The 57,671-nt window shown below is 37.4% G+C and carries 50 protein-coding genes and 3 pseudogenes (2 of these 53 running past the window's edge); 44 read left to right on the forward strand and 9 right to left on the reverse strand.

The features are described 5' to 3' along the window. The 3 genes from purH to AB3U99_RS02900 all read left to right on the forward strand — a co-directional run. Positions 1–254, forward strand: the 3' end of a protein-coding gene (purH, locus tag AB3U99_RS02890; RefSeq protein WP_400247936.1) for a bifunctional phosphoribosylaminoimidazolecarboxamide formyltransferase/IMP cyclohydrolase. The gene continues 1,282 nt to the left of window position 1, outside the view; 254 of the gene's 1,536 nt are visible here — the last part of the coding sequence; its start codon lies beyond the left edge, outside the window; its stop codon occupies positions 252–254. 27 nt (positions 255–281) lie between these two features. After that, positions 282–1,538 (forward strand): phosphoribosylamine--glycine ligase, encoded by a 1,257-nt coding sequence (gene purD / locus AB3U99_RS02895; protein WP_400245271.1) that lies wholly within the window; start codon positions 282–284, stop codon positions 1,536–1,538. Positions 1,539–1,622: 84 nt separating this feature from the next. Continuing rightward, complete coding sequence (locus tag AB3U99_RS02900; RefSeq protein WP_400245273.1) at positions 1,623–1,763, forward strand: hypothetical protein; 141 nt, start codon at positions 1,623–1,625, stop codon at positions 1,761–1,763. A 957-nt stretch (positions 1,764–2,720) separates the two neighbouring features. Here AB3U99_RS02900 and AB3U99_RS02905 read toward each other — a convergent pair. Continuing rightward, positions 2,721–3,605, reverse strand: coding sequence for an SDR family oxidoreductase (locus AB3U99_RS02905; protein WP_400245275.1), 885 nt, complete (start codon positions 3,603–3,605; stop codon positions 2,721–2,723). Between the two features lie 118 nt (positions 3,606–3,723). Further along, a complete protein-coding gene (locus AB3U99_RS02910; protein ID WP_400245277.1) occupies positions 3,724–4,101 on the reverse strand; it encodes a YgaP-like transmembrane domain in 378 nt (125 codons plus the stop codon). Between the two features lie 171 nt (positions 4,102–4,272). Between AB3U99_RS02910 and AB3U99_RS02915 the strand changes: the two genes are divergently transcribed. The 11 genes and pseudogenes from AB3U99_RS02915 to AB3U99_RS02965 all read left to right on the forward strand — a co-directional run bounded on the left by AB3U99_RS02915 (position 4,273) and on the right by AB3U99_RS02965 (position 18,477). Then, positions 4,273–6,018: an adenine deaminase C-terminal domain-containing protein gene (locus tag AB3U99_RS02915; RefSeq protein ID WP_400245279.1), complete on the forward strand. Its 1,746-nt coding sequence runs from the start codon at positions 4,273–4,275 to the stop codon at positions 6,016–6,018. Between the two features lie 137 nt (positions 6,019–6,155). Then, positions 6,156–7,196, forward strand: a complete 1,041-nt coding sequence (locus AB3U99_RS02920) for a DUF3048 domain-containing protein (protein WP_400245282.1) — start codon at positions 6,156–6,158, stop codon at positions 7,194–7,196. A gap of 214 nt (positions 7,197–7,410) precedes the next feature. Next, positions 7,411–7,725 (forward strand): YerC/YecD family TrpR-related protein, encoded by a 315-nt coding sequence (locus AB3U99_RS02925; RefSeq protein ID WP_400245284.1) that lies wholly within the window; start codon positions 7,411–7,413, stop codon positions 7,723–7,725. A 660-nt stretch (positions 7,726–8,385) separates the two neighbouring features. Next, positions 8,386–9,078 carry a heptaprenylglyceryl phosphate synthase gene (locus AB3U99_RS02930; protein ID WP_400245286.1) on the forward strand — a complete coding sequence of 231 codons (693 nt, stop codon included), beginning with the start codon at positions 8,386–8,388 and terminating at the stop codon, positions 9,076–9,078. A gap of 54 nt (positions 9,079–9,132) precedes the next feature. Beyond that, positions 9,133–9,816: pseudogene (locus AB3U99_RS02935) on the forward strand (UvrD-helicase domain-containing protein); the annotation flags it as partial. Between the two features lie 821 nt (positions 9,817–10,637). Beyond that, the gene (gene ltrA / locus AB3U99_RS02940) at positions 10,638–12,440 is read left to right on the forward strand and encodes a group II intron reverse transcriptase/maturase (RefSeq protein ID WP_419095936.1); all 1,803 of its coding nucleotides are present in this window, start codon (positions 10,638–10,640) and stop codon (positions 12,438–12,440) included. Between the two features lie 96 nt (positions 12,441–12,536). Then, a pseudogene (locus AB3U99_RS02945) lies at positions 12,537–14,084 on the forward strand (3'-5' exonuclease); the annotation flags it as partial. A gap of 20 nt (positions 14,085–14,104) precedes the next feature. Then, positions 14,105–16,129 carry an NAD-dependent DNA ligase LigA gene (ligA, locus tag AB3U99_RS02950; RefSeq protein ID WP_400245290.1) on the forward strand — a complete coding sequence of 675 codons (2,025 nt, stop codon included), beginning with the start codon at positions 14,105–14,107 and terminating at the stop codon, positions 16,127–16,129. After that, the gene (locus AB3U99_RS02955) at positions 16,126–17,241 is read left to right on the forward strand and encodes a CamS family sex pheromone protein (RefSeq protein WP_400245292.1); all 1,116 of its coding nucleotides are present in this window, start codon (positions 16,126–16,128) and stop codon (positions 17,239–17,241) included. The genes ligA and AB3U99_RS02955 overlap by 4 nt, the downstream gene beginning before the upstream one ends. A gap of 169 nt (positions 17,242–17,410) precedes the next feature. Then, complete coding sequence (locus tag AB3U99_RS02960; RefSeq protein WP_400245294.1) at positions 17,411–17,869, forward strand: YueI family protein; 459 nt, start codon at positions 17,411–17,413, stop codon at positions 17,867–17,869. Positions 17,870–18,048: 179 nt separating this feature from the next. Next, positions 18,049–18,477: an organic hydroperoxide resistance protein gene (locus AB3U99_RS02965; protein WP_400245297.1), complete on the forward strand. Its 429-nt coding sequence runs from the start codon at positions 18,049–18,051 to the stop codon at positions 18,475–18,477. Between the two features lie 85 nt (positions 18,478–18,562). Here AB3U99_RS02965 and AB3U99_RS02970 read toward each other — a convergent pair whose 3' ends face one another. Beyond that, positions 18,563–18,994, reverse strand: coding sequence for a MarR family winged helix-turn-helix transcriptional regulator (locus AB3U99_RS02970; protein ID WP_400245299.1), 432 nt, complete (start codon positions 18,992–18,994; stop codon positions 18,563–18,565). A 236-nt stretch (positions 18,995–19,230) separates the two neighbouring features. Between AB3U99_RS02970 and AB3U99_RS02975 the strand changes: the two are divergent. The 4 genes and pseudogenes from AB3U99_RS02975 to gatB all read left to right on the forward strand — a co-directional run bounded on the left by AB3U99_RS02975 (position 19,231) and on the right by gatB (position 23,540). Next, positions 19,231–20,057 (forward strand): annotated as a pseudogene (locus AB3U99_RS02975) (VanW family protein). A 280-nt stretch (positions 20,058–20,337) separates the two neighbouring features. Beyond that, positions 20,338–20,628, forward strand: a complete 291-nt coding sequence (gatC, locus tag AB3U99_RS02980; RefSeq protein ID WP_031538078.1) for an Asp-tRNA(Asn)/Glu-tRNA(Gln) amidotransferase subunit GatC — start codon at positions 20,338–20,340, stop codon at positions 20,626–20,628. Positions 20,629–20,642: 14 nt separating this feature from the next. Continuing rightward, entirely contained in the window at positions 20,643–22,100 is a 1,458-nt protein-coding gene (gene gatA / locus AB3U99_RS02985) for an Asp-tRNA(Asn)/Glu-tRNA(Gln) amidotransferase subunit GatA (RefSeq protein WP_400245302.1), read from the forward strand. A 12-nt stretch (positions 22,101–22,112) separates the two neighbouring features. Beyond that, the gene (gene gatB, locus AB3U99_RS02990; RefSeq protein WP_400245304.1) at positions 22,113–23,540 is read left to right on the forward strand and encodes an Asp-tRNA(Asn)/Glu-tRNA(Gln) amidotransferase subunit GatB; all 1,428 of its coding nucleotides are present in this window, start codon (positions 22,113–22,115) and stop codon (positions 23,538–23,540) included. 581 nt (positions 23,541–24,121) lie between these two features. On the opposite strand, the gene plsY is transcribed toward gatB, so the two are convergent. Together plsY and AB3U99_RS03000 are read right to left on the reverse strand one after the other, a co-directional pair. Next, the gene (gene plsY, locus AB3U99_RS02995) at positions 24,122–24,742 is read right to left on the reverse strand and encodes a glycerol-3-phosphate 1-O-acyltransferase PlsY (RefSeq protein WP_400245306.1); all 621 of its coding nucleotides are present in this window, start codon (positions 24,740–24,742) and stop codon (positions 24,122–24,124) included. A 157-nt stretch (positions 24,743–24,899) separates the two neighbouring features. After that, positions 24,900–26,579, reverse strand: a complete 1,680-nt coding sequence (locus tag AB3U99_RS03000) for a hypothetical protein (protein WP_400245309.1) — start codon at positions 26,577–26,579, stop codon at positions 24,900–24,902. 255 nt (positions 26,580–26,834) lie between these two features. On the opposite strand from AB3U99_RS03000, the gene AB3U99_RS03005 reads away from it, so the two are divergent. The 6 genes from AB3U99_RS03005 (at position 26,835) to rlmD (ending at position 32,789) form a co-directional block, all read left to right on the forward strand. Then, positions 26,835–27,323, forward strand: a complete 489-nt coding sequence (locus AB3U99_RS03005; protein ID WP_400247938.1) for a sigma-70 family RNA polymerase sigma factor — start codon at positions 26,835–26,837, stop codon at positions 27,321–27,323. Then, the gene (locus AB3U99_RS03010; protein ID WP_400245311.1) at positions 27,320–27,790 is read left to right on the forward strand and encodes a hypothetical protein; all 471 of its coding nucleotides are present in this window, start codon (positions 27,320–27,322) and stop codon (positions 27,788–27,790) included. The genes AB3U99_RS03005 and AB3U99_RS03010 overlap by 4 nt, the downstream gene beginning before the upstream one ends. Further along, positions 27,787–28,872 (forward strand): hypothetical protein, encoded by a 1,086-nt coding sequence (locus tag AB3U99_RS03015; protein ID WP_400245312.1) that lies wholly within the window; start codon positions 27,787–27,789, stop codon positions 28,870–28,872. Before AB3U99_RS03010 ends, AB3U99_RS03015 begins: the two co-directional genes overlap by 4 nt. A 91-nt stretch (positions 28,873–28,963) precedes the next feature. Further along, entirely contained in the window at positions 28,964–29,881 is a 918-nt protein-coding gene (locus tag AB3U99_RS03020; protein WP_400245315.1) for a hypothetical protein, read from the forward strand. A gap of 436 nt (positions 29,882–30,317) precedes the next feature. After that, entirely contained in the window at positions 30,318–31,277 is a 960-nt protein-coding gene (locus AB3U99_RS03025; protein ID WP_400245317.1) for a diacylglycerol kinase, read from the forward strand. 141 nt (positions 31,278–31,418) lie between these two features. Continuing rightward, complete coding sequence (gene rlmD, locus AB3U99_RS03030; protein WP_400245318.1) at positions 31,419–32,789, forward strand: 23S rRNA (uracil(1939)-C(5))-methyltransferase RlmD; 1,371 nt, start codon at positions 31,419–31,421, stop codon at positions 32,787–32,789. 106 nt (positions 32,790–32,895) lie between these two features. On the opposite strand, the gene AB3U99_RS03035 is transcribed toward rlmD, so the two are convergent. Continuing rightward, complete coding sequence (locus tag AB3U99_RS03035; RefSeq protein WP_400245319.1) at positions 32,896–33,381, reverse strand: CBO0543 family protein; 486 nt, start codon at positions 33,379–33,381, stop codon at positions 32,896–32,898. Positions 33,382–33,644: 263 nt separating this feature from the next. Next, positions 33,645–34,556, reverse strand: coding sequence for an SDR family oxidoreductase (locus tag AB3U99_RS03040; protein ID WP_400245321.1), 912 nt, complete (start codon positions 34,554–34,556; stop codon positions 33,645–33,647). A gap of 257 nt (positions 34,557–34,813) precedes the next feature. Here AB3U99_RS03040 and AB3U99_RS03045 point away from each other — a divergent pair, with 257 nt between their 5' ends. Both AB3U99_RS03045 and AB3U99_RS03050 read left to right on the forward strand, forming a co-directional pair. Next, positions 34,814–35,377 (forward strand): TetR/AcrR family transcriptional regulator, encoded by a 564-nt coding sequence (locus AB3U99_RS03045; protein ID WP_400245323.1) that lies wholly within the window; start codon positions 34,814–34,816, stop codon positions 35,375–35,377. Positions 35,378–35,722: 345 nt separating this feature from the next. After that, positions 35,723–37,078: an IS1182 family transposase gene (locus tag AB3U99_RS03050; protein WP_400245325.1), complete on the forward strand. Its 1,356-nt coding sequence runs from the start codon at positions 35,723–35,725 to the stop codon at positions 37,076–37,078. Between the two features lie 386 nt (positions 37,079–37,464). Here AB3U99_RS03050 and AB3U99_RS03055 read toward each other — a convergent pair whose 3' ends face one another. Both AB3U99_RS03055 and AB3U99_RS03060 read right to left on the reverse strand, forming a co-directional pair. Then, positions 37,465–38,223 carry a helix-turn-helix domain-containing protein gene (locus AB3U99_RS03055; protein ID WP_400245328.1) on the reverse strand — a complete coding sequence of 253 codons (759 nt, stop codon included), beginning with the start codon at positions 38,221–38,223 and terminating at the stop codon, positions 37,465–37,467. After that, positions 38,208–39,446: a PocR ligand-binding domain-containing protein gene (locus tag AB3U99_RS03060; RefSeq protein WP_400245330.1), complete on the reverse strand. Its 1,239-nt coding sequence runs from the start codon at positions 39,444–39,446 to the stop codon at positions 38,208–38,210. Before AB3U99_RS03060 ends, AB3U99_RS03055 begins: the two co-directional genes overlap by 16 nt. A gap of 188 nt (positions 39,447–39,634) precedes the next feature. Here AB3U99_RS03060 and AB3U99_RS03065 point away from each other — a divergent pair, with 188 nt between their 5' ends. From AB3U99_RS03065 to AB3U99_RS03150, 18 genes are all read left to right on the forward strand, one after another. Then, complete coding sequence (locus AB3U99_RS03065) at positions 39,635–39,904, forward strand: BMC domain-containing protein (RefSeq protein WP_349204701.1); 270 nt, start codon at positions 39,635–39,637, stop codon at positions 39,902–39,904. A 34-nt stretch (positions 39,905–39,938) separates the two neighbouring features. Further along, positions 39,939–40,721, forward strand: a complete 783-nt coding sequence (gene pduB / locus AB3U99_RS03070; RefSeq protein WP_349204702.1) for a propanediol utilization microcompartment protein PduB — start codon at positions 39,939–39,941, stop codon at positions 40,719–40,721. Positions 40,722–40,741: 20 nt separating this feature from the next. Further along, entirely contained in the window at positions 40,742–41,401 is a 660-nt protein-coding gene (locus AB3U99_RS03075) for a phosphate propanoyltransferase (RefSeq protein WP_349204703.1), read from the forward strand. 5 nt (positions 41,402–41,406) lie between these two features. Continuing rightward, positions 41,407–42,174, forward strand: a complete 768-nt coding sequence (locus AB3U99_RS03080; protein ID WP_400245333.1) for a hypothetical protein — start codon at positions 41,407–41,409, stop codon at positions 42,172–42,174. A gap of 5 nt (positions 42,175–42,179) precedes the next feature. After that, a complete protein-coding gene (locus AB3U99_RS03085; protein WP_349204705.1) occupies positions 42,180–43,670 on the forward strand; it encodes an acetaldehyde dehydrogenase (acetylating) in 1,491 nt (496 codons plus the stop codon). A 13-nt stretch (positions 43,671–43,683) separates the two neighbouring features. Beyond that, complete coding sequence (locus AB3U99_RS03090) at positions 43,684–44,799, forward strand: 1-propanol dehydrogenase PduQ (protein ID WP_400245335.1); 1,116 nt, start codon at positions 43,684–43,686, stop codon at positions 44,797–44,799. Between the two features lie 10 nt (positions 44,800–44,809). Next, a complete protein-coding gene (locus AB3U99_RS03095; protein WP_400245337.1) occupies positions 44,810–45,589 on the forward strand; it encodes an MIP/aquaporin family protein in 780 nt (259 codons plus the stop codon). Between the two features lie 28 nt (positions 45,590–45,617). Beyond that, the gene (locus AB3U99_RS03100; RefSeq protein WP_400245340.1) at positions 45,618–48,152 is read left to right on the forward strand and encodes a glycyl radical protein; all 2,535 of its coding nucleotides are present in this window, start codon (positions 45,618–45,620) and stop codon (positions 48,150–48,152) included. Between the two features lie 13 nt (positions 48,153–48,165). Continuing rightward, on the forward strand, positions 48,166–49,083 hold the full coding sequence (locus AB3U99_RS03105) for a glycyl-radical enzyme activating protein (RefSeq protein ID WP_400245342.1): 918 nt from the start codon (positions 48,166–48,168) through the stop codon (positions 49,081–49,083). Positions 49,084–49,098: 15 nt separating this feature from the next. Beyond that, positions 49,099–52,467: a pyruvate:ferredoxin (flavodoxin) oxidoreductase gene (gene nifJ / locus AB3U99_RS03110; protein ID WP_400245344.1), complete on the forward strand. Its 3,369-nt coding sequence runs from the start codon at positions 49,099–49,101 to the stop codon at positions 52,465–52,467. Next, positions 52,468–53,052 carry a BMC domain-containing protein gene (locus tag AB3U99_RS03115; protein WP_400245346.1) on the forward strand — a complete coding sequence of 195 codons (585 nt, stop codon included), beginning with the start codon at positions 52,468–52,470 and terminating at the stop codon, positions 53,050–53,052. Beyond that, positions 53,045–53,335 carry a propanediol utilization microcompartment protein PduA gene (gene pduA / locus AB3U99_RS03120; protein WP_349204716.1) on the forward strand — a complete coding sequence of 97 codons (291 nt, stop codon included), beginning with the start codon at positions 53,045–53,047 and terminating at the stop codon, positions 53,333–53,335. Before AB3U99_RS03115 ends, pduA (AB3U99_RS03120) begins: the two co-directional genes overlap by 8 nt. After that, on the forward strand, positions 53,328–53,603 hold the full coding sequence (gene pduA, locus AB3U99_RS03125) for a propanediol utilization microcompartment protein PduA (protein ID WP_349204717.1): 276 nt from the start codon (positions 53,328–53,330) through the stop codon (positions 53,601–53,603). The genes pduA (AB3U99_RS03120) and pduA (AB3U99_RS03125) overlap by 8 nt, the downstream gene beginning before the upstream one ends. A 91-nt stretch (positions 53,604–53,694) precedes the next feature. Beyond that, the gene (eutJ, locus tag AB3U99_RS03130; protein WP_349204718.1) at positions 53,695–54,525 is read left to right on the forward strand and encodes an ethanolamine utilization protein EutJ; all 831 of its coding nucleotides are present in this window, start codon (positions 53,695–53,697) and stop codon (positions 54,523–54,525) included. A 15-nt stretch (positions 54,526–54,540) separates the two neighbouring features. After that, positions 54,541–54,801: a EutN/CcmL family microcompartment protein gene (locus tag AB3U99_RS03135; protein ID WP_349204719.1), complete on the forward strand. Its 261-nt coding sequence runs from the start codon at positions 54,541–54,543 to the stop codon at positions 54,799–54,801. A 33-nt stretch (positions 54,802–54,834) separates the two neighbouring features. Next, positions 54,835–55,992: a methionine adenosyltransferase gene (metK, locus tag AB3U99_RS03140; RefSeq protein ID WP_349204721.1), complete on the forward strand. Its 1,158-nt coding sequence runs from the start codon at positions 54,835–54,837 to the stop codon at positions 55,990–55,992. A gap of 472 nt (positions 55,993–56,464) precedes the next feature. Beyond that, positions 56,465–57,313: a sialate O-acetylesterase gene (locus AB3U99_RS03145; protein ID WP_400245350.1), complete on the forward strand. Its 849-nt coding sequence runs from the start codon at positions 56,465–56,467 to the stop codon at positions 57,311–57,313. Positions 57,314–57,375: 62 nt separating this feature from the next. Then, positions 57,376–57,671: the 5' portion of a PadR family transcriptional regulator gene (locus AB3U99_RS03150; RefSeq protein ID WP_400245352.1), read on the forward strand. Its footprint extends 226 nt past the window's final position; the window shows 296 of its 522 coding nt (coding positions 1–296); it begins with the start codon at positions 57,376–57,378; its stop codon lies beyond the right edge, outside the window.

Genomic DNA, 57,671 nt, shown 5'->3' on the forward strand with positions numbered 1-57,671 from the left:
TTGGTGCAGGACAAATGAATCGCGTTGGATCTGCAAAAATTGCGTTAGAGCAGGCTGGTGAAAAAGCAGTTGGTGCAGTGTTAGCGTCTGATGCATTTTTCCCAATGGATGATACGGTTGAAGCGGCTGCTAAAGCAGGAGTTACGGCAATTATTCAAACAGGTGGAAGTATTCGTGATGAAGATTCCATCAAAAAAGCAAATGAATATGGTATTGCAATGGTATTAACAGGAGTAAGGCATTTCAAACATTAATATCTTTAAGCTTGGGGGATATAGAGAATGAAAGTACTTGTTATTGGCCGCGGTGGTCGGGAACATGCTATTTGTACAAAAGTAAGAGAAAGTGAAAAAGTAGACACTGTTTTTGTGGCACCAGGAAATGTTGGAATGACCGATGTGGCAGAGCGCATTGCAATAGAGGAAACAGAGGTAGCAAAACTGGTCGATTTTGCCCTAACGCAAAAAATTGATTTAACCATTGTAGGTCCAGAAGTACCGTTACTTCTTGGTGTGGTTGATGAATTTCAAGCTGCTGGCTTAAAAGTATTTGGTCCAAATCAACGTGCTGCTGTAATAGAAGGAAGTAAATCATTCGCTAAAGACTTAATGAAGAAATATCAAATTCCAACTGGGGAATACCAAACTTTTTCTGATTATGAGGCCGCGAAAGCGTATATTGTGGAAAAAGGGGCTCCAATTGTTATTAAAGCAGACGGATTAGCAGCTGGAAAAGGCGTAACCGTTGCTATGAACATGGAAGATGCACTAGAGAGCATCAAGGAAATGCTTGTTGGCGAAAAATTCGGAAGTGCGTCTGCAACAGTCGTTATTGAGGAATTTTTAGCTGGAGAAGAATTTTCTTTAATGTCCTTTGTGGATGGAGAAACGGTAATCCCTTTGGACATTGCCCAAGATCATAAACGTGCCTTTGATGGAGATAAAGGGCCAAATACAGGGGGAATGGGAGCTTATTCTCCTGTTCCACACATTGATCCAGCAATCGTGCAAACTGCAATTGAAACAATAGTCAAACCAACTGCAAAAGCAATGATAGCAGAAGGCAGAACATTTACAGGCATTTTATACGCTGGCTTAATCGCTACAGATAAAGGTCCGAAAGTGATCGAATTTAATGCAAGATTAGGTGACCCAGAAACACAAGTTATCTTACCGCGCATGAAGTCCGATTTAGTGGAAGTTATTTTATCAGTATTAAATGGAGAGGCTCCATCGATTGAATGGTATGAAGAGGATATGCTAGGAGTAGTTATTGCGTCAAAAGGCTATCCAGAAGCCTATGAAAAAGGTGCAGTTATTCAAGGATTAGATAAAATGAAAGATGTCTCAATTTTTCATGCAGGAACAGACCTAAATGAAGATGGTGCATTTACAACCGATGGCGGTCGAGTTTTATTAATTGCTGCCAAGAGCCGTACTTTAAAAGATGCACAGGATAAAGTATATAAAGAACTAGAGAAATTAGAGAGCGATGGCGTTTTTTATCGAAAAGACATTGGCTTTAAAGCTATAAAATAAGAAGAAATTCCTGTATGTAGCATTGATTTTGTCGATGATTGCATATGGGATTTTTTTTGTTAAGGAATTAGAGGAAGGTTGTCAGTGCCTGAAAGCAAGAAAAAGGAGGTCGGAAGGGAAATAGAGGAGTCGTCTCTGTACCCGAAAGGAAGAAAAAGGAGGTCGGAAGGAAATAGAGGAAGCGTCTCTGAGCCCGAAAGGAAGAAAAAGCAGGTCGGAAGGTAATAGAGGAAGCGTCTCTGAGCCCGAAAGGAAGAAAAAACAGGTCGGAAGGTAATAGAGGAGTCTCTAAGCCCGAAAACAAGAAAAAACAGGTCGGAAGGAAATAGAGGAGGCGTCTCTAAGCCCGAAAACAAGAAAAAGCAGTCACCAAGGTAACAGAGGAGGCGTCTCTAAGCCCGAAAGCAAGAAAAAGCAGTCACCAAGGTAACAGAGGAAGCGTCTCTAAGCCCGAAAACAAGAAAAAACAGTCACCAAGGTAACAGAGAAAGCGTCTCTGAGCCCGAAAACAAGAAAAAGCAGTCACCAAGGTAACAGAGGAAGCGTCTCTAAGCCCGAAAACAAGAAAAAGAAAGCACCAAGGTAACAGAGGAGGCGTCTCTGAGCCCGAAAACAAGAAAAAGAAAGCACCAAGGTAACAGAGGAGGCGTCTCTGAGCCCGAAAGGAAGAAAAAGCAGTCACCAAGGTAACAGAGGAGGCGTCTCTGAGCCCGAAAGGAAGAAAAAACAGTCACCAAGGTAACAGAGAAAGCGTCTCTGAGCCCGAAAACAAGAAAAAGAAAGCACCAAGGTAACAGAGAAAGCGTCTCTAAGCCCGAAAACAAGAAAAAGCAGTCACCAAGGTAACAGAGGAGGCGTCTCTGAGCTCGAAAGGAAGAAAAAGCAGTCACCAAGGTAACAGAGGAGGCGTCTCTGAGCCCGAGAGCAAGAAATCCAAAGCATCAAGGTAACAGAGAAAGCGTCTCTAAGCCCGAAAACAAGAAAAAGCAGTCACCAAGGTAACAGAGGAAGCGTCTCTGAGCCCGAAAACAAGAAAAAGAAAGCACCAAGGTAACAGAGGAGGCGTCTCTGAGCCCGAGAGCAAGAAATCCAAAGCATCAAGGTAACAGAGAAAGCCGCCTCAGTGCCCGACATTATAAAAACTCAAAGCAATAGGTAACAGAAGGACTTTCCCCATTAAAATTAAGCTAATTCAATTCCACCTGTAATACCATATATTTGAGCAGTAACATAGCTGGACTCATCGGATGCTAGAAATACATAAGTACTTGATAATTCAACTGGCTGACCAGCTCGTTTTAAAGGTGCTTGTTGACCGAATGTTGGAATGGCCTCACTTGGCTGACCACCTGTGATTTGTAAGGCTGTCCAAATTGGGCCTGGAGCAACGGAGTTTACTCGGATTCCTTTGGAAGCTAATTGTTTGGCAAGGCCTCGAGTAAAGCCGTTAATAGCGAATTTGGATGGGGCATAATCTAATAAGTTAGGACTTGGGTTATAGCCTTGAACAGAGGTGGTTGTAATAATAGAAGCACCTTTTGGCAAATATGGCAGTGCCGCTTTCACTACCCAATATAAAGAGAATACATTTACTTCGAAGGTTTTTCGAAGCTGCTCTGTTGATAAATCCAGAATATCATCAACAGCCTGTTGTTTTCCGGCTACTAAAGCTAATACGTCTAATCCACCTAATTCCTGATAAGCTTTATCCACTAATTTTTTACAAAAAATTTCATCACTTAAATCTCCAGGAATTAGCACTGCTTTTTGGCCCTCTGCTTCAATTAATTTCTTTACCTCGTTAGCATCTTCTTGTTCTGCAGGTAAGTAATTAATCGCTACATCAGCACCTTCACGGGCATAAGCAATGGCGGCTGCACGACCAATTCCAGAATCGCCACCAGTTACTAATGCTTTTCGGCTTTTTAATCTTCCAGATCCCTCATAGCTTGTTTCCCCACAGTCAGGCTGTGGATTCATTTTAGCTTGTACACCAGGAGGCTCCTGATATTGTTTTGGAAATTCATCATTATAATATAGATTCAATGGATTTTTCGGATTTGCCATTTTTATCAGCTCCTTCGTTCTTTTATGTTAATGCATTTACCACCTCAAAGTATTTCTAAACATAGACTTCAATCGAAGCTAAAGGCCATCCGATATATTGGATAGCCCATAGTAATGTTTATTTTTTCATATCGTCTGGAGAAAATATTTTCTCTGGACTAAATTGTTCCATCATTTCTGCTACTCCATTAGAGGATGAAGAATCTTTTGCCTCAGCATCCTGAGAGGATGAGGATTGCGTGTGAGAACTTTGATTTTGCGCGTGGTTGTGCTGGAATTTTGGCATCATTTCATCCTTTTTTCCATAAAGCGCAACTATTGGACAATAACGGACGATTCCTTCTGCTATTTTCATCCCAGCAAGCAATGAAATTAGAAAATAAGATTGTCGATAAGGCTTCTTTGCCATTTTTGCCGTGCTCCATGCAAGGAATGCACAACCACAGGTAATACGAATAAGCGCATTAATTAAACTTATATTTTGTTTTGGATTCATAAGTTTCGTTCCTCCTACATAAATTTAACAAAACGGTAATATGAATTGATATTTTATATGGTAAAATGATGTTAATCTCAGGAAATTACAATGCAATTTCCTATATAATTAAAGAAAAATCGTTACATTTTTTATATACATTGAGACAGACATGAAAAGGGAGGAAGCGTAGTGTTAGCTCAGCGATATCGATGGAAAAACAAAGTTTTGCGTGACCATGTATCCATTTTGAATGGTGAAAAATCCCCCACAATCATTCTAAAAAATGCAACATATTTAAATCAGATATTACGCAAGTGGCTTATAGCAAATATATGGATATATCAAGATAGAATCATTTATGTGGGCAATGATATGCCCAAACGAATAGATCAAGCAGAAATTGTTGATTGCACAGATCTTTTTTTAGTTCCAGGATACATTGAACCACATGCGCATCCTTTTCAAATTTATAATCCCCTAACCTTAGCCCAATATACATCACAATTTGGAACAACTACACACGTGAATGATAACCTTGTTTTGGCTATGCAGTTAGAAAAAAAGAAAGCGTTTACTTTCTTGGGTTTTATGAAGAACATTCCATCAACGATATTATGGTGGAGTAGATATGATGCGCAAACAGAGTTAAAAGAAGAAGAGCAAGTTTTTTCCCATGGAAATGTAAAAAGTTGGCTAGAAAATGATGCGGTTATTCAAGGTGGAGAATTAACTGGCTGGCCGAAACTTTTAGACGGTGATGATATGATGCTTCACTGGATGCAGGAGACAAAACGATTAAGAAAAAGAATCGAAGGTCATTTTCCGGGAGCATCAGAGAAAACGTTAGCAAAATTAATGCTCCTCGGAGTAGATAGTGATCATGAAGCAATGACGGGAAAAGAAGTGTTGAATCGTTTGCTTCAAGGATATAAAGTAAGTCTTCGATACTCGTCTATTCGACCAGATTTACCAAAATTATTGGAGGAAATCAAAGAATTGGGAATTGATCAATATGATAATTTTATGTTAACTACAGATGGTTCCCCATCCTCCTTTTACGAAAATGGCCATATTGATCAGCTCATTCGGATTGCGATGAACCATGGCGTACCATTAATAGATGCTTATAATATGGCAACCATTAATATCGCTAACTATCATGGAATCGAACATTTACATGGAAATATTGCAACAGGAAGAGTTGCGAATATCAATTTACTAGAGGCGAAAGATAATCCAACACCTGTCTCTGTATTAGCAAAAGGAATTTGGTTGAAGAAAGACGGACAGGAAATAGAGGGAGTTTATCCATCGGTCGATTGGAAGCAATTTGATTTAAGCCCACTAGATATAAAATGGAATGTAAATAGCCTTGACATGCAATTTTCGATGCCATTTGGAATAAGATTGGAGAATGCAGTAATTACCAAACCATATTCCATTTCGATTAACGTTTCCGATGCTATTCTTACGGAGGAACACGATGAATGCTATTTTATGCTCCTTGACCGAGAAGGAGAATGGCGAATAAACACTTTATTAAAGGGGTTTACAAAGGAAATTGGAGGAATGGCTAGCTCCTATACAGGGGATGGAGATATTGTTTTATTAGGAAAAAGTCAGGCGGATATGATAACCGCATTTGAACGATTAAAAGAGATAGGTGGAGGAATTGTACTAGTGAAAAATGGCAAGGTAGACATTGAAATTCCTTTGCCATTACGAGGAATGATGGCTGCCATGCCGATGGCGGATCTAATTAAAAAAGAGAAGGAATTACTGCAATATATTAAAGATAGAGGCTATCGGTATGAGGATCCCATCTACACCATTGTTTTTTTTACCTCAACCCATTTACCATATATTAGGATTACGCAAAAAGGTTTATATGATGTAATGAATAAAAGTGTACTCTTTCCAGCGATAATGCGTTAAAATATAAAAGAGTTCTATTGTTTAATTAGAATATTCTGATATATTAAATAAGTAAGGATCTACTCCCTTAAAGGGAGTAGATGTTATAAACACACAGACCATTTCACATCATGTTGATTGAAAACGAGGAGGGAATTATGAAGAAAAGGTGGTTTGTTTTTCTATTTCTGCTTCTTACCTTAACGAGTTGCAACAGTGAACCGAAGGATGTAGGAAAACATAATGGTAATCAAACCGGCAATGGAGTCAAGGAAGAAGAGGGAATAACAGACCTTGCTACTTTGTATCCATTAACTGGTTTGCCTAGCAATACAGAAAGTACGGACCGTGCAGTTACTGTTATGGTTAATAATCATCCTGATGCAAGACCCCAAACGGGACTGACAGATGCAGATATTGTGTATGAAGTATTAGCGGAAGGGGAAGTTACTCGTTTTCTAGCGGTTTTTCAAAGTACAAAGCCTAAAGTAGTTGGGCCTGTCCGTAGCTCACGAGACTATTATATCGAGTTAGCAAAGGGTTATAATAGTTTGTATATTGCACACGGATATAGTCCAGAGGCAAAAAAACTACTTACAAACGGTTATATTGATAATTTAAACGGCATGGAGTATGATGGAACCCTCTTTAAAAGGTCTTCTGACCGAGTTGCTCCACATAATTCTTACATAAGCTTTGCCAACATTGAGAAGGGGGCAAAGGAGAACAATTATTCGCTATCAGGAGCACCAGAACCTTTACTATTTTTAAAAACAAAGGAATTAGAGGAAATAGAGGGAGAAGAGGCAAGCTCTGTCAGTATTAATTATGGTACTAATCCAAGCTTTAATTCACAGTTTTTATATGAAAAAGATGTGCAGAAATATATCCGATTTTCAAACGGAGAACAAACAGTTGATTATGAAACAAATGCATCCGTAGCAGTAGATAATGTGTTTATTATTGAGACTAGTCATAAGGTTATTGATAATAAAGGAAGAAAAGAAATTGATTTAACATCTGGCGGCAATGCATATTTATTACAGCAAGGAAAATGGCAGGAAGTTAAATGGGAAAATATTAACGGACGCCTTCTTCCATTTAAAGGAGATAAACAGATAGGATTTGTACCAGGGAAGACATGGGTCAATATTATCCCTTCTAGTCCTGGACTCAAAAATGCTGTTACGTTGAAATAATGATTGAATATTATTAAGCGGGATTACTGAAATTGTTGCCTTGATAATAGGAATAAATGTTTTTATAAGTTGGGAGCAGCCGAATACGTAGACTCTACGAGGAAAGCGAGCGTTTGAAAACTGATGAAACATCCAAATTTTAATAGCAGCGCTTATTTAAAATAAATCATATATACGACCATGAAAATAAAAGATACATAAATGGAGGTTCCATATGCAAATTGATAAATTAAGAGGAAGAGAGCTGGATCAATTATTTGAATCCATTCTCTCTCTCGAAACATTAGAAGAATGCTATCAGTTTTTTGATGATTTATGTACAGTAAATGAAATTCAATCATTATCACAACGGTTAGAAGTGGCGAGAATGCTAAGAGAAGGTAATACTTATCACACGATTGAAAAACAAACAGGTGCAAGTACTGCAACTATTTCTCGTGTAAAACGTTGCTTAAATTATGGGAACGATGCATACGAGTTGGCATTAGAACGTATTAAGAAAGAAGAACCACTAAAAGAAGAAGAATAAAGATAAAGGGACTGGCCCGGAAAAAGGATTCAATCACTAGACAATATTTAGTAGGCTAACTTCAAAAAGCCTAAGCTATAAAATATTGCTTGAATGATTTCCTCTTTTCGGACAGCCTTTTTTTATTGGAATATTTAGACGTTTTTGAGTGAAAACCAATTATTTTAGCTTTCATTAAAAATGAAACAATTACCTCGTCCTTTTCGTCCAATAGTAAAGAGTGGCGGTTGCTTCCATTCTTTTTAAAAGTTAAGAAAGCATAAGTTTTTGAAGTTAAATTGGAGCAACCTTTCCCTACGATAAGTCAACATCGGTTCCCTAGCGTTCACCGTGTTTCCTATATCTCAGGAAAAGTCGCTCCACCCCACACGCTCCAAAACGGGTGCCCTCCGCTTTTCTGATTGTCTAGCTCCGGGCACCCAGGAGCTGATGGGCTTCACAACCTTTCCCTACGATAAGTCAACATCGGTTCCCTAGCGTTCACCGTGTTTCCTATATCTCAGGAAAGGTTGCTCCACCCCACACGCTCCAAAACGGGTGCCCTCCGCTTTTCTGATCACCAAGAAATATTTACAAGCAATTAAACGGAATGATTTCTTTTTTGATGGAATATCTAATGCTATAATGAAATGATGTAATGGTTAGAATGGAGGAAGTTGCATGTATGATGTGCGCGAATGGCGTCATGTATTTAAATTAGACCCGAATAAGGAAATTTCAGATGAAGCGCTTGATCGTTTATGTGAATCTGGTACAGATGCAATCATCATCGGTGGAACGGATGGCATAACATTAGATAATGTCCTAAATCTAATGGCACGTGTCCGTCGCTACACTGTTCCTTGTATATTAGAAGTGTCAACAATAGATTCGGTTTCACCGGGATTTGATTTATATTTTATTCCTACTGTTTTAAATAGCAGTGATACGAAATGGATTACTGGTCTTCATCATGAAGCGGTAAAGGAATATGGAGAATTGATGGATTGGGATGAATTCATGATTCAAGGCTATTGTGTCTTAAATAAAGACTGTAAAGCTGCAAAATTAACAAGTGCGATAACTGATTTATCCGAAGAGGATATCGCAGCATATGCCTTAATGGCAGAAAAGATGTTTCATTTGCCGATTTTTTATTTGGAATATAGCGGAGCATATGGAGATCCTTCGATTGTAAAAGCGGCAAAAAGTCAATTAAGTGAAACCATTCTGTTCTATGGTGGAGGTATTGAATCCCTCGAACAGGCTGAGGAAATGGGAAGTTATGCAGATGTAATTGTTGTCGGAAATATAATTTACACAGACTTATCTGCTGCATTGCGTACGGTAGAAATAAAAAAGAGCAATCATTGAATATCGAATGAGGCTAGGTTAAAATAGAATATATGTTCTTATGGTGGTGAAAAGATGCAATTTTTAACAGATAAAATATTAAATGGATTAAATCCTGAACAAAAGGAAGCTGTTAAAGCAACAGATGGTCCTTTATTAATTATGGCAGGAGCAGGAAGTGGAAAAACCCGAGTTTTAACACAGAGAATTGCCTATCTTATGGTGGAAAAGAGAGTCAATCCATACAATATCTTAGCAATCACGTTTACAAATAAAGCGGCGAAGGAAATGCGTCAGAGGATAGCAGCTGTTTTAGGTGGAGCAAGCGAGGAAATATGGATATCAACCTTTCACTCGATGTGTGTACGAATATTAAGAAAAGATATTGATCGAATTGGTTATAACCGAAATTTTACGATATTGGATACAACAGATCAGCAGTCTGTTATTAAAGGCATCCTAAAAGATCGTAATATTGATCCGAAGAAATATGATCCCCGTGCTATTCTAGCAAGTATTAGTTCTTCAAAGAATGAGCTTGTTACTCCAGAAGAATTTGCGAAGACTGCAGGCGATTACTTCTCACAAATTGTTAGCGATGTATATACAGAGTATCAAAGACGTTTACGAAAGAACCAAGCGTTGGATTTCGATGATTTAATTATGCAGACAATCCATCTTTTTCAAAGAGTACCGGAAGTTCTGGAATACTATCAACGTAAATTTCAATATATTCATGTAGATGAGTATCAGGATAGTGCGACACGTTGCTAATTGAAAAGATTAGCCACTAGCTTAAAGCTAGGAGAACTAAGAATCTGAAGAGTCGAATGATGGGGTAACGCCCTGAAAGGCTCGCCTAATCCTCCGAATAGCGTTCAATGGTGCAAAACATTGAGGGTTATAAGCTCGGTGAAGTCGGTTGAAGGTCATCCTAACGAGAAAGACGAGGAAAGCTCTCTGGAGGCAGAGGGTATGGCTGATAGACCGGGGTTCTACAAGATAGTCTATGGTGAGAAATTAGATGTCACAGCCATCTATTGACGAAATTCCGAATGTACGGCTCTAGAGGTATAGCTATTCGAAATGGATAGTCCTTCATGTAAGGGTTAGTGAGGTAGAGTAAAATTTGTCTTTATGAAATACCTTATGGTGTTACAGGCACCATCCAGCTAACAGGGCTAGAGGAATCACCTACGGACTATGTATGTATAGATAGGATTCTTGGAACGTGGTAAGCCGGTAACGTGGAGAGTTTGCACTCATTGAAGCGGTGGAAGGGAAAACATATGCATCGAAAGAGTATATGTATAACCTCCTTTATATCGGTGAAGGTAATGGCACAGTACCAGCGAAACTGTGATAACAAGCAGTGGAGGGATAGCCATTAGTCAACTGTTAGAAGACGACATTATTAACACAGAAATTCAGGTTCGAGTATGACTAAGAGAAATGAAAGCTGAAATTACAAACCCAATTTGGGGATGTAAAGAGGTGAGTAATTGACTGAAACCCATGCAAAGCCGAAGAAGTTAAAAAGTCAAAAGCTGAGAAACAATGAGTATTACAACACGCAGGACATGTTTGACAAGCTATATCAGCTGAGTTCGGAAGGAAAAACTTTTAATAAGTTATATGAATTAGTCGTTCACCCAGCCAATGTCAAACTTGCTTTCCGAAACATAAAGAAAAACAAGGGAAGTAAGACGGCGGGAGTGAATCACAACACTATATTCGAAATTGGACTTAGAAGCCCTGATACACTTATACAATATGTCAAAAATCGCTTAGAGGATTATAAACTTCACAAAGTGAAGCGCAAAGAAATCCCTAAACCAAATGGTGGCATTCGACCATTAGGAATTCCTACTATCGAAGACAGACTTATTCAACAATGTCTATTACAAGTTCTTGAACCTATATGCGAAGCTCGCTTTCATAAACATAGCTATGGATATCGACCTCATCGGAGTCAAATCCACGCATATTCAAGGGCTGTAACACTGGCAAACAAAAATAAACTACATTATGTGGTTGATGTTGATATTAAAGGTTTCTTTGATAACGTAGACCATGGTAAATTGCTTAAACAACTATGGACGTTAGGAATTAGGGATAAACGAATACTTTCGATTATTAGCAAATTGCTTAAAGCTGAAATTAAAGGCATTGGAAAGCCTACGAAGGGAACGCCACAGGGAGGGATTATTTCCCCTTTACTTTCAAACGTAGTATTGAATGAATTCGACTGGTGGATTAGTAACCAGTGGGAAACATTTAAAATGAAGAAGGATTACACAAAAATGCGTGTAATCGGTGGAAAACAGCGATTTGACCAAACGGTAAAATACGCAACCCTTAAAAGGTATACCAAATTAAAGGAAATGTTTATCGTAAGATATGCAGATGACTTTAAAATCTTTTGCCGAGACCACAAAACCGCATTTATCATATTTGAATCTTCTAAGCAGTGGCTAAGGGAAAGATTAGGTCTTGAAATCAGCAATGAAAAATCGAAAGTAGTCAATCTACGTAAGAACTATTCTGAATTTCTCGGATTCAAGTTCAAAGTAGTTCCAAAGGGCAAGAAGCGTGTTGTTAAATCGCATATGTTAGATAAGTCAAGACGTAAGGTAATTGAGAAAATAAAAACGAAAGCTGAATCTATTCGGAGAAATCCGAGTAAAGCTGAAGTGACTAAACTTAACTCAACTATCTTAGGAATTCACAATTATTATCGATATGCGACTCATACTACAAATGATTTCAGTGAAATTTCTTACTCAGTCAAACGAATCCTGTATAACAAACTTAACAAAGTAAAGAGTACAAAGGGCGTTATCACACCTTTCTTCCAGAAAGCATATAAATATTATCTTAATAAAAAGAAACTCTTTGTATGTGGGATGATTTTATTCCCAATAGATGGGGTGAAACATAAAAGTCCTTTGAACTTCACTCAGGAGAAAAATTCTTATACCGTAAATGGTCGAATGTTGGTTTACAATAGCCAAGAAGCCGTACCAGCCTTCATGGTGCATTATTTGATGGAAAATCCAATTAAATCCGAAAGTATGGAATACAATGATAATCGACTATCCAAATATATCGCTCAATTAGGTAAATGTACGATTACTGGTAGAGAGTTGATAATCGGAGAAATGGAACTTCATCATAAAAAGCCTAGAAAAATGGGTGGATCGGACTCCTATCAAAATCTTATATTCATATGTAAGGAAGTCCATAAACTAATCCATGCGGTAAAAGAGACCATTATTAACAAGTACCTAAAGGTACTGAATCTTGAAGAAGAACAACTGAGTAAAGTTAACACTCTTCGCAAAAAAGTGGGAAACTGTGCAATAAATAATGTAACGAGCTAGTAGTTGATGGGGCGCCGTATGAGGTGAAAGTCTCACGTACGGTGCTAAGCGGGGGAAAAGACGGAGATGATTTCAAACTCTTACCTATCGCAACCGAATAGATCGCAATATATGCTGGTAAAGCTTCTAGCAAGCCGATTCCGCAATCTATGTGTAGTAGGTGATTCCGATCAGTCTATTTATGCATGGCGTGGTGCAGATATTTCGAATATCCTTTCTTTTGAAAAGGATTATCCAAATGCAAAAGTAGTTATGCTGGAACAAAACTACCGTTCCACAAAACGCATTTTGCAGGCTGCGAATCAGGTCATTGCCAATAATTCTGGTCGTAAAGATAAAAATTTATGGACAGAAAATGAAGATGGCAACAAGATTTATTATTACCGAGCTGATAGTGAGCAAGGGGAAGCGCAATTTGTTATTGGGAAGATTCAGGAATTAAGAAGAGAAAGTTCCCTTAACTTAGCAGATATAGCAATCCTTTATCGAACAAACGCACAATCACGTGTAATGGAGGAAATGCTTCTTAAGTCAAATATTGAATATTCGATTGTTGGAGGTATAAAGTTCTACGATCGAAAGGAAATTAAGGATACCCTGGCCTATCTCCGCCTAATCGCAAATCCGGATGACGACATTAGTTTCCAACGGGTAATTAATGTTCCAAAACGTGGAATCGGCTCCAGTTCAGTTGATAAGATAGCTAATTTCGCAGCTATGCATGATATGTCCATGTATCAAGCGTTAGAAGCCGTTGAATTAATTGGCTTAAGTCCAAAGATTACAAAGGCTGCAAGTGAATTCCGTGATTTGATTCAAAATTACACGAGAATGCAGGAATATTTATCTGTGACAGAGCTTGTCGAGGAAGTTATCGATAAATCTGGCTATGTAGACATGTTAAAAGCGGAAAAATCAATTGAAGCGCAAAGTAGATTAGAAAACATAGAAGAATTTATGTCTGTGTCGAAAAACTTTGAAGAAGCAAATGATGATAAATCATTAATTGCCTTCTTAACGGATTTAGCATTAGTTGCCGATATTGATAAATTGGATGATGACGGAAAACAAGCAGATTCTGTTGTTTTAATGACATTGCACTCTGCAAAAGGTTTGGAATTCCCAATTGTTTTCTTAATTGGTTTAGAAGAAGGAGTCTTCCCGCATTCCCGTTCATTAATGGAAGAAACGGAAATGGAAGAGGAACGTCGTCTTGCATATGTAGGGATTACACGGGCAGAGAGGCAGTTGTATTTAAGTAATGCACAGATGAGAACTTTATTTGGACGTACCAATATGAATCCACCTTCTCGTTTTGTAAAAGAAATTCCGGAAGATTTGCTTGAAGGTCTAAATCCCGTTTCGAATAGACAAAGAATGTCTCCAGCACAAAGCGGCTCTCGAAGCTCTTATTCACAACAGCAACCAACGAGAAAGGCTGTTATTCGTCCTGCTGCAGTTGCAACAGGTGGAGAAGGAATCGGATGGAGTGTAGGCGATAAAGCAGTCCATGGAAAATGGGGCACTGGTACGGTTGTGAGTGTAAAAGGGGAAGGCGATTCAAAAGAGCTAGACATTGCATTTCCAAGCCCAGTAGGCATTAAACGACTATTGGCTAAGTTTGCACCGATTCAAAAAGGATAAGGAAGAAAGGAAAAGGGTATATGGAACAAAACCTTGCAGAGAAGCGAGTAAAAGAACTGCATAATTTATTAAATCAATATGGGTATGAATATTATGTTCTGGATAATCCTTCTGTTCCTGATGCGGAATATGACGCATTATTAAATGAATTAATCCGTTTGGAAGAACAATTTCCAAGCTTAAAAACAAATGATTCTCCATCACAGCGAATTGGTGGAGAAATATTGGATATGTTCTCGAAGGTTCAGCATCAAAAGCCGATGCTGAGCTTAGGGAATGCATTTAATGAGGCGGATTTACGCGATTTTGATCGGAAGGTTCGTGCGGCTATTGGGGAAGATTTTTCATATGTCTGTGAATTAAAGATAGATGGGCTTGCTGTTTCCCTTCGATATGAGAATGGCTTATTTGAGCAAGGAGCAACGCGAGGAGACGGAACAACTGGAGAAGATATTACAGCGAATCTAAAAACGATTCGTTCCATTCCGCTCCGTTTAAATCAACCGGTCAGTCTAGAGGTTCGTGGCGAAGCGTTTATGCCGAAAAAATCTTTTGAGGCACTTAATAAAATAAAGGACGAAAATGGAGAAGAACCATTTGCCAATCCTAGAAATGCTGCGGCTGGTTCTTTACGCCAATTAGATCCACGAATTGCTGCATCACGAAACTTGGATATCTTCCTTTATGCTATTGGGGATGTTGGTCAGACTGGTGTTCAATCCCATAGTGAAGGACTGAATTTACTAGATACACTTGGATTCAAAACAAACAAAGAAAGAAAAAAATGTGCCACAATTGAGGACGTTTTACAGTACATTGAAGGCTGGCAGGAGAAACGCCCACACTTGCCATATGAAATAGATGGAATTGTGATAAAAGTAGACGGTTTAGCTCAGCAAGAGCAGCTTGGAACAACTGCAAAGAGTCCAAGATGGGCGATAGCGTACAAATTTCCCGCAGAAGAAGTAATGACAAAGCTCCTTAATATTGAACTAAATGTCGGTAGAACAGGTGTTGTGACGCCAACTGCTGTATTAGAACCAGTAAAGGTTGCCGGGACAACGGTGAAAAGAGCATCTTTACATAATGAGGACTTAATACGGGAGAAAGATATTAGACTCGGTGACATGGTTGTTGTCAAAAAAGCTGGCGATATTATTCCAGAAGTAGTGAATGTTCTAGTGGAAAAAAGAACGGGGGAAGAAGAAGAATTTCTGATGCCCACTCATTGTCCAGAATGTAATAGTGAACTTGTTCGATTAGAGGAAGAAGTAGCATTGCGCTGTATTAATCCAAAATGTCCGGCGCAAATTAGGGAAGGCTTAATTCATTTTGTTTCTAGAAATGCTATGAATATTGACGGGCTTGGTGAGCGAGTAGTGAGCCAATTATTTTCTGAAAAATTAATTGAAGATGTTGCTGATTTATACGCATTAGAATATGAGCAACTCATTCAATTAGAAAGAATGGGCGAAAAGTCTGTTAATAATTTATTGCAAGCAATAGAGGTATCAAAGCAAAACTCCCTTGAAAGGCTGTTATTTGGCTTAGGAATTAGACATGTAGGTGCAAAAGCAGCAAAAACAATTGCGATGGAATTTAAACAGATGGATCAGCTCATGGAAGCTACGAAAGAGGATTTAACAGCTATTAATGAAATTGGCGAAAAGATGGCCGATTCCATTGTCACTTTTTTCGAACAGGAAGAAGTGTTGGAATTAATTACGGAGTTAAAAACATACGGCGTCAACATGGAATATACCGGACCATTACCAGTAGCAACAGAAGAGGCTGATTCCGCATTTGCTGGCAAAACAATTGTATTAACAGGAAAGTTAGAACAGCTTTCTCGTAACGAAGCAAAAGACCAAATCGAATTGCTAGGTGGTAAAATAACCGGAAGTGTCAGCAAGAAAACGGATTTAGTCATTGCGGGAGAAGATGCGGGAAGCAAACTAACAAAGGCAGAACAGTTAGGCATTGAAGTGTGGGATGAGGAAAGACTTTTGGAAGAATTGAAGAACAAAGGTGTGTTTAATCAATGAAAAAACACGTAATGATGGTGCTTGGCCTAGTATTAGTCCTATCAGCTTGTGCACCAAACTTTAATAAAGAAGAAAAAGTAAAGACAGAAGACGTAGATAGTAATACGACAGAAACAGCGATTATACCAAACTATAAAATCTCCGAAGATTATTACAAGGTAGTTGTTCCATTTAAAGCCTCTGAAGCAAGGGGATTAGTTGTAAATAATTTAAATACACGCTATGATATTGCCGAATTTGAAACAGGCTTAATGCGAATTGCGCAAAATGCGTATGATCCGGAACAATACTTTTTCCAAGAAGGACAGTATTTAGATAGAAGTTTAATTACAAGCTGGTTAGGGAGAAAATCGAAAGAAAATCCTGAAGGCTTAAATCCAGCTGGTAAGGATAAAGGCAAAGAGCCTATTTATTTAGCCCATATCCTTGAACATGATTACTTAGTGAAGACTGATGATAATAGTTTAAAGCTTGGTGGAATATCAATTGGTTTGGCCATGAATTCTGTCTATTCCTATGAAGAAAAGGGAGCAGCAAAAGAACTTAAATTAGATCGATCAAAGCTTGAAAAAGAAGGGAAAAGAATAGCAGCGGAGGTAGTAAAAAGAATTAGAGGAGTGGAAGGACTTGAACAGGTCCCAATCATTATCTCTCTTTTTGAACAAAAAGAAAGCTCCTCTGTTGTGCCTGGAAACTTCTTTGCTTACGCAAAGGTTGCAGGAAATAGCAAAAGTATGGGTGACTGGGAAAATATTAATGAAAAATATGTATTATTCCCAAGTTCTGATACAAATTATAAGTCAGAAGTAGATGCATTTTCTTATTTTAAGCAAGATATAGAAAAATATTTCCCCAACTTTAATGGAGTTGTCGGAAGAGCATTCTATGTTAATGATAAAATGCAGAATTTAAGCATAGAGATTCCAATTCAGTTTTATGGAGAAGCAGAAGCACTTGGCTTCACTCAATTCGTAGCAGGGAAGGTTATGGAATATTTTCCTCCAAATAATACATCCTCTGTACAGGTTAGTATTACATCTGTATACGGTCCAGAATCATTAATCGTTCGTGATGTGGATGCAAAAGAACCGTATATTCATATTTATCAGTAATAACCAGAGAGTGCTAGGCATCATGCTTCCCTTAAAAAAGTGGAATTAATGATGCTTGTCTCTCTCTTTTTTGTATCATGACAAAAAAATTTCAAAAAGGTACAAGTTTTTTTATTAGCAGAGTAGAGTATAGTATGAAAAGAGGATTCTATTTGAAGGAGTTGTGAGTATGTCATCAAACCCTAACTTAGATGATTATATGCAAAAGGGTATGTATGGGGCAAAGGAGACGAAGCCAGAGGAACGCAGAAAATTTCTTGGTACCCTAAGAGAAAGAGTTGTGCTTGCATTAAATCAATCTCAAGTAATTGAACCATCGCCCTATAAAGAAATACTTGATGCTATGCAAAAGAATAATGGCGCGAAATTATATTTAAATGGTCATTTAGACTATTCATACTTATCGAAATATATTAAGGAAGCTAATCAAGCCAATATGGAATACACGATTGTAACAAACAAAGAGGCAGATAGTGAAATTGGCTTATTAATTGCTTATGATTATGCGATAAATAAAGAAGATATTTATATAGGGAAACAAAAAAGTGATACAGCAGAAGAGGAATCATTGCAAGATAATCAGAAAAAGGGATTATTTACGACGATTGGAAAATGGTTTAGTAAATAAGAGAAAGGCTCAAAAAGAGAAATCTTTTTGGGCTTTTTGGTTTGAATTAATTGTTGTAGGCATGTTTACTTCTTTTGAAAAAGGTAAATAAAAAAAGAAAGTGCAGAATATTTGTTTTGTAAAATTATATTGTGTACAATGTATATGTAGAAAATAATAAATTATTGGAGGAATTAATCATGAGCGAAACAATTCTTACAACATCTGTTACAGCAACTGGCGGAAGAGAAGGTCGAGTAGAATCAGAAGACTATGTTATTCAATTTGATACAGCGATGCCAGGAACTCAAAGAGCAAAGGAATTGGAGGATGCAACAAATCCTGAGCAATTATTTGCAGCTGGATATGCGGCATGCTTTGATGGTGCGTTACAATTAATGGCGCAGAGAGAAAAAGTAAACTTTGACTCTGAAACAACAGCGAGTGTTAGCTTACTAAAGGATGAAACAGATCAAGGCTTTAAATTAGGTGTGAAATTATCTGTTAAAGGAACTGGAATTGAAAAGGAAATATTAGAAAAGCTTGTACACAAAGCCCATAATTTCTGCCCATACTCTAAAGCAACTAGAGGAAATATTGAAGTACAATTAGAAGTAGTTACAGCATAATATAACCTAAAAGAGGGAAGAAGAAAGTATTAAAACTTTTATCTTCTCTCTTTTTATCGTTTATCTTATTTTAGATCATGGTGAATTACGTAAGGTTTTGCAAGAGATTCAAAAGAGATTGCTTTAATTCATTGAGTTCTTCGTCTGATTTTCCGAAAAGCTTGCTAACTTCGGTTGGAATACATTTTGCTTTTTGCTGTAGAGAAGCTCCTTTTTCCGTTAAGGTAATTAGTACGGAACGTTCATCCTCAAGGGATCGCTTACGTTGAAGTAATTGTTGCTGTTCCATTCTCTTAAGCATCGGCGTTAGTGTGCCAGAATCAAGGTATAAATAATTTCCCATTTCCTTCACACTAAGACTTTTATGTTCCCATAGAAGTAAAAGAACTAGGTACTGTGGGTAGGTTACATCTAGCTCCTCTAACAATGGCTTATATTTTTTCGTCAATTCCCGAGAACTTGCATATAAAAGAAAACAAAGTTGGTTTTCTAATTTTAAAGAGTCTAATTCATTCATTGTTCGTCACCTAGCTTTTTAGTCTTCTAAATATAAACTATTGTATCGGATTTTGCTTTAATTTCCTATCTATTTGCCGAGAATGAGAAAAATAAAGCAATTTCTGTTTCGTGAATAATGGACTTTTACTAATAAGAACAGGCTTTTGATGTCTAACAACAAGCTTAGAAAAAAGAAGGATTTAATAAAAAGTTAGCGAAATAAATGAGAAAAGGGAAAAAATGGAGAGAGTATCTATGGATATAACAGCGTTAAGACCCAAAAAAGGTCAGCCTTACGTCTTTATTTCGGGGAAAAATATTATACCACAAAGAGATTTATGCAATGGATGATAGCGAGAAAGCAATATGCAAAGAAAAAGCAAATTGCATTACTACCGTATTCCTATTTTGCCCATAAAACAATGCTGCTAAGAGAATTAAAGGATGTTGATATGAAGCTGCAGTATAACAAAATTATCAATTTAAAAGTAGCGGTAACAAAAATAAACCAGATTGTGTTAGAACCAGGAGAAACCTTTTCCTATTGGAGAACAATTGGCAAGCCCACTTATAAAAAGGGTTTTGTAGACGGAATGGTTCTTTATTCTGGAAGCTATCGGACCGGAGTTGGTGGAGGACTGTGCCAGCTTTCTAATCTGATTTATTGGATGACATTACATACTCCATTAACAGTGGTGGAAAGGCATCGCCATAGCTATGATGTTTTTCCAGATTCTAACCGAACACAGCCATTCGGAAGTGGAGCGACTTGTTCCTACAATTATTTAGACCTACAAATCAAAAATGAAACAGATACAACTTTTCAAATATGCTTAGAAGTAACGGATACCCATTTAAAAGGGGAATGGCTAGGAACATCCCCTAGTTTATCTCGTTATGAGGTGTTTGAAAAAGAGCATCAAATCACACCGGCATATTTCGGAGGCTATATTCGTCATAATCAAATCTACCGGAAAAAATTTAATAGAAGAGGCGTATTAGTGGAGGAAGAGTATATTACAGAAAATCATGCATTAATGATGTACGAACCACTCCTTTCCTCGACTGAAAATACAACGTAAAAGAGGGATCTCCCTCTTTTTTTCTTATAAATTTCTAACTCAAAGCTAAAATGGGACGAGCAACGAAGAGGGGGATGATGATATAATTGGATAGATTGTATCAATTTAGTAAAGTATAAAGTCTATTGTTTTTTAATGTCTAATTATAAGAAACAACAACAATCTATGAGGAAACAGCCTCCTAATAAGATATATTCCTTCTTTCGGTTGCTTTCCTAACGTTTTGTTTGATATTATCAGATTATTGTGTTGTACGTATAATGATGGAGGTGACATATATATGTCAAGAATTACGAAGGAAGAAGTAAAGCATGTTGCTAATCTTGCTAGACTTGCGATATCGGATGAGGAAGCGGAGCATTTTCAAAAGCAATTAGATGCTATTATTTCTTTTGCAGAAGAACTAAATGAATTAGACACAGAGGGAATTGAACCAACTTCCCATGTATTAGATATGAAAAATGTATTGCGTGAAGATGTACCAACAAAGGGATTACCTGTTGAAGAAGTTTTACGCAATGCACCAGATCATCAGGATGGACAAATTAAAGTACCATCTATCATTGAGTAAGGAGGGGAAAACATATGAGTCTTTTTGATCAAAAGATGACGGATTTACAGGAATTATTACATAAAAAAGAGATATCTGTTACTGATTTAGTAAAGGAATCGTATAATCGCATAAAAAATGTAGATGAGAAAGTACAAGCATTTTTGACTTTAGATGAAGAAAATGCTCTATCACACGCTAGTGCACTAGATAGAAAGCTTGTAAATGGGGAACATTCAGGGAGCCTATTTGGAATGCCGATTGGTATTAAAGATAATATTGTTACGAAGGATTTAAGAACAACTTGTTCTAGTAAAATCTTAGAGAATTTCCAACCAATTTATAATGCAACTGTTATGGACAAGCTACAAGCAGCTGGGGCTATAACAATCGGAAAGCTAAACATGGATGAGTTTGCTATGGGATCTTCAACAGAAAATTCTTATTACCAAAAAACGAAAAATCCATGGAATCTTGAAACTGTTCCTGGTGGATCATCAGGTGGATCAGCCGCATCTGTAGCAGCAGGCGAGGTACTCTTTTCGCTTGGATCAGATACTGGTGGTTCCATTCGTCAACCAGCCGCATTCTGTGGGGTTGTCGGCTTAAAACCTACATATGGAAGAATTTCACGCTTTGGTCTAGTTGCATTTGCATCCTCCCTGGATCAAATTGGACCAATTACACGTACGGTAGAAGACAATGCTTTCTTGCTTAATGCCATTTCTGGATTAGACCCAATGGATTCTACTTCGGCAAATGTAGAGGTTCCTGATTTTACGAAAGGACTAACCGGAGATATAAAAGGCATGAAAATAGCTGTGCCGAAAGAGTATCTAGCAGAAGGAGTAAACGAAGCTGTTCGCCAATCTGTTTTAGATGCCTTAAAGGTACTAGAGAAATTGGGCGCAACATGGGAAGAAGTGTCCTTGCCACATAGTAAATATGCCCTTGCAACTTATTATTTATTATCTTCTTCAGAAGCATCTGCAAACCTTTCTCGTTTTGATGGTGTTCGCTATGGCTATCGTGCAGATGATGTGGAAACATTAATCGATCTATATAAGCGTTCTCGTGCAGAAGGATTTGGAGATGAAGTTAAACGTAGAATCATGCTTGGAACCTTTGCGCTAAGCTCTGGCTATTATGATGCTTATTACAAAAAAGCACAAAAAGTACGTACATTAATCAAAAAAGATTTTGAAGATGTATTTGAGAAGTATGATGTCATTATTGGGCCAACAACTCCGACTCCTGCCTTTAAGTTAGGGGAAAATGTAGACGATCCATTAACGATGTATGCAAATGATATATTGACAATTCCAGTGAACCTAGCTGGCGTACCAGGTATTTCGGTTCCTTGTGGCTTCTCTAACGGTTTACCGCTTGGTTTACAAATTATCGGCAAACACTTTGATGAAGCATCTGTGTACAAAGTAGCTTATGCGTTCGAACAGGCAACGGATTATCATAAACAAAAACCAACGCTGTAAGGGGTGAAAAAAATGGAATTTGAAACAGTCATTGGGCTAGAGGTCCATGTAGAGTTAAAAACACAATCAAAAATATTCTCAGCAAGTCCCAATCACTTCGGTGCTGCGCCGAATACAAATACGACAGTAGTCGACTTAGGCTATCCTGGCGTACTACCTGTTTTAAATAAAAAAGCAGTAGAATTTGGCATGAAGGCATCGATGGCATTAAATTGCGAAATAGCGACTGAAACAAAATTTGACCGTAAAAACTATTTTTATCCAGACAATCCGAAAGCTTATCAAATTTCCCAATTTGATAAGCCGATTGGAGAACATGGCTGGATTGAAATTGAAGTCGATGGCTATAAGAAAAGAATTGGCATTACCCGTGTTCATTTAGAAGAGGATGCAGGAAAATTGAATCATGAGAAAGGATATTCCTTAGTGGACTTCAACCGTCAAGGAACGCCATTAATTGAAATTGTTTCTGAGCCAGATATTCGTACACCAAATGAAGCATATGCTTACTTAGAAAAATTGAAATCAATCATTCAATATACAGGTGTTTCTGATTGTAAAATGGAAGAAGGATCTTTACGTTGTGATGCTAATATTTCAATTCGTCCAGTAGGGCAAGAGGAATTTGGAACAAAAACGGAGTTGAAAAACTTAAACTCTTTTAACTTTGTCCGTAAAGGATTAGAGTACGAAGAGCAGCGCCAAAGAGAAGTTGTATCTTCAGGCGGAGTCATTAATCAAGAAACACGCCGCTTTGATGAAGCAACAAGTACAACATTATTAATGCGTGTAAAAGAAGGTTCAGATGATTATCGTTATTTCCCAGAACCAGATTTAACAGATTTGTATATCGACGAAGACTGGAAAGCAAGAATTCGTGCAGAAATTCCAGAATTACCAGATGCAAGACAAAAGCGTTACATGGAAGAATGGGGCTTACCAGAGTACGATGCGAAAGTATTAACCGTTACGAAGGAAATGGCTGATTTCTTCGAAGGCACTGTTGCAAACGGAGCAGAGCCAAAGCTTGCTTCTAACTGGGTAATGGGAGACGTTTCTGCTTATCTAAACGCAGAACAGAAGGAGTTAGCAGAAGTAAAGCTAACTCCAGAAAATCTTGCTGGTATGATTAAGCTAATTGGAAATGGAACGATTTCTAGTAAAATTGCTAAGCAAGTCTTTAAAGAGTTAATTGAAAATGGTGGAGATGCAGAAGCGATTGTCAAAGAGAAGGGACTAGTACAAATTTCCGATGAAGGTGCATTATTAAAAATTATCGGAGAAGTATTGGATAACAATCCTCAATCAATTGAAGACTTTAAAAACGGAAAACAAAAGGCAATTGGTTTCCTTGTTGGTCAATTGATGAAAGCGACAAAAGGACAAGCTAATCCACAAATGGTTAACAAATTGTTAGTTGAGGAAATGAATAAAAGATAAAACAGGGGAGTTATCTCCTTTAGCTGTCAGCAAACGCAGAAAAGCGGTATTGTTGGCAGCTTTCTTTGTTACGAGGAAGAAGTTCGGTGCCCGTTTGGAATAAAAGATATGGAAAAGGTAACAGAGGGACTTCCTCTGTGCCCGAGAGCAAGAGAATCAGCAGGGAAAGGTAACAGAGAAGCGTCCTCTGTGCCCGGGAGCAAGAGAATCAGCAGGAGAAGGTAACAGAGAGGCTCCCTCTGTGCCCGAGAGCAAGAGAATCAGCAGGGAAAGGTAACAGAGAAGCGTCCTCTGTGCCCGAGAGCAAGAAAAAAAGCAGACAAAGGTAACAGAGAAGAAGTCGTCACAGAGCCTATTTGAGCTAAATGAAATAGAGAAAGGGAATGGATGAACCATTCCCTCATATTATAAACGATTTAAAACCTTTACATCTTTTTTACTATGATCATTTCAAAGTAGGAAACTATCATTCCTATCGAATTTGTACATATCAATAAGCTGATTTCTGAAATTTCGACAGTATTTCCCAGGAAAAGTCCATAATCTACAATTTACTAAAAAGCTTGTCCAATGAAGGGGAATCAGCCTATTTTCTTCGGGTTAATTCGATCCTTTTTTATATTTTTATCGTTTATTTTTGGTTCATTATGATGAATAAAATTTATGATATTAGAGCGATGTAGAAAGATTAATAGTAATAAAAACAAGAAAAAGAGCCAGTCATGCTGGATAGTAGGAGAAAATAGAGCATATAAGAAAATGGTTATTCCTACAGAAATACTACCTAGAAATACATATTTTGTTATAAAAATGACAGCAAAGAATGCGAAATAGGTAATGAAAAACAAAGCTGGATTGGCAACGAGAAGGGTTCCCGCAGTTGTTGCAATTGCTTTTCCACCACGAAATCTAGCGAATATAGGAAAGCAATGACCAATGACTGCGACTAATCCAGTGTATAACGGATTTACATCTACCATAAGCAAGTAGGGTAAACATGCGGCTAGCGCTCCTTTTCCGACATCAAGCAGTAATACGGCAATCCCAGCTTTTTTGCCTAACACGCGAATAGAATTAGTAGCTCCAGGATTAAAGCTGCCATGTTTACGAATGTCGATGCCATAAAAAACCTTGCCGATAATTAAGGCAGTTGGAAAAGAACCGATTAAGTAAGAAGCTACGATAATAATAATCAAGTGCATTTCTCCTTTGACATAATCTTATGTTACTAGTATAAAACACTATTTTTGTTCTTTTCTTTTATTCTATGCAGCAAGAGGGAGAAGTTTGTTCCCTTCTCCCTATATTATAAAATAATAACTGCTGTTTTTTTATTTAAGTCTATTTAATCAATAGATTTTATTGATTTAAATCTTTCTCCTCTACTACCAATTTTTCAACCGTAACAATCACTTCTTCTGTATCTACATAATCTACAGTTAGTTCCATCCCTTTTTCTAGGAAAATACTATAAGGAAAATCATTTGATGAAACTTGGTAAATGGTTTTATTTCCATCTAGCATGAATTTTACAATCGTGCTATTTTCAACTTCTGATTTATATACATAGCTGACAGTTCCAGTTATTGTTTTTTGGTCGGCAATATTGTTAGGGACAGTTTTATCATTTTTTAGAAGGGTAACAAGTGCATATTTATAATCATTAAAAAGCTTTGTTTTTTCGGTATGATAACTATACACCTTTTCATCCTTTGCGTTAATCAACATAATTTCTCTTAATACATGATTGCTGTCCATAAGCGGGACAACCCATGTGAACTGTCCATAAATCGTATAAAGCAGCGGAGTACCAGCTTCGTACTTTTGGGCACGGAAGGTTTTTTCTGCAACATTGATAGCAGATTTACCATTTAAAGAACCGTTTGCTTCGGTGTAGAAGGTAAGAGCACCGGTGCGAGCGTTAATCATGGAGTAACCAACCATACTGCCGCTATCTGATTTCGGACGGGTGAAGTCAGTGAACCAATGCAATTGTAAGTCTTCATTAAATACACCATTTACTTCGTTTACATCTTCCCAAGCGGTTGGTAATTTCATATCTTCTTTTGCAAAAAGAGTATTCCAGAAACCATGAATATATTTTCCATACCACTCATTCCAGTCCTCAGCAACGCTTGTAGGAATGACATGATCAATGAAATCAGGAATATTGTTCATAGTATAGTCCTCTATTTTTCCAGTAGCCGGATCAATGATATAAATTCCTTTAATATCAACAATCTCTCGGAATTTATTGAACTGTCCATAAGGAATAACGTAATAAGGTTTATCATTGTCATCTGGTTCAAAGCTTGCTTCAAGTAGAATTGTATCCTTATGCTTATTTCTGACAAGACGTTTTACATCTTCATTAAAGTATGCAGATGGAACGTACTTCATGGACGATTTAACTAAGATGGCATCTTCATTTTCGTCCTCTGCGCTCATTTTAATAAAGCCAGGAACGTCATTTCCTTTTACCCACTTAAAAAATCCTGTGTATTCAATCGGAGTTACCCAATAGAGATGATCATCAATTTTCTGTAAAGTAGAGTTTCCTAAATCGTAATAGGAAGGATGAGCAATCTCCCCAAGCTTTTTTTCACTTCGATAACGTGCATAGCTTTCCGGTACAACAACGATATGCTTTTCATTTGTAGAAACAGCTTCCTTCTCGATAACGGTAGCCTTTTTTTGTACAAAATGATATTTATCTCCTGTAATGGTTACTGGATAGATAAATTGAACATATAGACTAAATAAGACAAAGTATAAAAATAGAATTCCAGTTATTTTATATCCCTTTACTTTTCCAAATAGTAAATCTAAAAATAAAAAGAAAGCAATGTAAATAGCACCATATTTAAACAGAGCCTGTAAGGAATGATCAATTAGCTGAAAATAATCAAGACAAAAAATAATGAGAATCCCGGCAAGCAATCGTATGACCTGAAAGACCAGAAATCTTTGTTTTTTTAGATGGCTTTTCCATATGAACGGATTTAGTGTTAAAGCCAGTAAGGCAAATAAATAATGCATACACATTCTCCTTTAATAATTGCTATAGAGTAAATACGTAAGAAGTGGTAAAAAGTTTCAATTAATAATGGTACTATTACAAAGGAGAGCAATGCAAATAAAAATAAGAAGAAAGCAAAAATAATAAAAAGACTGTAGGGGGATGGCAATCCGTTTACGTCTATTATTATAGAATGGCTAAGAAAGGGGGGAGAGGCCATTAGTGATCAAGTATTAATTGACAAAGTAAAAGCAGGAAATGATCACGCATTTCGACTGTTAGTAGAAAAGCATCGAGACTATTTGTTTCGTACGATATATAGTGTTTTGAAAGATCAGAAAGAAGCAGAAGATGCGACGCAGGAAGTGTTTATTAAAATCTATACCTCTCTCCCAAAATACGAGAATCAAGGTTTTAAAACATGGATTACAAGAATTGCTGTCAATCATGCCATTGATATGAGAAGAAAAAAGCAAAGAAGAAAAGAAGAGATGGCAGAAGAATTGGAATCTCACATAGGAGGCTCTCGTGCTGATAATGTAGAATTAGAAGTGATAAAGCGGGAAAGACAAAAGCTTGTTCAACAAAGGCTTAAGGAAGTACCGGCTAATTATAGGGATGTCATTTATGGTTTTTACATTCAAGAAAAAAGCTATCATGAAATGGCATCTGAACAAAATGTGCAAGTGAAAACGATTGAAATGAAGCTGTATCGCGCAAGGCTCTGGATCAAAACGCATTGGAAGGAGGAAGACTTTTTATGACAACACATTATTCTAAAGAACATTGGATGAAGTATGTAAAGGACGAATTAAAGGAGACAGAAAGAATCCTGCTTGAAGATCATTTGTATACATGCGATCAATGCTTAGAATTATATATAGATGCAGTAGACATGCAAGAGGAGAAACTTCCTTCAATTTCAGATGAAGCAGCTTTTATGAATGACATTATGAAGCAAATAACAAATGAAAATATGGATAGGGAAACAGTAGGGGAAAGGAAACGTCCTTTTTATCAATCATCCATATTCCATTATGCCATTGCCGCGAGTCTCACATTGATTCTGATGTCGGCAGGATTTTTTCAATCGATTATAAAACATACAGAAACAATCCAAAAAGCGGAAGTATCTTTTAAAGAAGAGCCAAAATCAGGCGGGTTAGTGGATAAGACATTTGCCTGGATGGATTCATTCGATGGTAGTAAAAAGGAGGATTTTAAGAAATGAAAAACCCGATTGTTGCAACAATCTTAGCATTTTTTCCAGGTGGAGGTCTTTTCTATATTGGGAAAAAGTTACGAGGCTTTTTATATGGGCTAGCTGTATTTGGACTAGCATTTATGTCCTTGTTCCTTATTCATTCGTGGTATCACAGTGAATGGACATTTGTCGCAATTGTTATTGGTTTTCTTATCTATTGTATTAGTTTTCTCGATACATTAATTACGACCAGTAGCTATTTAAAGGAGCGGGTCAATTTTGCTAGTAAAACAGAAAATGGGGAGGCATCGCCTGTATTAGTAAAAACAGCTGAGTCTGAACGGTTTTATACAATAGTATTGTCGTTTATTCCTGGTTTAGGTCATATTCAATTAGGATTAGTATACCGAGGAATAACGCTCTTAACAGCTTTTCTAGGTTTAGGAATCATGATTTTATTTATCGCATTTCTAACCTATACGAATGAATTTCTATTATTCTTGGCGATTTTACCGGTTATTTGGATTTACGGTTTTTACGATGTCTCTCAGCAGTTTAATAAAAAACTCAAAGGGGAAACACTTGAGGATATTACCATTTTTCAAGATTTTGAAAAGAATCGAGAAGAAGGGAAGAAAAGTAAATTTATTGCAACCTTCTTATCTGTATTTCCAGGTGCGGGTCATTTATATTTAGGTTTGCAGCAAAGAGGGATTCAGCTAATGGCAGGCTTCTTGTTCTCTATCTTTATTCTCAATGAATTACGATTAGGTCTCTTTTTATTCGTTATCCCTATTATTTGGTTTTATAGTTTCTTTGATGGATTGCAAAAAGCGTCAAAGGTAGGGGAAGAGGAGTTAGAGGATGTACCAGTTATTGCGTATCTAATTAACTACCAGAAATGGTTTGGAATTGGTCTACTCGTTATTGGTTTATATTATTTAATGATTAATATTATCCTACCAATATTTTCGCCTATCATTAGAGACATAATAGATATTGATTTACGTTTCTTCTTTTACCAATATTTCCAGACCGGAATTGTTTGTCTTGTTCTTATTTTAGGTGGAATTCATTTGTTAAAGGGAACGAAAAAGAAAAAAATGTAAGAAGTCTCGAGGAAATAGAAAGATAGATTATCCTATTGGCTTTTTGATTTTCCCATTCAAAAGGCCAATAGCTACATAAGGAGAGAAGAGAATGAGACAATGGCGGGTTGGCACTTTTTCAATGGGCTTATCTTTAGTATTTCTAGGAGTTTTTCTATTACTTACACAGTTTTTTGATTGGCAGATTGTGACCGTATTAAAAGTTTGGTGGCCAATTATTTTAGTTATTCTTGGAATGGAAATTTTATTATACTTGTTTTCCTCCAAGCAGGAAAAACCTTATTTAAGCTTTGATCTATTCAGTATTATTATTGTTGGAATAATTGGTACTGCAGGGATATCGATGGTCTTCCTCCAATCTACGGGTATTTTGGATATTGTGGAACAAGGATTAAAAAGAGAAGAAGTAACAAAAGATTTGCCAGAATTTAATTATGCAATGAAGGATAACATTAAAAGAATTGTCATTGAATCAGAAAGTCAACAAAATCCGGTTACAATAGAAGGAACAAATGAAGATGTTCTATCATTATTCGGAACCTTTCGCACCGTGCAATCGAAGGAATTAGATGTTTCGAAGCCAGAGGATTATCTCCATGTGTCCCAAAAGGGAGATACTTTATTTGTACGCATAAAACAATTGCCTTATCGCATGTCTGAATTTTATACAGACTATTCTTCCATACATACAAGGATACTTGTGCCAACGAATAAGAAGTTAGATATTATTGACTTGAATAATGACATTACCTTAAATCCTCGTGATTTAAAAAGTAATTGGACAGTCAATAATGTTCCACAAATTGATTTAATATTAGATGAAACAGCAAATGTTAAAGTTTCCGTCAATGATACAATCATTAATAATCGTGATCGAGAGGAATGGGAATATTCAAGTACAGAGGATGCAAAGGCTGACAGCGAGACAACAGCGATTTTACAAAAGGGAAAAGGCAGTCCTGCTATCCACGTTTTTGACAGTGGATCATTAGATTTAACAAATCATTAACAAGGTAAAACATACATCCATAGTTGCTTTTTACCATTAAAGCAGATGAAAAAGGATAGATTGGACTCGATGAATGAAGTATTCCTGAGGAAAATCATCCTTTTTTGAACCGGGAACTATTTGCTATTCTTATCGAATGGTGTCTCTTTTGTTGTCAGATTTCCTCTATTGATAAAGAATTGTGACTCTGGGTGTCGGAAAAAAGTTAATCAAACGTTTGATTAATAGAAAAAATCCTGTAATAGAGGAAAGGAAAGTATGGTGAACTAATAGATTGGGTTATAATGTGGGAAGAAACGCTAATGCTGGACACTTATCTATATATGCCACATAACATGGTAGTAGCTAGAGTTAAAAATTGCCTAAGCAAGTGCTATCGTATATGATGTTATTGGCTATGGAAAAAAATGAATTTTGATTATAGGATGATGAAAAAATGAAAAGGGCAAGGATAATATATAATCCGACTTCTGGTCGAGAAGCTTTTAAAAGACATTTGCCAGAAGTGCTAAAAAGATTAGAAGAGGCAGGATATGAAACTTCCTGTCATGCCACAACGGGTCCCGAGGATGCGACATATGCAGCAAGAGTCGCAGTAGAAAGACGCTATGATCTTGTTATTGCTGCTGGTGGGGATGGAACCATCAATGAAGTGGTAAATGGAATGGCTGAGCAAGAATATCGCCCAAGGCTTGGGATTATTCCTGTAGGAACGACGAATGATTTCGCAAGAGCGCTGCATATTCCAAGAGATGTCATGGGAGCGGTAGATGTAATCGCAAAAGGAGATACAATCCCAATTGATATTGGAAGAATGAATGATAAATATTTCATCAATATTAGTGGTGGTGGACAGTTAACGGAAATCTCTTATGAGGTTCCAAGTAAACTGAAGACTATGCTAGGACAACTTGCTTACTATTTAAAGGGCATGGAAATGCTGCCGTTCATTAAAGCAACGCATGTGAAAATCGAATATGATGGGAAGCTCTTTGAAGGGGAAGCTATGTTATTTCTAGTTGGCCTTACTAATTCAGTTGGTGGTTTTGAAAAGTTAGCTCCTGGAGCTTCTATTAATGATGGTCTTTTCTCCTTGCTAATTTTAAAAAAGGCAAACCTTGCAGATTTCATTCGAATAGCTACACTTGCTCTCCGCGGAGAACATATAAATGATCCGAACGTCATTTATACGAATGCGAATCACATTAAAGTTAGCTCTGACGATAAGGTACAATTAAATCTTGATGGAGAATTTGGCGGCTTATTACCAGCTGAATTTATTAATTTATATCGCCACTTTGAGTTATTTGTGCCAATTGAAGAAATTCGAGATGAAGACCGACCTGATATGAAGGATTATAAAGATGTATCACCAACAGACAATACAGAGGAGTGAGAGGAATAAGAAATCCCCTCACTTTTTGTTTTGAGTCCCCCTAAATTTTTTCCATAATGAAGAGGCTTGCGCTTTCCTGATAATATGTTACAATTACCACGCTTATTTTTTTCGGAAATATCGATGTAAAGGAAGACGATAATGAGTAAAACATTACCCGTTCAAAAGAACGATATAATAGATATAGTTTTTGAAGATTTAACCCATGATGGTTCAGGTGTTGCAAAAGTAGATGGTTATCCACTATTTATCCCCAATGGACTCCCAGGTGAAAAAGCAACCGTAAAAGTAATTAAGACAAATAAGAATTATGGTTTTGGCCGTTTAATGGAGATAACAGAAAGAAGTCCTTATCGTGTAGAAGCTCCATGCCTTATTTACAAGGAATGTGGGGGCTGTCAACTCCAGCATTTAAGCTATGAAGGGCAACTGAAAATGAAGCATAAGCATGTAAAGGATGTCCTTGAGCGGATTGGAAAAATCAATACGACTGTCCATCCAACGCTTGGTATGGAAAATCCTTGGCGCTATCGTAATAAGTCACAGGTTCCAATCGGTGAGCAGGAGGGTGGCCTTATTGGCGGATTCTATCAACAACGCTCCCACCAAATCATTAATATGGAACAGTGTATGATTCAGCAAGAGGAAAATGATTATGTCGTAAATACAGTAAAGGATATTTGCTCGAAATATGGAGTTCGTGCCTATGACGAAGCACGTCATAAAGGAGATCTACGTCATATTATGGTGAGAAGAGGGCTGGTTACGAAGGAAGTAATGGTTGTATTAATCACTCGTACACAGGATATCCCCAATCGAAAAGCAATTGTTGATGAAATTGCTCAAAAAGTGCCAAATATTAAATCAATTATCCACAATGTGAATAACAAAAAAACGAATGTAATAATGGGAGAGACAACAAAGGTTCTGTGGGGAGAAGAAACGATTACTGATTATATTGGCGATGTGAAGTTTGCTATCTCAGCTCGTTCTTTTTACCAAGTGAACCCAGACCAAACAAAGGTACTCTATGAGAAAGCGCTAGAATATGCTGATCTAAAGGGGGAAGAGAAAGTAATCGATGCCTATTGTGGAATTGGGACAATCTCATTATTTTTAGCCAAAAAGGCAAGTCGAGTATTTGGCGTCGAAATTGTTCCACAAGCCATTGAAGATGCAAGAAATAATGCGCTATTAAATGATATCCACAATGTGGAATTCGCAGTAGGAGAAGCAGAAGTAGTTATCCCCAACTGGTATAAAGAAGGAAATGAAGCAGACGTTTTAGTAGTAGATCCACCTAGAAAAGGCTGTGATGAAGCATTATTACAGACCATTCTTGATATGAAGCCGAAAAAAGTTGTCTATGTGTCCTGTAATCCAGCTACTCTAGCTCGTGATTTGCGGATATTGGAAGACGGCGGCTATAAAACGGAAGAAGTCCAGCCTGTGGATATGTTTCCACAGACCATGCATGTGGAGGCAGTGGCGAGGTTATCGTTGGTGTTGTAAAGCAGTAATAAACATTATAAAATAAAACTCGTGTCCTAAAGAAGGATACGGGTTTTTTGTTGATGCTTGCAGGCGTGTACCTATATTTTAGAGCTTCTTTATTATACTACTGGGCCTTTAATTTATCTTTAAAATACCATCTGTAGTAGATTCGCGAAATATAATAAGTAACCCACATTGTTATAAAGCTCCAGTACCATTTCCAGTTTTTATATTTTATTAAATTCGTGTATTTACAACCAACTACTTCGAATCCTGTGATAATTCCTGAAAACAAAAAGTAATAACAAAATTTATAAAAGGTACTTCTTTTCTCTGGGTAATACAGATTGAAAAATGAACATAATGCTGGATAAACAAAATATTCAAAAGTAAAACTACTCTTATTAGCTTTTTTGAAAAATAAACGAGAGGGATAGGAAATTAGATTTTTTTCAACTACGAGTAAACCAAATATCCAAGTAAGAACCTGTTTAAACAAAAATGATAATTGTGCTTCTCGAATTTTATTTCTCGGTACAAATACTAATAATAAAAATGACATAATAATCCAGGCTGATAACTCAATTCTTTTTTCTAATTTATTTTTCAAAATAATTCACCTCTATAGAAATAGAGTGATGATTTACCCGATTTTTTATGCAATTTAATTAAATTTTTAAGGAATGGGACGAGGGGAAATGGGACGAGGGGACAGGTACTTTGTCCCATTCTCGTCCTATTTTATTTAATGGGTAAAAAAGAGCAAGGAGCACAATGGATACGCTGTATGTGCCTTGCTCTAGTCCTTTTACAAGGAATAATATTAAAAGTTTTCGTATTTATTGTCGAGGAATAAAAGCGCTTAAGGAATAATTAAACAAACTTAACATTCGTCAGTTTTTCAGATTCTTCCCAAAGCTTTGATGCAACTTGAACATCTTTTGCCTGTGGTGCAATTTTTGCTATCTTAGGATAACCTCTCATCTCATTCATTTTGGAAGGGCCGTAATAATTCCTACCTGTTGCCTCTTTGGCGGTCGCAGCATAAAGTGATGGCCAGGCTCCATGGGCAGGTAGCTGAAAGAGTATTGGTCCAAACAAACGGCGAGCAATACCCGCAAGGCTATTCTTTCCGGCTCCATTAGGAATTAATTCTGTCCTTGAGATTCCCGGATGTGCACCAAAACTGCTAATTCCCCATTCTGCAGCATCACTTCTTCGTTGTAGTTCAAATGCAAACATTAGACATGCAAGTTTTGACTGCGAATAGGCTACCATTGGTTTATAATTGTGCTCAGATTGAAGATCATCGAAATTTATAGTACCTGAAAGATGAGCTATACTACTCAACGTAACCACTCTTGGGTTCTTTCCTTTTTTCAGAAGAGGGAGTAAATGTGCTGTTAATGCAAAATGTCCAAGATAGTTTGTACCAATTTGTAGTTCAAATCCATTTTTTGTAAGCATACGGCTAGGCGGATTCATTACTGCTGCATTGTTAATTAGAATATCCAAACTTTTGCGTTGTGCCTTCATTCTTTCGCTAAATGCTTCAATTGATGCAAGATCAGCTAAATCAAGTTTTTCAAAATGAATGATTCCAGACGGATTTATTGCTTTAATCTTTCTAATTGCTTCTTCACCTTTATCTTTGTTGCGGCCCGCCATTATCACTTCAGCACCTGCCCGAGTCATCTCTAATGCTATTTCATATCCGATTCCACCGGTTCCTGTAATAACAACGGAGCGCCCTTTTTGTGATGGGATATCAGCGCGGAGGTCCAATTACGTTTCATATTTTCTCCCATAATAGCACCTACTCCTTAATATTTAATTTTACATCTCATGTCTTATCGGTTTTTTATATCTTAATTATAGTAACCCTTATTTATAGATTGATGTTAAGATACTTTGACTATTATCAAATTGCTGGACAGTTGTAAGTTTAATTTATTATATTAGATAAATATTTCTGTATCAATATTCAAACCGGACTAATGGACAGTCAGTTACTTTTTGTAAAGTTAAAAGGAGGAAATGACATGAAAGAAGACGCTAGGATCACTCAGTCTAAAGCATTATTGCTGGATGCTTTTTTATTGCTTTTAGAGTATAAATCATTTGATGAAATTAGTATTTCAGAGCTATGTAGGAAGGCCGGGATTTCGAGACAAACTTTTTATAGTAATTATAAAAATAAAGAAGATGTGTTGCTAGAACATCTGGATGATATTCTAAATGAGTTTTACATCCATAATTTATCAAAGTTGGAATATGATGAAGTATTTCATATTTTAAGTGTAATTTTCACAAAATATCATCATTTTTTACAGAGCCTGTTTCGGGCAAATCTTGATTTTCAAATCATGTTCCGCTTTGAAAGACTAGTGCAACAAATGAATAGTGAGTTTCAGGATCACTCGCATATTGAATATTTTAATTGTTTTTTTGCAGGTGGGATACATCTTGTTTTAAGAAAATGGCTTTTGCTAGGAACACCAATAACTGCTACTCAACTAACTTCAGTATTCAAACAAATCAGTGCTCCAGTCGTATCAAATTTAAGACAAACTGAAAAGCAGATAAGGTCGCAGTCCACCGAATAATCTTGATTCATTGGGAGTGTCGCTTAAATCAGTAGTGTTCGTAAAGAAGGAGCGGCTATTCAGTAACAAGCGAGAAGATGTTAGAGCCGGTGCGGTGCTACCAACTCAAGTATAGTGGCGACAGCAATTGCAAGTGGATTACATTTATACTACTATCTTTGCTATCTATTTGATTATCCTTAACTGATAATATAGTTAGAGGTAAAATTTATGTAAATGAATCAATTTCATAAATTTAACGCTTAGAGCCTCAAGGTCTCAGAGACACAAAAAAAGGAGTACCTCCCCAAAATGTCGAATTTAGTAAGCACTACACAAACTAATAAGACTGGAGGAAGACTCCCTATGACTATTATACGACAAGGAAGCCTATTTGACCTACAAGAATTATATCATTTAGAACCTACCCAACGGTTTGAAGCTGTTTTTTCTACCATTGACATCGAACCGATCTTCGCTGTGGTAACGAAGAAATCGCGTTTTGGAAGGCCTGTTGGGCTAAACTATGCAGCGATGATTTATTCGCTCATCGCTAGAATTACGGAGCGAATTCCGTTTATTAAGGATTTAGTGAAACGGTTAAAATATGACATGATCTTTCGTCTCGACTGTGGGTTTTTAGTTTCAGACTCTATCCCCTCAGAAGCAGCTTATTCTAGAATGATTACTGTTCTTTGTGAATCCGATGTTCTTGAAAATGTGCAAGGAACACTGCTCCATCAAGCCATTTCAGAAGGCTTTGTGGAGGATGACACAGTTGCCATTGATGCCACGCATGTACTAGCCAAAGATGCAGCACCTCCAAAGGAAGAACAGCCAAAATCGGAACCGAAAAAACGTGGACGTAAATCAAAAGAAGAGCGTGAACAATGGCTTATCGAAAAAGCAGAACAGGAAGCCAACCTTCCACTTTATGACAAGAAAATAGAAGAACAACTAGATATTCCTCTGGATGAACTTCGAGCTGAAATTCCTCAAGATCCTCAATGGGGAATCAAGAAAAACAGCCAAGGAAAAAATGTTTTTTGGTATGGCTACAAAGCTCATTTAGCTGTAGGGACAAAGAGTCAGTATATCTTTCAGTCTCTTCTATCTTCCGCTAATTTAAATGATGGAAAAGCTGCAATCCCTTTATTAAAAGGACTTCACGAACACGTTTTGTTTCCTTCCATGCGTTATCAAACAATGGATGCAGGTTATGATTTTGAAGCGATTTATACCCAAATTCATCGAATGGGGCATCAATCTGTGATTGCTTATAATAAGCGGAATGAACCCGAACCTATTGGATTTGATAAGCACTTCGCCCCTACATGTGTCCGAGAGCATTCTTACCGTTACGATAGCTTTGATCATCAGTATGAAACGTTAAAATATACACGTCCAAAAGAGTGTAAAGACTGTCCGTTAGCGAATGATGGTCTTTGTCAGAGAGTATACAAAGTAAAAATCACAACCGATCTTAGAAGATATACCGCACCAGCCCGTGGATCAAAAACTTGGAAAACCATCTTTAAACAACGTACAGCGGTTGAGCGAGTAAATGCCTATCTTAAAGGTTATTTCCAGCTCAACAATGTTCGTTATCGTACTGGGAAAAGAGCGAAAGTCCATTTTGATCTCGTAACGCTTGTTTACAATGCTTCCAAGTTAGGAGCAGATAGGATTAACCGTAAGTTAAGTAAGCAACAAGCAGCTTAAAAATTTTATAGGAGATAAAATTCTGTAAGTCTGTGTTTCTTTAAAAGCTCGAATTATGAAATTAACTCAAATAAAAGAAATAAAAGATTCACGGAGACAAGCGAGCAGGTTCCTTGTCCCATTATATACAGCAGTTATGTTATTGTTGTCTTTTTTTAGGTAAGATATTTCTGCTTTCTAACTCCTAGATTTTTCACCCTAGCAATCCATTATATTTCGGAAACGTACCACTAAACTCAGTAAAATCTTATGAGCTTTGAATATTTTTGGATAACGTATTCTTAGGCTATAAGCTGTAATAAATAGTAGCCCTCGTAAAAAAATAAGTCTAGATAAACTCTTCTTGAAAAAGGGCCTTTATCTAGACTTATTATATATGGTTATGCCTACAATAAGCTTGTTTTTCGATATTTTAAAGGAGTTGTCCCAATTTGTTGTAGAAACTTTTTGCAAAAGTAAGCTGAATCGGTAAATCCGCATTTTTGGGAAATAGCGTAAATAGGTAAGTCCGTTTCTTTCAGCATTTCTTTTGCCTTTTCCAAGCGATACTGTAGTAGATAGTCCATAAAGCTGATATTCATTTCTTTTTTGAAGAGACGACTAAAATATTGTGGATTAAGATACAATTCTTTTGCAATATCTTTTACTTTTATATCAGTCTTATATTTTTGAGTGACCAAATCTATTGCTTTTTGAATCGCGGGATGACTATTTTCAACTGATAGAATAGGTGTGTTTTTTTCTTTAGTGTAAACCGGTTTATCATCATTCTTTATTGTGCTTAAAACCTTATCAATAGCTTGAATGACCAATTCTTTTCTCACAGGTTTTAGTAAATAATCTGCAACATGAATCTTTAGTGCTTTGTGAGCGTATTCAAAATCGGAGTAGGCTGTTAAGACGATAGTCTGCGATTTGGGCAGAAAATCGACTAGCTCTTCTTGGACGGATAGTCCATCCAATTCTGGTAGTCCAATATCCATGAAAATAATATCAGGCTTTGTTTGTTTGGCTTCCTTCAAAGCCTCATACCCGGTGGATGGTTCAGCAACGATTTGGATTTCAGGGAATCGAGAAGTAATAATCTTCCGTAGTGCTTTTTTCTCTAAGTTTTCGTCTTCTACAATCATTAATCGGACACACATAGTGATGGCTCCTTTCTGATTTGTGCCTTGGTAGTTATCTTAGGAAATGTTAATTCAATGATTGTGGTATATTGATCATTATTCATTAGTTTAAGCCCATATACTTTTCCGAAATAATCCTGAATTCGTAAGTGAGAGTTCATAACACCTAAATGGCCGTTAAAACAATTGCTGTCCAATAAAGTTGCTTTTTTACTTTCGGGGATACCAATACCAGTATCTTTAATGAGAATCTTTAGCTGGTCATCAACCTCTAGACACTCAATTTCCAACCTTCCTCCATAAGAAAGTGGTTCAAGTCCATGGATGATAGCGTTTTCCACCAATGGTTGCAGAATCATAGAAGGAATTAAAAATTTTTCTAATTTTGAATCTAACAGAATAGAATAATTTAGTCGATCCTGATAGCGGACCTTTTGCAGGAGTAAGTAACGGCGGATGTTTTCCATTTCTGTATGTAAAGTCGGAAATTCATTAATTTGGCGCAAATTATAGCGAAGCAGATCAGAAAGATTGAAAATCATTTCTTCTGTGTCATTGGCTTCTTCAAACATTGCCATACGAGCAATGGAATTTAAGGTGTTAAATAAAAAGTGAGGGTTGATTTGAGCCTCAATAGATTTTAATTCTGCATATTTAGCCCGTTGTTCGAATTCTAGTTTTTTCTGTGTCTCATCCAAAAGCTTTTGCTGGGCCAAATATTTTAAGCCCATCTCTTTTGAATAATTGGCGATCAGTTTATAAAGATCGAGACATTTTTTTAAGTAATCGAACTTGACAACCGGAATCTTATCAATAGCATTAATTAATTCTTCATGGGGTAAATCAAATTCTTTTTCCAACTTCATTAAATTTTGTATATTATCTTCCAATTTCGCATCATTTAGCAATACTTGGCCTCCTAATACAGCGCCAACCATTACATCATCTACTACAATTGGTGCGCAACAATCCTTTAAACCTATGTGGCAGTCATAACTTATAGCAGCTCCTAGGTGGATTGCAAGTTCACATGCTTTTTTATCACAAAGGATACAGCGTTCCTGTCCTTTTTCAGTAGACCGGATTAATTGGCATAAAGGAGAAAAGTTATTTAAATTACTGATAGGAGTACCATCGCGATCGACGGTAACGGCAGATACACTCATCATATCGGATAGTTTTTCTTGGACTTCTGCTAAACGATCAACATCTATAATATCTTGTAATGAAATATCGTTCATTTCTATCGCAATTCCTCTCATGTATTTTTTTGTTAGTATAGCACACTGAAAGTCATATTTGTTATATGTGTCTGAATTTACACAATTAGAAGACGGTTTCTTTTGTTATATAAGAGGTCAGTTTAAACAAATTTTTGTTAGCGTTATCATGTTATATTTACGGTATCAAAACATTTGGAGGGAAACATATGGGACAAGAAGCTTTAGGAATGATTGAAACGAGAGGTTTTGTTGCAGCGGTGGAAGGTGCTGACGCTATGGCGAAAGCAGCAAATGTACAGTTAGTAGGGTCAAAACAGATTGGTTCAGGGTTGGTGACTACTTTGGTTCGTGGTGACGTTGGTGCTGTAAAAGCAGCAGTAGATGCAGGTGTGAGTGCTGCCCGAAATGTTGGAGAAGTTGTTTCAACACATGTTATACCAAGACCACATGGCGATGTTGAAAAATTATTAGTCTAGATATGATTGAATAAAAAACATTGGAGGAGAAAAAATGACAAATATTTTAGAACAAGTTTTGGCAGAAGCACAAAAAAGAGTAAACCAACCAATAGAAGCTGAAGAAGGCGTAGTCACTTCCACTGGGAAAACAATAACAGAATTTGTTGGAACAGCAATGGGGGATACCATTGGACTTGTAATTGCAAACTTAGATTCACAACTACATCAATATTTAGGTATTGATGGAAAATATCGTTCAATAGGATTTCTAAGCGGTCGTACGGGTGGGGCGCCACATGTTATGGCTGCTGATGAAGCGGTGAAAGCTACAAATACGGAGATTGTAAAAATTGAAATGGCGCGTGATACAAAAGGTGGGGCTGGGCATGGTGCAACTATTATCTTTGCTGCCGAAGATGTTTCCGATGCTCGTCGTGCCGTTGAAATTACATTGGAAGCAATAGAACGTAATTTTGGGAATGTATATGCCAATGATGCCGGTCATATTGAATTACATTATACTGCTCGAGCCAGTCAAGCTTTAGAATTGGCTTTTACCGCACCAGTTGGGAAATCATTTGGAATTATTGTCGGTGCACCGGCAGCGATTGGGCTTGTGATGGCAGATACAGCTGTTAAAACAGCGAATGTCGATGTAGTGACATTTGCAAGCCCAGATAACGGTACGGCTCGTTCAAATGAGATCATCGTTTCGATTACGGGAGATTCAGGTGCTGTGAAACAAGCATTATTAAGTGCCCAAGATGTTGGGTTGGCTACGTTAGGGTCTATGGGAGAAACTCCAAAATCAGCATCCATTCCAACACTTATCTAAAAAATGAGGAGAATCAAAATATGAAGGAAGAAATTTCACAACAGCAATTGGCTCAAGTTGTTGAAGAACTTTTAAATCGAATCAGTGAGCCAAATAAGGAAACGGAATATTTGATACCAGTAGGAGTGTCGAATCGACATATTCATCTTTGTCAAGAAGATATTCACCAGCTTTTTGGTAGGGAATATAAATTGAATTTGTTGAAAGAATTGAAGCAGCCTGGGCAATATGCTGCTAAGGAAACTGTCACGATTGTCGGTACCAAAGGGGTTATTGAAAATGTCCGAGTATTGGGTCCAGCTCGCGGAAAATCTCAAGTAGAAATCTCGAAAACAGATGCTTTTAAACTTGGTGTTAAAGCTCCTGTGAATGAGTCGGGAGATTTAACAAATGCAGCAAGTGTCTGTGTAGTCGGACCAAAGGGGATTGTTCATTTACATCAAAATGTGATTATTGCAAAACGGCATCTTCATATGAGTCCTGCTGATGCTGTGAAGTTCAGTGTGGCAGATAAACAAAAGGTCGCTATAAAAGCATGTGGAGACCGGGAGACAATTTATCTTAATACGGTTGTTAGAGTACGGGAAGATTTTGTATTGGAATGCCATTTAGACATGGATGAGGCAAATGCAGCAGGCTTATCCAATCACAGCTTCGTAGAAATTATCGAAGCGGGGTGAGGTAAATGGAAGGAGAGTTAATCGGAAAAATAGTACGAATTCTCTCGCAACGAGAAGAAAAGCAAAAAGTTTTGGTACTTCTTTTTTGTAGCACACATAATCAAAAGGAAATCCATGAGCTTCTTAAAAAATATCGACAAGATTTTGATTATACCTTTTTATTTTCGGATAACTTGCAACAATTGGGTGTAGAGGAACAATGGCTAGATTTAGGAGAAAAAGCGGACGGTTATCGATTAATCGCTGAGAATGATTTGCAAAATTTCGACGGCGTTTTTGTGCCTTTTTTCACAAGGAATTCACTAGCTAAAATAGTCAATGGAATCTCAGATAATTTTACTCTTACAGTACTACAACACCTCTTTTTAATGAACAAGCCAATCTTAGTTTCCAGTCACTCGTTTAAGACGGATACAGATTATGCTATTTATCGCGAATTGGATCAAAATGAATTCATAAATCAGATGATTAATGCGCAAGAAGAAATGTTGAAAAAGATGGGAGCGAAAGTTGGAACTCTAATTGAATTTAAAACTTGTGTTGAAGAATTTGCTTCTAAAAAGATACAGTCTGATGATTCCACCAAAAAAGGAGAAAACCAAAATTTTCTTTTTAACGCCTCTTATCAGAAGTTCCAAAAGCAGGTAGATACTAGAGGAGAACTCTTAACTTTGAAGGATGTGCAGCAAAACCCTGATATGGCTCTTCGACAAGGAGTGAAATTCACGGATCTTGCAGCTGAATATTTAGACGAATATCAGAGGAGGAAATAAAAGAAATGTTAGAGTTTGATAAAGATTTACGTTCGATTCAAGAGACTCGGCGTGTAATAGAAGCAGCTAAAAAAGCGCAAAAAGAATTAGCAAAAATGACACAAGAGCAGATTAATAGAATTGTCGAAAAAATGTATCATCGAGCATATGAGCAAGCGGATTATTTAGCGAAGCTGGCTTACGAAGAAACTGGTTTTGGAAAAATTGAAGACAAAATAATCAAAAATAAGTTTGCTAGTCAAACAGTATATGAATCTATTAAAGATATGAAAACCATTGGTCTTTTAAAAGAAGATAAAGAACAAAAAGTTATAGAAGTAGCTGTTCCTATGGGCGTTGTTGCTGGATTGATTCCTTCTACCAATCCAACTTCTACGACAATCTATAAAGCTCTAATTGCTATTAAAGCTGGAAATGCCATCGTTTTTTCTCCTCATCCAGGAGCGAAAAAAGCTATTTTAGAAACGGTTAAGATTTTAAAGAGTGCCGCTTTAGAAGCTGGAGCGCCAGATGGTGTTGTCGGTACGTTGAGCATTTTAACGATGCAAGGGACATCTGAACTGATGAAACATCGTGATATTGCCATCATTTTAGCTACAGGAGGTGAAGCGATGGTCAGAGCTGCTTATAGTTCTGGGAATCCGGCAATTGGGGTAGGTCCAGGAAATGGCCCTGCATTTATCGAAAGAACAGCAGATATTCCTGATGCAGTTAGCAAAATTATTGATAGTAAGACTTTTGATAACGGTGTAATTTGTGCCTCTGAACAATCTATCGTTGTGGAACGGTTGATTGCTGACCAAGTAGTTTCAGAATTTAAGCGTCAGGGTGCTTATTTCTTATCATCAGAAGAAAGTGAAAAGCTTTCAGGATTGATTTTGCGAGCTAATGGAACAATGAATCCAGCAATTGTTGGGAAATCTGCAGTCAAATTGGCACAACTAGCTGGCTTTTATGTTCCAGAACAAACAACTGTGCTGATCTCCCAGCAAAAAACGGCTAATAAATCTAATCCTTATGCAAGAGAAAAACTATGCCCAATCCTAGCTTTTTATGTGGAAGAAGATTGGTTATCAGCATGCGACCGCTGTATTGAATTACTAGAAGTAGAAGGAAAGGGACATACATTATGTATACATTCTAAAGACGATGCAGTAATTCGTGAATTTGCATTAAGAAAGCCAGTATCTAGAATGCTAATCAATGCTCCAGGTGCACTAGGAGGAATCGGTGGTGCAACAAACATAGCACCAGCCTTAACATTAGGTTGTGGAGCTGTTGGGGGAAGTTCAACTTCTGACAATATTACACCGATGAATTTAGTTAATATTCGTAAAGCTGCTTATGGTGTCCGCTCATTAGCGGAAATTCGTCAAAGTTATGGAGAGACGGTTTCGTCAAACTCAAGTGAGATCACAAGTGTTCCAGCTGATATGTCGGATACGCAAGTAAGAGAATTAATCCAGTTAGCTATCGCGAAATTACAAACTAACTGAAGGAAGTGAAAAAATGACAGATTTTTCAATCCGTACAAAAATTATATTTGATATACCATTACAGGTGTTTTTTTCCACATTGGATAGTCGTAGTGTTTTTATCGTAGCAGATCCGATGATGGAAAAATTGGGTTTTACCAAAAAAATCACGGATACTCTTAGTCAAAAAAAGATTGCCTATGAGGTGTTTAGTGAAGTCACGCCAGATCCGAAAGTTGAGGTGATAGCAAAAGGATTGGGTAAAATGAATTCTTTTAAGCCAACACATCTAGTCGCAATCGGAGGTGGTTCAGCGATTGATACAGCTAAAGGGATGGTTTTGAGCAATTACAAACTATTTTCTGACTATCAAAAACCGACATTCGTAGCTATTCCGTCTACTAGCGGCACAGGAAGTGAAGTGACTTCTTTCACTGTTATTACAAATGGAGAGGACAAAAAGCCATTTGTTGAGGAAGCGCTTATTCCTGATATTGCTATTCTAGACGTAGATCTAGTAAAAAGCGTACCGCCAAAAGTCAGTGCTGACACGGGAATGGATGTTTTGACACATGCTTTAGAAGCGTATGTTTCTACAAACGCTTCCACATTTACCGATGCTTTAGCTGAAAAAACGGTGAAATTAGTATTTGAAAATCTGCCAAAGATTTATCAAAACCCTAATGATTTGGTTGCTCGTGATTTGATGCATAAAGCATCGACATTGGCAGGAATGGCTTTTACAAATGCTAGTCTAGGAATCAATCACAGTTTGGCTCACGCCATCGGAGGAACATTTCACTTGCCCCATGGTCGCATTAATGCCGTATTGATGGCAGGTGTTGTTGAATATAACGCAAAAAATCAGTGTGCAGCTGAAAAATATCAGCAAATGGCGAAAGAATTAGGTTTACCGGCTGAAACGGCAGAGATGGGAGTTAAGCATTTGATAATGGCTATCCGTTATTTAAATAAAGCCTTGGGGATTGCCGATCATTTTGAAGAAGTTGGGATTGTATCGGCAGAATATATCAATCGAAAAGATCAAATCATAACGCTTGCATTAGCTGATGCTTGTACTGCTACCAATCCACGGACACCAGATTCTCAGTCACTAGGGGAACTATATTTATCATTCTTTAAAAATTAGGAGAAAATTTATGAAAAAAAAACTATTTGGAGAGTGTATTGCTGAAGCTTTAGGTACCTTTCTGTTTGTTTTGATTGGAATTGGTGCGGTAGCAGTGTTGGTTGCGACTGAAACGACTGTTTCTTATTGGGAACTGGCCATTGTATGGGGATTAGCTGTCTCTTTAGGCATCTTTATTGCTGCATTCGGATCAGGCGCTCATATTAATCCTGCAGTGACCATTTCATTGTTCTTTTGGGGGAAATTCCCACGTAATAAGGTTATTCCTTACATCTTAGCACAGATTTTTGGTGGTTTTGGTGCAGCGGCAGTTGCCTACGGATTGTTCCGCAGTAGTATTATAGCTTTTGAATACACCAATGATGTTGTTAGGGGAACGGAAAGCGGCCAGGCAACCTCAGGTATCTTTGCAACTTTGCCAGGATCAAATGTCAGTCTATTAAACGGATTCTTTGTTGAGTTTGTTATCACATTAATTTTGATGCTGGTTATCTACAGTGTGACAGATTCTGACAATGAAGGAGCACCAAGTGGTGGTTTGGCAGCAATTGTGATTGGCTTGACAGTAGCTGTATGTGGTCTTAGTTTTGGAACCTTGACAGGGTTTGCCATGAATCCAGCTCGTGATTTTGGTCCACGATTGTTCACGATGATTGCTGGATGGGGAACGGAGGCACTAGGTCCCCATGCGTACGGACTGATCGTTCCAATCTTTGGTCCAATTTTAGGAGCTATTGCTGCTGGATTTATCTATTTCAAATTAATCAAAGCATATTATCCAAAAGCATAATTTATAAATATATAGGGAGGAAATAAATATGGTTCAAGTTAGTCCACGTATTGAAAAATTAATCGAACATCTCTATGCATCTGATCCCCGCGTTGAGGCAGAGCGGGCAGTATTAATTACAGAATCTTATCAACAAACAGAAAGTCAGCCGATTATTATTCGTCGTGCAAAAGCACTACAGCATATTTTAGAAAACATGAAGATAGTGATTCGTCCTGATGAGTTGATCGTTGGAAATTTAACAACGACTCCTCGCGGAACGCAAATTTTCCCTGAATTTTCCAATCAATGGTTGGAAGATGAATTTGATCGTATCGAAAAACGTACAGGAGATGTCTTCTTAATCGATCAGTCGACAAAAGAAGCTTTATCCGAAACCTTTAAATATTGGAAAGGAAAAACTACCAATGAATTGGCAACGGAATTGATGGCGCCAGAGACAATTAAAGCAATGGATGCAGGGGTCTTCACAGTTGGCAACTATTTTTTCAATGGGGTAGGGCATATCTCAGTAGACTACAAAAAAGTATTGAAAATTGGTTTAAAAGGAATCAAAGAAGAAGCACGAATCGCGCTTGATGGACTTGACCTAGGGGATCCCAATGCTATCGAAAAAAGTCATTTCTTAGAAGCTGTAATTATTTCCGTTGATGCTGTTATCACTTATGGAAAACGCTTAGCACAAAAAGCAGTTGAAGAAGCAGTGGTAGCAACAGACACCAACCGAAAAGAAGAATTGAATACATTGGCTCAGCTCTTGAAACGTGTACCGGAAAATCCAGCTGAATCTTTTTATGAAGCGTTGCAGTCATTTTGGATTATTCAAGCGGTAATTCAAATTGAATCAAACGGTCATTCTATTTCACCGATGCGTTTTGATCAGTATGTTTATCCTTTTTATAAAAAGGATGTGGAAGGAGGTTTGCTTTCTGAGGATAAAGCACAAGAATTATTGGATTGTTTATGGGTGAAATTCAATGATGTCAACAAGATTCGTGATGAAGCTTCAACCAAAGCATTCGGTGGCTATCCGATGTTCCAAAACTTGATTGTTGGTGGACAAGACAAACGAGGTTTGGATGCAACAAACCTGTTGTCATATGCCTGTTTAGAAGCAAGTGCCCATACAAAATTACCGCAACCGTCTATTTCAATTCGTGTTTGGAACCGAACACCGGACTCTTTGCTTCATAAAGCGGGAGAAGTTTCACGTTTAGGTTTGGGAATGCCAGCGTATTACAGTGATGAGGTAATTATTCCGTCATTGGAAAACCGCGGCATTTGTTTAGAGGATGCGCGGGACTATGGCATTATCGGATGCGTTGAACCACAGGTCGGTGGTAAAACAGAAGGGTGGCATGATGCGGCATTTTTTAATATTCCAAAGGTTTTAGAGATTACCTTGAACAATGGGTATGTAGATGGAAAAGTGATTGGTCTACATACGGGAACGGTAGAATCTTTTGCCACATTTGAACAACTGGAATCTGCCTTTAAAGAACAGATGACTTATTTCGTGAATCTGTTGGTAAATGCTGATAATGCTGTAGACGTAGCCCATGGTACCCGTACACCGTTGCCATTTTTATCTTCAATGGTCGAAAATTGTATCGATAAAGGTAAGTCTTTACAAGAAGGAGGTGCAAAATATAACTTCACTGGTCCTCAAGGTGTTGGAATTGCCAATACTGGTGATGCATTATTAGCGATTAAGAAATTAGTCTTTGATCAAAAAGAATTGTCATTAGTTGAATTAAAGCAGGCATTAGATACAAACTTTGGCAGAGGTTCGCTAACACCAACATCAGCACCAGAACCAGTACAGGAGTCAAATTCCCTTGATCTTACGAAACTATCAAGTGAAAAATTAGTAGAATTATTGCAAGGATTATTAGCAAATGATAGTAATAATTCAGCTGTTGCAACAAAACCAACTACTACAGCTAATGTCTCCAAAGATGGTGAATATATTCGGAGCTTATTGCTTAACGGTGCGCCGAAATTTGGAAATGACATTGATGAAATAGATTACCTTGTGCGTGAAGTTGCCTTAGTATATTGCGAAGAAGTTCAAAAATACAAAAACCCTCGCGGTGGTACGTTCCAACCAGGATTGTATCCAGTATCAGCAAATGTATCGCTTGGCCTGAATACGAAAGCGTCAGCAGACGGCCGTTATGAAGGTGAACCATTGGCGGATGGAGTATCGCCTACATCTGGTCGGGACGTAAGTGGACCAACAGCGGTATTAAACTCTGTAGCAAAATTAGATCATCATATTGCTTCTAACGGAACGTTACTCAATCAAAAGTTCCATCCATCTGCTATTTCTGGTGAACAAGGTTTACGGAATTTGGGTTCTCTTGTCCGAGGATATTTTGATCAAAAGGGAATGCATGTCCAATTTAATGTAATCAGCAGAGATATTTTATTAGATGCTCAGAAAAATCCTGAAAAATACAAGAATTTGGTAGTTCGTGTCGCTGGCTATAGTGCTCACTTTGTATCATTGGATAAATCTATCCAAGAAGACATTATTTCTCGGACAGAACAAAACTTTTAATTAGGAGGCAATCATGGAACAAACCGTGGAAAAAAAAGCCATGATATTTGATATTCAGCGTTTTTCTGTACATGATGGCCCGGGAATTCGTACGATTATTTTTTTCAAAGGTTGTCCTTTGAATTGCACTTGGTGTTGCAACCCGGAAAGTCAGAACTATAACAAACAGTTAATGCTGGTAAGGGATAATTGTATCGATTGTCGTCGCTGTGAAACGGTCTGTCCGTATGATGCGATTTCCTTTAACCCAACCATCGAGATTGATCGAAATAAATGTGTGAATTGTGGAGCTTGCAGTGAAGTTTGTTTCAGTAAAGCATTAACGATGGTTGGTCGAAAGATGACTATAAGTGAGTTGATAGAGGAATTAAAAAAAGATGCTGTTCATTATCGCAAATCAAATGGTGGAATCACCTTATCTGGCGGAGAAGCATTGGCCCAACCAGAAGCTGCTAAAGAATTGTTAAAAGCTTCTCAAGAACAGGGCTGGCATACTGCGATTGAATCTACCGGTTATGCGACAGAAAAAGTATTGCGCTCTATCTTACCTCATCTGGATTTGTTTTTACTGGACATTAAACATATTAACAGCATAAAGCATCGCAAGTATGTAGGTAAATCCAATGAACTGATTTTAAAATCGGCAAAAATTATTGCTGAATATCCTGGAACGGAACTTGCAATCCGAGTTCCAGTAGTGCCAGGATTCAATGATCATCCAGAAGAAATCGCTGAAATTGCATTGATTGCAAAAGAATTACGGGCAACTAAACTTTATTTGTTGCCCTATCATCCATATGGGGCTAACAAATATGGGAATTTGGGAAGACAGTATCAAAATGTAGACACACCAACCCCTACGCAACACCAAATAGAAGTTTTAAAAGAGCTGGTAGAGAATCTTGGTGTTGCTTGTCAAATTGGCGGATAAAAAGGAGTGAATAAAATGGAAAAAGTGATGAGCGGTAATGAAACAGCAGCTTATATATCCTATGCTTTCACGGAAATCGCTAGCCTTTTTCCCATCACGCCATCTTCTCCAATGGCAGAAAAAGTCGAACAATGGTCTAGTGAGGGGCAAGTAAATTTATTTGGTACTACCGTACAAACGATTCAAATGGAATCAGAAACGGGTTCTGCTGGCGTATTACACGGGGTGTTGAAATCCGGTGCTTTAGCAACAACCTATACATGCTCGCAAGGCCTGCTATTAATGATTCCAGCGTTATACAAAATGGCAGGAGAACTTCTGCCTGGTGTATTACACGTTTCTGCCCGCACAGTAGCTACGAGTGGATTAAGTATTTACGGTGATCATAGCGATGTAATGGCTGTTAGACAGACGGGAACGGTCATGTTGGCCTCAGGCAATGTTCAAGAAGTCGGCCTTTTTGCTGCCGTAGCACATATGGCTGCAGTAGCGTTACGCTTACCAGTACTGCACTTTTTTGACGGTTTTGAAACAAGTCACGAAGTTCGTAAAATCCAGGTACCAAGTTATCAAGCATTAAGAAAAGTTTATAATGAGCAGGGATTAGTAGATTTTCGGAACGATTGTTTATCTAATTTCAATCCGAAGATTACTGGAGGATCTTTTATGCCGGATCTTTTTTTCCAGCAGCGAGAGAGTATTAATGGATTGTATGATCAAGCTGAAACGGTTATTGAATCCCTTATTCAGCAACTGAATCCACTGTTTGGCATTCTCAGCTCATCGGTTGAATATTTTGGGACAAGGGATGCCGAAAGAATAATAGTAATAATGGGGTCTGCTCAGGAAACGGTCAAAGCCGTTGTGGAATCATTGCATCAGAAAGGAGAAAAAGTCGGATTGTTAGTCATTCATGTATACCGACCTTTTCCAAAGAAAATCTTTTTAGAACGATTGCCAGAGAAAGTAAAAGAGATCTGTGTGATGGACCGTACAAAAGAGCCAGGGGCAAGCGGTGAACCACTTTTACTAGATGTTCAGCACGTATGCACCCAAGCAGATCGGCCAGTTCGAATTATCGGTTGCCGTTATGGAATCGGTGGGAAAGATGTTACACCGGAGCAAATTAGAGGCATTTTTAAAAATATGGCTACTTGGCCAAGAGAAAAAAGCGGCGTGATTGGAATTACCGATGATGCAACTTGTTTAACTATTCCACAAGAGGAGATAGAAGATCCTTTTGCTGGGACGGAAATTATAGCCTTCGGGTTTGGATCCGATGGTAGCACCAGTGGAATTAGAGAAATAACCAAGGTAATTGGGCACCTAACTGATTATGATGTGCAAAATATAGTTCACTATTCGCCAGTAAAAAGTAGGAATTTGACGGTTTCGACTTTACGAATTCATTCTAAATCAATTAAAGCTGCATATCCTGTCAAAAGCGGCGATGTTGTTATGGTTACGCAATCTAGTTATTTAAATCGTATTGAGCTTATTTCTTCTATTAAGCAAAAAGGGAAATTATTGGTGAATTACAGCGGTGATTCGAATATGTTAAAGAAAACAATTTCCAATGAATCACTTGCTCTCCTACAAGAAAAAGCGGCGGAAATTTATTTGATTCCTGCCAGTAACTTGGCTAGAAAATACGAATTAGGTCCGAAGATTAATTGTTTAATGATGACAGCTTTTTTAAAATTGACAGATTATATTCCATTTGATGAAGGACTAGCTTACTATAAGCAGCTTTTGAAAAGAAATGAATTTATGAAAAATGTTGATTACTGCTACGCAACTTATCAAGCGATGGAGGACATATTAAATCAAATTAAGCAATTCAAATGGACTGCTGAAAAAGTTACTCCTCAGAAAAAAGAGTTGGTGTATTCAGATATTACTCGAAAACCTTATCACTATTTTTTGAATGAAGTGACAACAAAAGAGATGGTAGATAACCACTTACAAGGAGGAGATTTTTCTCCGTTAACTCAGCCGGGAAAACAATTTGTAGAATCTCAAGGAATTCCATGTTGGCAAAAGGATCAGTGCATTGGCTGTAAGAAATGCCAAATAATTTGCCCACATAATGCGATTCATATTAGTACTTCACAAATAAAACAGGGAGAAAAAGAATTCGAGCTTATAATTGATCCGGATCGTTGTACTGGTTGCCATCTTTGTGTGGATACCTGTCCTGTTCAAGGAAAAGCTCTTCACTTGATTAATTGTTCACCGGTAGAATTGAAGGAAAAACGCAATGCGTTTCGATTGAAAAAGGAGCAGATAGTGAAAACAGAATCTGATTATTTTGATCCTCGCGGAGCTTGTGCTGGATGTGGAGAGACGCCTTATCTTCATATGTTGACGGAACTATTCGGTGAACGATTAAATCTGGTGAATGCTACCGGATGTAGTTCTATCTGGGGGGGGAGTGTTCCATTTTCTGCTTATAAAAAAAATGAAAAAGGTCATGGACCAACATGGTCTAGCTCCTTATTTGAAAACAATAGTGCTTTTGGGTTAGGCATTCATGCGGGATATCAAAAAATCCGTGAAGAAAGTTATCAACTTTTAAAAAGTATTATCAAAGATGAAAATACTCCACTAAATGTAAGAAATCTTTGTCAGGAGGTCATGAAAGATAAGGGTTACCATATCGATTTGATTGAGGAACTGATGTCAGCTATCTCTGATACATTGGATCCGGCTTTACAGCAATTGCAAGCTCAACGACAATTTCTACTGAAGCGTTCGCAATGGCTTGTAGGTGGGGATGGATGGGCCTATGATATTGATTTTAATGGGATCGATCATTTGATATCTCGTAATGAAAATGTAAATATTTTAATACTAGACAATGGGGGATATGCCAATACTGGCGGACAAGCATCCAAAAGTTCCGGTAAAGGGACCAAAATGAAATTCGCTTCCGCTGGAAATCCACTGGCAAGAAAAGACTTGAGTCTTTTTGCCATGATGTATGAACATGCATATGTTGCCCAAGTGTCCATCTTTGCAGATCCTTATCAGACGCAAAAGACTATTAAAGAAGCAGAAAGGTATGAAGGCGTTTCTATCATTTTTGCTTATAGTCATTGTGTGATTCATAAAACAGAAGTATCTGGAATTGAGAATAGCCGTGCAGCTGTCAATAGTGGTTATTGGCCATTATTTCGATATCGACCACATAAGAAAAAGCGTTTTGTTAGAGATCATTGTACTTTTTCAGAAGAAGCGCTAAACAAATACTTAGCAGGTGATCCACGTTTTGAGATTATTCGTCATTCTGATTTGAAAGCTGAATTACTTTTAGAAATCATGAAAAGAAATCGAAATTATTTGATTTTAGAACAATTGGTAAATGAAGCGGAGGTGAATTAGATGAAAGCATCATTGGGGATGATTGAAGTTAAAGGATTTGTTTTAGCTCTTGAAATTGCTGATATTATGAGTAAGACTGCCGCTGTACAGACAGAGGATCTAAAGATTACTCGTGGCAGTGGCTGGGTGACCGTATGCGTATATGGTAACGTTGGTGCAGTGACTGCCGCTGTTTCAGCTGGAAAACAGCAGGCGGTATTGAAAAGAGGACTGATTTCTGCTCGAGTTATTGCAAGGCCGATTGATAATATCTTTGGTAAAAAGAACGATATTATTTTAAAAGACACTAAGGTTCATAAAAGTAAAGAAAGTATAGAAAAAGAACAGTCTGAACCTCCGAAGGTAAAAGGAATAACAGCGACCACAGAAAATGAGACACAAGTTCCAGCAAAGGCGGGAAGAGCAGAATCCGTAACAGAAAATAAAACCTCATCAGATGAAAAGTCAAATAAAACAGAAGCCTCTGTATCGGGGTCTTTAGAAAAAGCACCTAAGGAATCTGATAAACGAAAACGCAAACCACGGACAAGTGCTATACAAAAGAACACGTCAGCACCAAAAAAAGGGGGACAAGTAAATGAATGATGCATTAGGAATGATCGAAACAAAAGGGTATATCGCATCGGTGGAAGCAGCTGATGCGATGGTAAAATCAGCGAACGTTGAATTAGTGGGCTATAAACAAATTGGATCAGGATTGGTAACGGTATTGGTTCGAGGAGATGTGGGGGCAGTTAAATCGGCAACAGAAGCTGGAGCAGCAGCTGCAAATAATATCGGAGAAGTAGTCTCCGTGCATGTGATTCCACGTCCGCATACAGATGTTGAAAAAATCTTACCTGCATGGAGGGAAATGAAAGATGAATGATGCATTGGGAATGGTTGAAACAAAAGGATATATCGCATCGGTGGAAGCAGCTGACGCAATGGTAAAATCAGCAAACGTTCGATTAATTGGCTACAAACAAATTGGATCAGGATTGGTAACGGTATTAGTACGAGGAGATGTGGGGGCAGTTAAATCGGCAACAGAAGCAGGTGAAGCTGCAGCAAATAATGTTGGAGAAGTGGTATCCGTGCATGTAATTCCGCGTCCACATACGGATGTTGAAAAAATCTTGCCAGTTAATGGTTGAGATTTGCTGAAGATTTATCTTCAGTAGTGCCATCAAATAGTGAATCATTGATGGCACTCCTAAAGATAAATCAAAAAGGAGGAATCATTAGGTGTCCAAAATAACAGGTGATCAGCTTTTAGAAGCTGTATATCGACAAGAGATCGAGCAAAAAAAGAATATGACAAAAGATAAAATAAAAGTGGGAGTAGATCTGGGAACGTCCTCTATCGTTATAGTAGTATTGAATGAAGAGAATCTGCCTTTAGCTTGTTTTTCCGAAGATGCCCAAGTCGTGCGTGATGGACTAGTAGTCAATTTTTTTGAAGCATCCAAAATCCTAGAAAGATTGAAATACAAGGCAGAAGAATTGGTGGGGAGGGATCTACTGTTTGCTAGTGGCGCCATTCCTCCACAAACTGGGGAACATAGCCAAAAAGCTGTTGCACACGTGATGGAAGCAGCGGGATTTGAAGTCGATCAGGTTGTAGATGAGCCATATGCAGCTGCCCAAGTATTAGAGGTTCATAATGGTGGTGTTGTCGATATCGGTGGAGGTACTACTGGAATCAGTGTGTTTGAAGGTGGCGAGCAAGTTTTTTCAGCTGATGAAGCAACAGGTGGATATCATATGTCGTTAGTATTGTCTGGATATTATAAAATATCTTTAGAAGATGCAGAAAAACACAAACGGAACCCTCAAAAATATGAAGAGCATTTTCAAGTTTTATATCCAGTTGCCGAAAAAATGGCACATCTCTCCCAACGATTTATTCAACAATATGGTAAACCTGTTGAACTTGTCTATCTTGTCGGAGGAACGACTGTTTTTCCTCAATTTAAAGATGTTTTTCAAAAAGTGTTGGGTATTCCAGTTTACCAGCCGTTTCATCCACGATTGGTAACACCAGTTGGAATCGCAATGTTAAGTAAAGAATTTTAAAGGAGATTATAAAGTATGCATATTGGAAAAGTAGTAGGGAATGTGGTCTCCACGAAAAAAGAAGAAACTCTAACAGGATTCAAATTAATGATAGTTGAACTTATTAATCATAAGAATGAAGGGATTCACAAGGAACTGGTTGCAGTAGATTTAGTGGGAGCTGGGCGTGGGGAATATGTTCTAGTGGCTACAGGAAGTTCCGCACGAGTAGCAAGTGGACAAAAGGATGCACCAATTGATGCTACCATTGTCGGAATTGTGGATACGTTTGAATAATAATAATAATAATAGGAATAGGAGACTAGAAATATGTCAATCTACCAAATTACATCTGAGTCTGTTACAGAAGGGCATCCGGATAAAATCTGTGACCAAATTTCTGATGCCATTTTAGATGCTTATCTGACACAAGACCCATTTTCCCATGTGGCGGTGGAGTGTATGATTTCTCAACGATTACTGGTTATCGCGGGCGAAGTAAAAAGTAATGCAATAGTGGACGTAGAAAAAATCGCCCGGGAAACCTTAGTGAAAATCGGCTATATTAGTGACGAAATCGGAATTGATGCCCATAATTGTTATGTAATCCAAAATATTCATCAACAATCACCTGACATCACACAAGGTGTTCTTAAAGAAAGCACTGAAATTGGAGCGGGAGATCAAGGAATCATTTTTGGCTATGCTTGTAAAGAAACGGATCAATTGATGCCTCTGCCGATTACATTGGCTCACCAGTTAACGAAAAAGTTGACTGAATTAAGAAAAGACGGTATTTTATCTTATTTATTACCAGATGGAAAATCGCAGGTAACGGTGGAATATACAGAAGATGGACATCCTTTACGGGTAACGGATATCATCGTTTCTACACAACACAGAGCAAATATCTCTACCCAGCAATTACAATCAGATCTATTGGTAAACCTGATCAAACCTGTTATTCCGTCTTCTTTATTAAATGAGCAAACGAAGATACTGATTAATCCAACGGGAAGATTTGTTACAGGTGGACCAAAAGGAGATGTTGGCTTAACTGGTCGGAAGATAATTGTTGATACATATGGCGGACTAATTCCGCATGGAGGCGGGGCGTTCTCAGGGAAAGATGGCACCAAACTAGATCGTTCTGGGGCATATATGGCTCGTTACGCTGCTAAAAATATTGTCGCAGCAGATTTAGCAGATCGCTGCCAAATCTCTGTTTCTTATGCGATAGGAATCGCAAAGCCAGTGTCATACTATATCAACACTTATGGAACAGAAAAGATTCCATTGGAATATCTATATGCTGCGGTTACAACAATATTTGATTTTACACCGAAAGGAATTATCGAAAAGTTAGAGTTACGAAAGCCCATTTTTTCTGATACTAGTACGTATGGACATTTTAAAAATAATCAGTATCCTTGGGAAAAGATTAATCAAGTAGAGTTATTAAAGGAGTTAAGGAAAGTTGTTATTTAATTGTACTAGAAGTTTAGAAGTTTAGTGCCAGGAACCATAAAAGGAAAGTTGTTCATTTATCAAGGACAAGGGGAACAGGTTCCCTGGCAGATTCTTTCTCGGAAATAGAAAAACACTTCCCATCCAAACCCTGATTTTACTTTAAGTAATCAGAAAAATCTGAAAAATGATGGGGTATTAAGGGAGGGGGGCTTTTTTTGTAACTAAAGAATGTATTGTTCGCTACATCCTCTAGAGTATATATTGGCTATATTTCTGAAAAAAATTTGACAAAAAGTCTAATTAGACTATAATATTTTAAAAGTCATTAGTCTAATTAGACTAAACGTAAAGTAGAAGCTTTGATTACAAAGATAGTCTACTAAAATTATTGTTTCAAACAACCATACTATTAAAGAATTAATCAGATGCTGAATTTAAAAAGTATGGAAGGCAATGATTAAAATATTACTAAAAGAAAGGATGCAAAAAAATGATTAAATCGTTTTTAATGATAGGACAGTCAAATATGGCGGGACGAGGATTTATCCATGAAGTTCCTCCGATTTATAATGAGAGAATACAAATGTTGCGTAATGGAAGATGGCAAATGATGACGGAGCCTGTCAATTATGATCGTCCTGTTTCAGGAATTAGTATGGTTGGTTCCTTTGCAGAAGCATGGAGTCGCGAAAATCAAGATGATAGGATTGGCCTCATTCCTTGTGCGGAAGGTGGAAGCACACTGGATGAATGGGCTATCGATCAACCGCTTTTTCGACATGCAATTACCGAAGCTAAATTTGCGATGGAGAATAGTGAGTTAACAGGAATTCTATGGCACCAAGGAGAAAGCGATAGTATGAATGGGAATTACAAAGTCTATTATAATAAATTATTTTCCATTGTTGAGGCTCTTAGAGTGGAGTTAAATGCTCCGGATCTTCCTTTTATTATTGGTGGTTTAGGAGATTTTCTAGGCAAAAAGGGATTTGGGAAATATTCTACTGAATATAGCTTCATTAATCAAGAGCTGCAAAAATTTGCTTTTGCACAAGACAATTGCTATTTTGTCACTGCAGAAGGCTTAACTTCTAATCCTGATGGTATTCATATTGATGCAATTTCTCAAAGAAAATTTGGTTTACGATATTTTGAAGCCTTTTCTAAAAAACAACATGTATTGGAACCATTAAATAATGAAAAGGATTTGATTAATCTTATTCATGATAGAGCAAATACCAAATCAGAAAAGATATATAGGAAGACGCTAGAATTAGCGGTAGGGAAAATTTCATATGATGAATTTGAATCTCAGCTCATACAAATCAACAAGAAGTAAACGATAAAAGGATGGAATAACTATTCGCATACTTTTACGGAAGAATAAAAGAAGGTGTTTTTTTGATACCATTACTCATTTTAGGCTTATTAAAACAAAAACAAGGTTCTTACGGATACGAATTATTGGCACTAATGGAGGAGAGGCACTATAAATATATAGTGAATTTTACTAAGGGATCCTTCTATTATAATCTTCAACAATTAGAAGAAAAACAATATATAAAAAAAGTTGACCAATTAGATAATACGAGAGAGAAGCGTAATTATATTATCACAGAACTAGGTGATAAAGAATTTGAAAAATTGATGTTTAAGTATGGTTCTAAGACAGATTATATAAACTTATCTTTTTATGC

The sequence above is a fragment of the Niallia tiangongensis genome, from assembly GCF_044704065.1.
Taxonomy (GTDB): Bacteria; Bacillota; Bacilli; order Bacillales; family Cytobacillaceae; genus Niallia; species Niallia tiangongensis.

Excerpts from the sequence above, each read along its gene's own strand:
- AB3U99_RS03060 (WP_400245330.1), bottom strand. The coding sequence starts at position 39,446 with ATGAACGATATTTCATTACAAGATATTATAGATGTTGATCGTTTAGCA.
- pduA (WP_349204717.1), top strand. The coding sequence starts at position 53,328 with ATGAATGATGCATTGGGAATGGTTGAAACAAAAGGATATATCGCATCG.
- nifJ (WP_400245344.1), top strand. The coding sequence starts at position 49,099 with ATGGAAAAAGTGATGAGCGGTAATGAAACAGCAGCTTATATATCCTAT.
- metK (WP_349204721.1), top strand. The coding sequence starts at position 54,835 with ATGTCAATCTACCAAATTACATCTGAGTCTGTTACAGAAGGGCATCCG.
- AB3U99_RS03080 (WP_400245333.1), top strand. The coding sequence starts at position 41,407 with ATGGAAGGAGAGTTAATCGGAAAAATAGTACGAATTCTCTCGCAACGA.
- AB3U99_RS02910 (WP_400245277.1), bottom strand. The coding sequence starts at position 4,101 with ATGAATCCAAAACAAAATATAAGTTTAATTAATGCGCTTATTCGTATT.
- AB3U99_RS03050 (WP_400245325.1), top strand. The coding sequence starts at position 35,723 with ATGACTATTATACGACAAGGAAGCCTATTTGACCTACAAGAATTATAT.
- AB3U99_RS02930 (WP_400245286.1), top strand. The coding sequence starts at position 8,386 with ATGTATGATGTGCGCGAATGGCGTCATGTATTTAAATTAGACCCGAAT.
- gatB (WP_400245304.1), top strand. The coding sequence starts at position 22,113 with ATGGAATTTGAAACAGTCATTGGGCTAGAGGTCCATGTAGAGTTAAAA.
- gatC (WP_031538078.1), top strand. The coding sequence starts at position 20,338 with ATGTCAAGAATTACGAAGGAAGAAGTAAAGCATGTTGCTAATCTTGCT.
- AB3U99_RS02960 (WP_400245294.1), top strand. The coding sequence starts at position 17,411 with ATGTCATCAAACCCTAACTTAGATGATTATATGCAAAAGGGTATGTAT.
- AB3U99_RS03115 (WP_400245346.1), top strand. The coding sequence starts at position 52,468 with ATGAAAGCATCATTGGGGATGATTGAAGTTAAAGGATTTGTTTTAGCT.
- AB3U99_RS03025 (WP_400245317.1), top strand. The coding sequence starts at position 30,318 with ATGAAAAGGGCAAGGATAATATATAATCCGACTTCTGGTCGAGAAGCT.
- AB3U99_RS02965 (WP_400245297.1), top strand. The coding sequence starts at position 18,049 with ATGAGCGAAACAATTCTTACAACATCTGTTACAGCAACTGGCGGAAGA.
- pduA (WP_349204716.1), top strand. The coding sequence starts at position 53,045 with ATGAATGATGCATTAGGAATGATCGAAACAAAAGGGTATATCGCATCG.
- AB3U99_RS03090 (WP_400245335.1), top strand. The coding sequence starts at position 43,684 with ATGACAGATTTTTCAATCCGTACAAAAATTATATTTGATATACCATTA.
- purD (WP_400245271.1), top strand. The coding sequence starts at position 282 with ATGAAAGTACTTGTTATTGGCCGCGGTGGTCGGGAACATGCTATTTGT.
- AB3U99_RS02955 (WP_400245292.1), top strand. The coding sequence starts at position 16,126 with ATGAAAAAACACGTAATGATGGTGCTTGGCCTAGTATTAGTCCTATCA.
- AB3U99_RS02970 (WP_400245299.1), bottom strand. The coding sequence starts at position 18,994 with ATGAATGAATTAGACTCTTTAAAATTAGAAAACCAACTTTGTTTTCTT.
- AB3U99_RS03045 (WP_400245323.1), top strand. The coding sequence starts at position 34,814 with ATGAAAGAAGACGCTAGGATCACTCAGTCTAAAGCATTATTGCTGGAT.
- AB3U99_RS02905 (WP_400245275.1), bottom strand. The coding sequence starts at position 3,605 with ATGGCAAATCCGAAAAATCCATTGAATCTATATTATAATGATGAATTT.
- ligA (WP_400245290.1), top strand. The coding sequence starts at position 14,105 with ATGGAACAAAACCTTGCAGAGAAGCGAGTAAAAGAACTGCATAATTTA.
- AB3U99_RS02920 (WP_400245282.1), top strand. The coding sequence starts at position 6,156 with ATGAAGAAAAGGTGGTTTGTTTTTCTATTTCTGCTTCTTACCTTAACG.
- AB3U99_RS03100 (WP_400245340.1), top strand. The coding sequence starts at position 45,618 with ATGGTTCAAGTTAGTCCACGTATTGAAAAATTAATCGAACATCTCTAT.
- rlmD (WP_400245318.1), top strand. The coding sequence starts at position 31,419 with ATGAGTAAAACATTACCCGTTCAAAAGAACGATATAATAGATATAGTT.
- AB3U99_RS03010 (WP_400245311.1), top strand. The coding sequence starts at position 27,320 with ATGACAACACATTATTCTAAAGAACATTGGATGAAGTATGTAAAGGAC.
- AB3U99_RS03145 (WP_400245350.1), top strand. The coding sequence starts at position 56,465 with ATGATTAAATCGTTTTTAATGATAGGACAGTCAAATATGGCGGGACGA.
- AB3U99_RS03065 (WP_349204701.1), top strand. The coding sequence starts at position 39,635 with ATGGGACAAGAAGCTTTAGGAATGATTGAAACGAGAGGTTTTGTTGCA.
- AB3U99_RS03095 (WP_400245337.1), top strand. The coding sequence starts at position 44,810 with ATGAAAAAAAAACTATTTGGAGAGTGTATTGCTGAAGCTTTAGGTACC.
- AB3U99_RS03085 (WP_349204705.1), top strand. The coding sequence starts at position 42,180 with ATGTTAGAGTTTGATAAAGATTTACGTTCGATTCAAGAGACTCGGCGT.
- AB3U99_RS03000 (WP_400245309.1), bottom strand. The coding sequence starts at position 26,579 with ATGCATTATTTATTTGCCTTACTGGCTTTAACACTAAATCCGTTCATA.
- AB3U99_RS02925 (WP_400245284.1), top strand. The coding sequence starts at position 7,411 with ATGCAAATTGATAAATTAAGAGGAAGAGAGCTGGATCAATTATTTGAA.
- AB3U99_RS03055 (WP_400245328.1), bottom strand. The coding sequence starts at position 38,223 with ATGTGTGTCCGATTAATGATTGTAGAAGACGAAAACTTAGAGAAAAAA.
- gatA (WP_400245302.1), top strand. The coding sequence starts at position 20,643 with ATGAGTCTTTTTGATCAAAAGATGACGGATTTACAGGAATTATTACAT.
- AB3U99_RS03020 (WP_400245315.1), top strand. The coding sequence starts at position 28,964 with ATGAGACAATGGCGGGTTGGCACTTTTTCAATGGGCTTATCTTTAGTA.
- AB3U99_RS03015 (WP_400245312.1), top strand. The coding sequence starts at position 27,787 with ATGAAAAACCCGATTGTTGCAACAATCTTAGCATTTTTTCCAGGTGGA.
- plsY (WP_400245306.1), bottom strand. The coding sequence starts at position 24,742 with ATGCACTTGATTATTATTATCGTAGCTTCTTACTTAATCGGTTCTTTT.
- pduB (WP_349204702.1), top strand. The coding sequence starts at position 39,939 with ATGACAAATATTTTAGAACAAGTTTTGGCAGAAGCACAAAAAAGAGTA.
- AB3U99_RS03105 (WP_400245342.1), top strand. The coding sequence starts at position 48,166 with ATGGAACAAACCGTGGAAAAAAAAGCCATGATATTTGATATTCAGCGT.
- ltrA (WP_419095936.1), top strand. The coding sequence starts at position 10,638 with ATGTTTGACAAGCTATATCAGCTGAGTTCGGAAGGAAAAACTTTTAAT.
- AB3U99_RS03075 (WP_349204703.1), top strand. The coding sequence starts at position 40,742 with ATGAAGGAAGAAATTTCACAACAGCAATTGGCTCAAGTTGTTGAAGAA.
- AB3U99_RS03135 (WP_349204719.1), top strand. The coding sequence starts at position 54,541 with ATGCATATTGGAAAAGTAGTAGGGAATGTGGTCTCCACGAAAAAAGAA.